Genomic DNA, 57,671 nt, shown 5'->3' on the forward strand with positions numbered 1-57,671 from the left:
TTACCGGCTTCTTTCGCCGCTTGCGTACCCGAGTTCATGGCAACCGCTACATCTGCTTGTGCTAATGCAGGGGCATCGTTGGTGCCGTCTCCTGTCATGGCGACTAAGCGACCTTCCGATTGATATTGGCGGATTAACGCAAGTTTTGCTTCGGGGGTGGCTTCAGCTAAGAAATCATCCACGCCTGCTTCTGCCGCGATTGCCGCTGCGGTTAGGTGGTTATCCCCCGTGATCATCACAGTCTTGATTCCCATCGCACGCATTTGTGCAAAACGCTCTTTCATGCCGCCTTTGACGATGTCTTTGAGCGCCACCACGCCGAGCACTGTTTGGCTATCAACCACCACTAACGGTGTTCCCCCTGTCTGCGCCACTTGTTCAACAAGTTTGTCGGCTTCTACTGGGAATTTGCCGTGGTTAGCTTCTACATAGCGGCGAATAGCGTCAGCAGAACCTTTGCGGATCATGCGTTCGCCGACGTTTACACCGCTCATGCGCGTCATCGCAGAGAAGGGCACAAAGGTGGCGTTCATGGCGTGAATATCACGCTCGCGTAAATTGAATTTCTGTTTTGCAAGCACCACAATACTGCGCCCTTCAGGGGTTTCATCTGCCAGAGACGAGAGTTGAGCAGCATCCGCTAATTGTTGCTCCGAAACTCCACTTAACGGTAAAAACTCAGAGGCTTGACGGTTTCCGAGGGTGATGGTCCCCGTTTTGTCCAGTAACAGGACGTCAACGTCTCCCGCTGCTTCCACAGCGCGCCCGCTGGTGGCAATCACGTTAGCGCCCAGCATGCGGCTCATGCCAGCAACCCCAATGGAAGACAGTAGCCCGCCAATGGTGGTAGGGATCAAACAGATCAGCAGGGCAATCAGTACAATGATAGACACTGCGCCACCTGCACCTGCGTATTCTGTAGCAAACAAGGTGAATGGATACAATGTTGCACAGACTAAAACAAAGATAATGGTCAGTGCGGTTAATAAGATAGTGAGCGCGATTTCATTGGGAGTTTTACGGCGTTGCGCGCCTTCCACCATGGAGATCATGCGGTCTAAGAATGTTTCCCCCGGGTTAACCGTACATTCGACGATCAGCCAGTCAGAAAGTACGCGGGTTCCTCCTGTGACTGATGAAAAATCGCCACCGGATTCACGGATCACCGGCGCGGATTCACCTGTAATGGCACTTTCATCCACTGATGCGCCGCCTTCAATCACTTCACCATCACAAGGGATGGTTTCCCCTGCGCGGATCAGGACGATATCGCCTTTGCGTAGTTGGTCTGAACTGACCATTTCTTGTGGCGCATCAAGAGAGGCAGTCGCCAGTTTAGTGGCACGGCTTTGCTGTTTGACGCCTTTTAAACTCTGAGCTTGAGCCTTACTACGACCTTCCGCTAAAGCTTCTGCAAAGTTGGCAAACAGCACCGTAAACCATAGCCATAAAGTGACCATGCCACTAAACCAAGCATTGCCTTCACTATAGCCAGCGACCATCGCTATCCATAATAAAGTCGTAATAATACTGCCGATGTAAACCACGAACATGACTGGGTTACGCCATTGTGCTTGTGGTGTCAGTTTTTTAATGGCATCAATTGTCGATTGGCGAACCAGTTTGCTATCAAATAATTGTGTTTTTTGATTTTTCATTTTTTCACCCTCATTATGCCGCTAACCAAATTTGCAGATGTTCCGCGATTGGCCCTAACGCAAGCGCAGGGACAAAAGTCAGCGCACCAATGAGAAGAACAGTCATGATTAATAAACCGATAAACAGTGGACCGTGTGTCGGCAATGTCGCAAGGCTAGCCGCTTGTGGTTTTTTCACTGCCATAGAGCCTGCGATAGCTAATACAGGGAAAATCACACCGAAACGTCCGAGGAACATGGCTAATGCCAGCATCACGTTGTAATACGGCGTGTTCGCGCTTAATCCTGCAAATGCACTGCCGTTGTTGTTGGCTGCGGATGAGAAAGCGTATAACACTTCGCTAAATCCGTGAGCGCCAGGGTTAAGAATGCCGGCACGTCCTGCTTCGGTCATCAGTGAAATAGTGGTACCAAGTAGCACTAAAGTTGGCGTAACAAGAATTGCCAGTGCCACCATTTTCATTTCACGTACTTCGATTTTTTTACCGAGGTATTCAGGAGTACGACCAATCATCAATCCCGCTAAGAACACGGCAAGTAAAACAAACAGCAACATGCCGTATAAACCTGAACCGACTCCACCAAAGACAACTTCACCAATTTGCATCAGCCACATAGGAACCATGCCACCTAATGCAGTGTAAGAATCGTGCATTGAGTTCACAGCACCACAAGATGCCGCGGTGGTGACGACGGCGTATAACGCAGATCCTAATGTGCCAAAGCGGTTTTCTTTCCCTTCAAGGTTAGCGGTGCTGCTTGCGTGCAACTCGCCTAAGAGTGGGTTGCCGACATATTCTTCATGGATCACAACGGCGGCGGCAATCACGAAAATAATCGCCATTGCCCATAACAGGGCGTGACCTTGCTTGTTATCACAAACGGTACGACCAAAAGCAAAGCAAAGTGCCGTTGGAATAAGGAAGATAGCCAGCATTTGAACAAAGTTGCTTAATGCCGTTGGGTTTTCAAATGGGTGAGATGAGTTAGCACCAAAGAATCCGCCACCATTGGTCCCTAATAATTTGATGGCTTCTTGGGAGGCTACAGGCCCCATTGGTAACAGTTGCGGCGCACTATCAAGGTTGCTACTCAAAACATAAGGGGAGAAGTTTTGAATAACCCCTTGGCTGACAAAGAATAACGCAAAAATAATGGCTAATGGCAGCAGGAGATACAGCGTGATACGCGCTAAATCAACCCAAGCATTACCAATCGTTTTGCTGCCGTGGCGTGAAAATGCACGGATAAGTGCAAACACGACGGCTATCCCTGTCGCTGCCGAAAGGAAGTTCTGTACGGTTAACCCGACCATTTGGCTCAGATAACTTAGGGTATTTTCTCCACTATAAGATTGCCAGTTGGTATTGGCCACAAAACTAATGGCTGTGTTGAAAGCTAAGTCCCAGCTCATTCCCGGATAATGTTGAGGGTTGAGCGGTAATGAGCCTTGGCACATTAAAATAACGAATAGTAAGCCAAAACCTAGCAGGTTAAATAGCAAAATGGCGATGGCATATTGCCAGTAATTCATCTCAGGGAGATCGCGTCCCACTTGTTTGATACCGCTTAATCGCCAAAATACGGATTCACTTTTGGCAATAGCACGCGGCATATCACCATCAATCAGATAAGCAATAAAGTTGCCGAGTGGTTTTGCTAACAGCATCAGAACCAGTAAAAAACTGGCGATCAATAAAAACGCATAGGTGGCCATATCAGAAATTCTCCGCGTTGAGCAGGGCATAAATCAGATAAACCAGCAGTACAACAACAAGAACTGCCCCAGAAATGGAAAGTAGTGACATTGTTATCTCCTTATTATTTCCATTGCGCTAGGTTAGGCATTTGCTTGTAAAGAAGCTGATAAAAAAACAAGGTGGGGTGTAAAAATAGTATAAAAATGCCCAATTAAAATCGCCTCGTGATGATAGAGGGATTCTCTAAGTATAGTGTGTTAATTAAATGTAATTTATTTGTTTGTTTTATACGGTATCTTGCTACATTTTGTAATAAAGCAACGAAACTGAGTCAAAAAGTTAATTTATTTTATATTTAAGTGGTCAGATGAGTAGTTTAATTACACAAATTGCGCTATTATAGATTCCGTTAATGAAGATTAACCTTGGTGTTCGATTTTAGTGCCTCTTTGATGATTTACGTTCAATGCGAATTGAGTTAAATGTGAATTAAGTAAAATAGAAGTAAAGAGCAAGACTGGAATCGGCAAAATTAAGTGGCTACTGAAGGAGGATATCGATGTCCACATATCAAGAATATTCCCGTAATCAGGTACTTTTACGCCGCACTGCTGCTGTAACAGCTGGCATTATTGCGTTTCCGGTTATGGTTTTTTACCCAAAAAGAGCAAGATTTTATAGCTACCTGCATAAAGTCTGGGCTAAAACGAGCGATAAACCTGTATGGTTGGCTAGCTCGGAAATGACGATGGAAAGCCATCGTTAATCAGTGATTCAATTCACTAAAAAGATATCCCTACAATAATTTAATTGTGGGGATTTTTTTATATAAAAATCATAATAATTAATTCCTATACTTCAATGTTATTTAAATTAAAGCCATGTTATTTAATTTGAAATTTAAATAAATTAACTTATTTGACACTGAGAAGTGAATCACGGTAATTGTCTTTGTCTCATTGCTAATATCCATTCCCAATAAAATTAGATTTTATTTTATTAAAATCCAAAAGATATTTAATTATAAATAGCAAATGAGGAATATCATGATTCTATTTAAAAAATGTGTTATCGCATTGTCAATTAATATCGCATTAATATCATCGGGGTTGGCCTGTACCACGCTACTTGCAGGCAGTGAAGCCACGAATGATGGCTCGCTAATTATCGCGAGAAGCGCTGACAGCAGTGCATTAAAGGCTCAGCATTTTGTAATACATCCAGCAAAGAAAAATCAATCCGGAATATACAGTACAAAAGAACATAATGGTGCTAATAATTTTACCTACCCATTACCAAAAAATTCATTACGATATACAACTGTGCCAAATTGGAAAACACAATTACATGGTGCAACTGGATTTAATGAATTAGGTGTAGGAGTTAGTGGTACCGAATCTATATTTGCTTCTCCTAAAGCATTAGCGTTTGATCCCTATGTTGAAGAAACGGGAATTACCGAAGATGATATTCCAGATGTACTTCTTTCTCGTGCAAAAACAGCCCGTGAAGCGGTGGAGCTTTTAGGTGATATTATTGAAACCCAAGGTGCTGGTGAAGGTTTTGGTGTTGCTGTCGTCGATAAAAATGAACTGTGGTATTTAGAAACAGGGACGGGGCATCAATGGATGGCTCAAAAAATTGCAAAAGATAAATATTTTGCAACGGGTAATCAGGGGCGTTTACAAGCATTTGAGGTGAATAATCCCGATATGCTTGGTTCTAAAAAACTCGTTGAATTTGCAGTAGAAAAGGGTTTATACAACCCTGCTAAAGATGGCGCATTCAATTTCTCTAAAGCCTATACGCGTGATGATGAGCGTGATCGTGATTATAACGACCCACGAGTTTGGATCATTCAGCAGCAGTTTAATCCGTCGTTAAAACAAGATATTACAGATGGTCGAAATTTTGCGCCTTTCTTAACTCCAGAGAAAAAAGTGTCTGTCGAAGAAGCGAAAGCCATGCTACGTAATCACTTTGAAGGCACGGAGCATGATCCGTATACCAACGGCTTAAATGGAAAAGAGCCATGGCGACCAATCAGTGTGTTTAGAACCTACGAGGCTCATGTGATGCAAGTACGTCCGGAGCTACCGCAAGAAATTGGTGAAGTGACATATGTTGGTCTAGGAATGGCTGATTTGACCGCGTTTGTTCCTTTCTATAGTGGGTTAGAAGCTTATCCAAAACATTATGGTATTGGGACAGACAAGGCAGACAGCGATTCTATTTATTGGAAATACCGTAAGTTACAAACATTAGTGATGACGGACTACCCTAAATTGGCGCCTATTGTTAAAAAAGCCTATCAAGAGTGGGAAGCGAAAACGGCGTTAGAGCAAAAAGCCATGGAAGTGAATTATTTAAAAATGGCGAAAACAGATAAAGCCGCCGCCAATAAAATGCTTAACAAATTTAATTTGGATGTGATGGCAAGCGCCGAGAAGTTAACTGAGGATTTAACTAACCAACTTTTCACTATTCGAACTGAAGATATTCAATCTGATATTTTCTTTGCGAATAAATCTAAGAAAGACTAAAAATAGTCGCAATTCTGTAAACTAAAAAAGGCTCTCAGTGAGGAGCCTTTTGTTTAATTCTCTCTCTTTCAAATTTAACTGAATTCTTCAGCTTGTGTGAGTTTGCCAATAAATACAGCAGAAAAAAATGTCATTTACGTTTATGCTAATTGAATACGAATATGTAGGAATTCAGTAGGTAAAGGACACGATTATGCATAATTTTAAGTTAGAAGAACTGATTAACGACGAGCTGAAAGTCAGTGAAATCCAAGACTATGCTCCAAATGGATTACAAGTAGAGGGTCGTCCCCACGTTAAAAAAATCGTGACAGGCGTGACGGCTTGCCAAGCATTATTGGATGAAGCGGTCAGACTCAATGCCGATGCTGTGATTGTGCATCATGGCTACTTTTGGAAAAACGAACCGGCCATTATCAAAGGCATGAAAAGAAATCGCCTAAAAACGTTACTGGCGAATGACATTAACCTGTACGGTTATCACCTACCATTAGATGCTCACCCAGTATTAGGCAACAATGTGCAACTGGCTCATATTATGGGCGTGCAAGTCAATGGCAACATTGAGCCACTGATGCCATTTGGCTTTTTCGACCAACCCATTACCCCAGCGGAATTAACCCAACGTTTAGAAACACGCTTAGGGCGCAAAGTATTGCATTGTGGCGACAACGCCAAAGAAGAAATTCGTCAAATTGCATGGTGTACTGGCGGTGGTCAGGGCTTTATTATGCAAGCGGCGGAGTTTGGTGTAGATGCCTTTGTGACTGGGGAAGTGTCAGAACAAACTATTCATATCGCAAGAGAAATGGGGATCCATTTCTACAGCGCAGGGCACCACGCAACAGAGCGTTATGGGATTAAGGCGTTGACGGAGTGGTTGAATGATAATCATGAGGTAAATGCTACCTTCATCGATATCGATAACCCCGCCTAATTTTTTTCGTCATATTTCGCGCTGTAGCGTTGTTGGCTTCACTCACTAACCCTAGTCACATACTTTTGTATGCTCCTAGGGATTAGCTCATTTGCCGCCTAGCTACAACGCGAACTATTTAGAAAATAGCTATGTAATAAAGATAATTTGATTTTTTTCCGTTAAATATCAAATTTAAGTTTGATTTAAGTCCGGTATTTTAAAGCCACTAAAACCAGAATTAAGCTTGAAGTGATAAGCACTAAACCTAGGTTTTGAACCTCGCCGGCGGCCATTAATCCGAGAGCTAATCCTAAATAGTAAAACAAACCTAAAATTGCGCCGGCGGTGCCTTTTCTGTCTTGATAATGATCCAGAGCGTGCGCCAAAATATTCGGGATTGCGATCCCATATCCCACCACAATGCCCATTATTGGTAGCACAAACCCAATATGACCTTGTAATAGATAAACTAAGCCGCCGCTGATTAAAGAAACGCCACTTGCCAGTTTAACGAGCTTTTCGGGTGACCACTTTTTCGTCAATAATGTGCGATTGATCAGCGAACCGAGACCAACACCAAACGCTAACAGAATTCCAGTTAGACCAAATTGTTGTTGGTTGAACGCTAATTGCTCAAAAATGAAAGGTCCAAGCTGATAGTAACTGAATAAATTAATGTTGAAAAATGCAATCAACATCACATTTTGGAAAATTCGTTTATCCCCTAACATGTGTAAAAACGTGGTTAAAAATGGGGTTTTGATCACGTTCTGTGGTTTGGTCTCAGGAAGCTTATAACATGACCATAACAAAAGTATGGCGGCTAAAAGAGCCAAACCCATAAAAACGGCTCGGTAACTACCTAGCCAAACTAAGCTGGCACCGAAAATCATCCCAAGCGCGGGGCTTATCGCTAAGGCGATACCCATCACAGAGAAAACTTTGGCTAACGTATGACCTTGAAAACTGTCACGCATCATGGTTTGTGTGCCAATAGAACCTACCGCAGCGCCAAACGCAGATAACATACGCAGTAACAGTAACCCATAGAAATGTGAGACAAAAAGTGTGCTTACAGAGGCAATTCCATACAGAAATAACCCAAGCAAAATAGTGGGACGACGACCAATCACATCACACATTCTGCCCCAAAATACGACACCAAAAGCGAAAGAAAAGAAATACAGCGAAAGTGTTTGAGAGGCTTGCTCGGCATTCACCTGAAATGCAGCCGCAATATCTGTTAACGCAGGGCTATATAGGGTTTCGACAATTTGCGGAAACATCATCAGCGCTATTGCTAAAGATAATGAAAGTACGCGCTCCATATTGATTTACCTATTTATTTTCAATGTGTGTGGAATGGCGCAAAGTTTAGTGGCTTTTTATTTGTCTTATTACAATAATAAAGACAATAAATATCAAAAAAGAGACATTTATGGCGTGGTTATTACAGACGGATGAGTTTCAAACTCACTGGTATGATACCCCCGTATTGGGGATTGCAGCCCAAATGGGGCAACATGATTCAGGAGCGCATACCCATGAAATGGGGCAGTTATTATTTACACAACAAGGCTGCATTCGCATTAGCTTACAGAATGAAATTTCGTTACTACCGCCAGGGAGAGTCGCGTGGATCCCACCATTTACACAGCATCGAGCACAAATGCGAGCTTCGGTAGGGTATCGGTCTGTTTACCTAAGCCAAGAATATGCAGAGCAAATCTCTGATCAGGTGTCTATTTTAAGTATCTCTCCTTTGCTTCGAGAACTGTTGGAACGCATCGCGGTGGCGCCTTTTGAGAGTGACTGGCGAGAAGGGAGACTAGCAAGGTTACTTCCTGTTTTTATTGATGAATTACAATGTGCAACAAAGGAACCTACTCTACTTTCTTTACCTCAAGACCGGCGTTTTAAGTCCCTTGACCTAGAGCGACTTCCTCCGCCTCTAAATCAATTAGCTCAAACGGTTGGTGCCAGTGAGAAAACGATTACTCGAGTTTTTCTAAAAGAGACAGGAATGAGTTATCAGGCGTGGCGACAACAATGGCGGTTTATCAAAGGGATAGAGTTATTAGCACAGGAGAAAAGCTATGGATTTATTACTCAAGAGTTAGGTTTAGCCAGTGACAGCGCATTTATTAGTTTTTTTCGCAAAATGAGCGGGATGACACCGCGGGAATACAGCGGTGAATCAAGACTAAAAAAATAGAATAAATATAGAATATTAGACATTTAAAAGCCCCGAATCTTCGAGGCTTTAGTGATGAGTGAGTTAAATTATTTTTTGTCTAACTCAGAACTGAATTCACGTCTGTCGTAGCCAGTATACAGTTGGCGAGGACGCGCAATTTTCAGACCTTCATCGTGCATTTCGTTCCAATGTGCAATCCAACCAATGGTACGTGCAATCGCGAAGATAACAGTAAACATTGAAGATGGAATCCCCATTGCTTTCAGGATGATACCTGAGTAGAAGTCAACGTTAGGGTACAGTTTCTTCTCAATGAAGTACGGGTCGTTCAGTGCGATACGTTCTAATTCCATGGCCACTTCAAGCAGACTGTCATTTAGACCCAGCTCGTTCAGTACTTCATGGCAAGTTTCACGCATAACGGTAGCGCGTGGGTCATGGTTTTTATAAACACGGTGACCGAAGCCCATTAAGCGGAAAGAGTCATTTTTATCTTTTGCACGTTCGATAAATGCTGGGATGTGCTCAACGGTTTGAATCTCTTCAAGCATACGTAAGCAGGCTTCGTTAGCGCCGCCATGAGCAGGCCCCCACAGAGACGCGATACCTGCTGCAATACATGCAAATGGGTTAGCGCCGGAAGAACCTGCGGTACGGACTGTCGAGGTTGATGCGTTTTGTTCGTGGTCAGCGTGTAGGATCAAAATACGGTCCATTGCGCGCTCAAGTACTGGGTTAACCACATATTCTTCACATGGTGTAGAGAACATCATGTGCAAGAAGTTACCCGCGTAAGATAAATCATTACGAGGATAAACAAAAGGTTGGCCGATAGAGTATTTATAACACATCGCTGCAACGGTCGGCATTTTGGACAGCAGACGGTAAGCGGTGATTTCACGGTGACGAGGGTTATTAACGTCTAATGCATCGTGGTAGAACGCTGCTAGAGCACCTGTTACCCCACACAGAACAGCCATTGGGTGAGAGTCACGACGGAAACCATTAAGCATCCGAGTGATTTGCTCATGGATCATGGTGTGGCGAGTCACCGTGTTTTTAAATGTATTGTACTGTTCTTGGGTTGGAGCTTCGCCGTATAACAGGATATAACAGACTTCAAGGTATGAGGCTTGAGTGGCGAGTTGATCAATTGGGAAACCACGGTGGAGTAGAACGCCTTTATCACCATCGATATAGGTAATTTTTGACTCACAGGATGCGGTAGAAGTAAAACCGGGGTCGTATGTGAAGAACCCTTTAGAACCTAAAGCTCGTACATCGATAACATCTTGGCCAATGGTCGGGCTTAGGATGTCTAGTTCGAAATCACCTTTACTTCCAGTCATTATCTTAGCTTTGTTATCAGCCATTTACGGTCTCCTTAGCGCTTGATAATCCACACTCAACAACCCAGAACTCAGCGTTATACTGCGTCTTTGAGCATTGTTCTATCGGTGTGTTGAGAAAATCAGCGGGATATCACATAAAACCTTGAAATCCGGCAACCAATATCAATACCGATAACAATGTGGTTAGGTTGTTTGCGAGTGTATAGGGCGTTATGTTCTTTTTTTGTTGTTTTCTCTACAATATCATTATTTGTGGTAAGGGAAACAACTTTCATAACTTTTGTTTATACTTGCATACTCATTCACATTACTACACGACTCTGGGTCATCCGTAACGTATTCAGATAAATCTGTCAGGCATATATGTAAGATAAATGTTGAATCATTGTCAAATAAGATAAGCACATTTATATAAAATGTTTAAATCGTGATCCTTCTCACTGTTCGGGCTAAATGTCTCCAAACCTTTTGTGTGGGAATTGTAATAGCAATGTGAAGACTTTATACTGGCGCCAGGTCTCCGGATTACCCTGAGTAGGAGTTCCCAGCGTGATCAGTATGCAACTTTATTCAAACATGATGGATTAAAGTTTGTGTTAAGTTGCATTTTGTACCCCTGTCGCTGTCTGATTTCCACCCCAGGTCCGGAGGATGGAAAATAATAAAGAGCTGTGTGGGCAAAATTGTGAAAAAACAAAGACCTGTCAACCTTGATTTGCAGACGATTCACTTTCCGATTACTGCAATATCGTCGATCTTGCACCGTGTCTCTGGCGTCATTACTCTCATCGCAGTTGGTATTCTGCTTTGGTTGCTAGGGACTTCTCTCTCCTCTCCAGAAGGTTTTCAATACGCGTCTGAAATAATGACTGGCTTTTTTGCCAAGTTCATTCTTTGGGGGATCTTAACAGCGCTGGCGTACCACATTTGTGGTGGTATTCGTCATATGCTGATGGATTTCGGTTGTGTTGATGAAACCCTTGCTGCGGGCAACTCATCCGCAAAAATTACATTCGTAATTACTGTAATTCTGGCAATTCTGGCGGGGATCTTAGTATGGTAAGTAATGCATCAGCTTTAGGCCGTACTGGTATCCAGGACTGGCTGCTAATCCGTGGTTCGGCGATCGTTATCGTCCTCTACGTACTCTACATTGTTGGCTTCGTAGCAATTAATGATATTACCTATGAAGTATGGCGTGGCTTCTTTGCCTCCTCTGTGACCAAAGTATTCACCATCCTCACATTGTTCTCAATTCTTGTGCATGCCTGGATTGGTATGTGGCAAGTACTGACTGACTATGTTAAGCCGCTGGCGATTCGCTTAGTGCTGCAACTGGCCATCGTGGTTGGTTTACTGGCTTACTTAATTTACGGAACAATTGTTGTGTGGGGTGCATAAAATGAATCTGCCAATCAGAGAGTTTGACGCTATCGTTATCGGTGCGGGCGGTGCAGGTATGCGCGCAGCACTACAAATTTCTCAACAAGGCCTATCTTGTGCTTTGTTATCTAAAGTTTTTCCAACTCGTTCTCATACTGTGTCAGCGCAAGGTGGTATCACTGTTGCACTTGGTAACACACACCCTGACAACTGGGAATGGCACATGTACGACACCGTTAAAGGTTCCGACTATATCGGTGACCAAGACGCTATCGAATACATGTGTAAAACAGGACCGGAAGCTATCCTTGAATTAGAACATATGGGATTGCCTTTCTCTCGCCTTGATGATGGACGTATTTATCAACGTCCATTCGGTGGTCAGTCTAAGAATTTCGGTGGCGAGCAAGCGGCACGTACTGCTGCGGCAGCTGACCGTACTGGTCACGCACTGTTACATACTTTGTATCAGCAAAACTTAAAAAACCACACTACGATTTTCTCTGAATGGTATGCACTGGATTTAGTGAAAAACCAAGATGGCGATATCGTAGGTTGTACTGCAATCTGTATGGAAACGGGCGAGCTGGTTTACTTCAAAGCGAAAGCAACCATCTTAGCAACTGGCGGTGCAGGTCGTATTTACCAATCCACCACTAACGCACACATCAATACGGGTGACGGTGTTGGTATGGCCGTACGTGCTGGCGTTCCATTACAAGATATGGAAATGTGGCAGTTCCACCCAACGGGTATCGCTGGCGCAGGTGTTCTGGTCACAGAAGGCTGTCGTGGTGAAGGTGGTTACCTGCTGAATAAAGATGGCGAGCGTTTCATGGAACGTTATGCACCAAACGCGAAAGACCTTGCTGGTCGTGATGTTGTTGCACGTTCAATCATGATTGAAATTCGTGAGGGCCGTGGTTGTGATGGTCCATGGGGTCCACACGCGAAACTGAAACTGGACCACTTAGGAAAAGATGTTCTGGAATCTCGCTTACCGGGTATCCTTGAATTATCTCGTACTTTTGCTCACGTTGACCCAGTTAAAGAGCCAATCCCAGTTATCCCAACTTGTCACTATATGATGGGTGGTATTCCAACTAAAGTGACGGGTCAAGCAATTCGCTATAACGAAAAAGGCGAAGACGAAGTGATTCCGGGTCTGTTTGCTGTGGGTGAGATTGCTTGTGTATCTGTACACGGCGCTAACCGTTTAGGTGGTAACTCCCTACTTGACCTCGTAGTTTTTGGTCGTTCTGCTGGCTTACACTTAAATGAATCCATCATGGAACAAGGTTCAATGCGTGATGCGTCTGAATCAGACATCGATGCAGCAATGGCTCGTTTCAATCGTTGGGAAAATGCGCGTACGGGTGAAGATCCAACTGATATCCGTAAAGCGCTGCAATCTTGTATGCAGAACAACTTCTCCGTATTCCGTGAAGGGGATGCAATGGCGAAGGGCTTAGAAGAACTGAAAGAAATCCGTGAACGTCTGAAAAATGCGCGTCTGGATGACACTTCAACTGAGTTCAATACCCAACGTATCGAATGTTTAGAGCTGGATAACCTGATGGAAACTGCTTATGCAACTGCACAAGCTGCAAACTTCCGTACAGAGAGCCGTGGTGCTCACAGTCGCTTTGACTTCCCAGATCGTGATGATGCAAATTGGTTATGTCACTCATTATATCTACCGCAATCTGAAACGATGACTCGTCGTGAAGTGAACATGCAACCTAAGTTGCGTGAAGCCTTCCCACCGAAGATTCGTACTTATTAATGCGTGGTGTTAATCCAGTTGCGGAGAAATAAACTATGAAACTAGAATTTTCGATTTATCGCTACAATCCTGATGTAGACAATGCGCCACGTATGCAAGATTACACCCTTGAAGTGAAAGAAGGGCGTGACATGATGCTGCTGGATGCGTTAATTCAGTTAAAAGAACAAGATCCAACACTCTCATTCCGTCGTTCTTGCCGTGAAGGTGTATGTGGTTCTGATGGTCTGAACATGAACGGTAAAAACGGACTGGCTTGTATTACGCCATTGTCTGCTTTAACCCGTAGTGGTAAAAAAATTGTGATCCGTCCATTGCCCGGTCTGCCAGTGATTCGTGACCTGATCATCGACATGACGCAATTTTATACTCAATACGAAAAAATTCGTCCGTATCTTCTTAATGATAATAAGAATCCGCCGGCGCGCGAAAACTTACAGCTACCAGAACAACGTGAAAAACTTGATGGTCTTTACGAGTGTATTCTGTGTGCATGCTGTTCAACTTCATGCCCATCTTTCTGGTGGAATCCGGACAAATTTATCGGTCCTGCAGGTCTGCTCGCTGCCTATAGATTCTTAATTGACAGTCGCGATACTGAAACAGATTCACGATTAGATGATCTGAACGACGCTTTTAGTGTTTTCCGCTGTCATAGCATCATGAATTGTGTCAATGTATGCCCTAAAGGACTAAATCCAACGAAAGCTATCGGTCACATTAAGTCTATGTTATTGAAACATAGCGCCTAAATCGATACAGCCTGCGGCGCTTAGGTGCCGTAGGCTAAATTTGGATAGCACAAAATACGTACTTAAAGTAAAAAATAAGCGTAAAGTAAGTATAAGTCTTAAATTGAATCACTGAAACGTAAAGTAAAAAGTCAAAAAGTGAAAGTAAAAAGCCAACTGCAAAACAAGATGAAGACACTTGCGAAAGCAAGGAACCTTTAAAAACCGTAGACAGTTTTTAAAGGTTCCTTAAAAGGGAAACCCTTAATTGATAAGAGGGACTCCCAAAGTGAGAACATGCAAAAAGCACGTCCAAGAGAACCTTTATCGAGGTCGCTTAAATGCGGCGATTAGTTAACCACGGCGAAAACTAAAGCTTATAAAGCTTAAGGGATCACAATGCAGAACGGCGTAATGAAGGACTGGCTGGATTCAAGCTTTCTGGCAGGCGCGAACCAGTCTTATATAGAACAGCTCTATGAAGATTATCTGACTGACCCTAATTCCGTAGATGTCGAATGGAGAGAAATCTTCCAGCAACTACCTGGAGCGGGTAATAGCGGTGAGCAATTACATTCGCAAGCACGAGACTACTTCCGTCGCTTAGCAAAAGATTCTACCCGTTACCACACCTCTGTTAGCGATCCAACGATCGATGCAAAACAAGTTAAAGTTTTGCAGCTCATCAATGCCTTCCGCTTCCGCGGACATCAAAATGCAAATCTCGACCCGTTAGGACTTTGGAAACGCGAAGCCGTTCCAGATCTGGACCCTACATTCCATAACCTAACCAAAGAAGATTTCGACGAAACTTTCAACGTGGGTTCATTTGCAATTGGCAAAGAAACCATGAAACTCAGCGAACTATATGACCACCTGAAACGCATCTATTGCGGTTCCATTGGTGCGGAATATATGCACATTACTAACACAGAAGAAAAACGTTGGATCCAACAACGTTTAGAGTCTGTGAATGTTGCGCAGCAATTTTCTAAAGAAGAAAAACGTCGCTTCTTAGCTGAATTAACAGCAGCAGAAGGTCTTGAGCGTTACCTTGGTGCAAAATTCCCAGGTGCAAAACGTTTCTCTTTAGAAGGTGGCGATGCACTGATCCCAATGCTGAAGGATCTTATCCATCATGCAGGCAAACAAGACACTCGTGAAGTGGTGCTTGGTATGGCGCACCGTGGCCGCCTAAACGTCCTGATCAACATTCTGGGTAAAAAACCAGCCGAATTATTTGATGAATTTGCTGGTAAGCATAAAGACCATTCAAGCGCAGGTGACGTTAAATATCACCAAGGTTTCTCTTCTGATTTCGAAACGGCGGGTTCCCGTGTTCACTTAGCACTGGCATTTAACCCATCACACTTAGAAATCGTAAGCCCAGTGGTTATCGGTTCTGTACGTGCTCGCCGTGACCGTCTGGACGAAGGTCGTAGTAATATGGTTCTGCCAATCACCATTCACGGTGACTCAGCAGTAACTGGTCAAGGTGTTGTACAAGAAACCCTGAACATGTCTCAGGCTCGTGGTTATGAAGTTGGCGGTACCATGCGTATCGTTATCAACAACCAAGTTGGTTTCACAACCTCAAACCCGAAAGACACGCGTTCAACAGAATACTGTACTGATATCGTGAAAATGGTGCAGGCGCCTATTTTCCACGTTAATGCTGATGACCCTGAAGCGGTTGCATTCGTGACTCGCTTAGCCTTAGATTTCCGTAACACCTTTAAGCGCGATGTGATGATCGACTTAGTGTGCTACCGCCGTCATGGACATAACGAAGCTGATGAGCCAAGTGCAACTCAGCCAATCATGTACCAAAAAATTAAACAGCACCCAACCCCACGTAAAATCTACGCAGATCGTTTAATCGAAGCTGGCGTGGTTTCTGCGAATGAAGTCACTGAAATGGTTAACCTGTATCGTGACGCGTTAGATCGTGGTGACTGTGTTGTTGAAGAATATCGTGAAATGGGGCTGCATTCTTACACTTGGGAACCGTACTTAAATCATGAGTGGAATGAGCAATACAAATCTAACTACGATATTAAACGTTTAACTGAGTTAGCGACTAAGCTGAGCACGATCCCTGAAGGTATCGTTGCGCAATCTCGTGTTGAGAAAATTTATTCTGACCGCGCTGAAATGGCGAAAGGCGAAAAATTACTTGATTGGGGTGCGGCAGAAACTCTGGCTTACGGTACGTTAGTTGATGAAGGTATTCCAATCCGTTTATCTGGTGAAGATGCGGGGCGTGGTACGTTCTTCCACCGTCATGCAGTTGTTCACAACCAAACTAATGGCTCTGTTTACGTACCTCTGCAAAATGTTCATAGCGGCCAAGGCGTATTCAACGTTTGGGACTCTGTTCTGACTGAAAACGCAGTATTGGCATTTGAGTATGGCTATGCAACAACTGAACCGCGCGCGCTGACTATTTGGGAAGCTCAGTTCGGTGACTTTGCTAACTGTGCGCAAGTTGTTATCGACCAATTCATTAGCTCTGGTGAGCAAAAATGGGGTCGTATGTGTGGTCTGGTTATGCTACTGCCTCATGGTTATGAAGGTCAGGGTCCAGAGCACTCATCTGCACGTTTAGAGCGTTACCTGCAACTGTGTGCAGATCAAAACATGCAAGTGTGTGTGCCATCAACACCGGCCCAGGTTTATCACATGTTACGCCGTCAAGCACTGCGCGATATGCGTCGTCCTCTGATTGTTATGTCACCTAAGTCACTGTTACGTCATCCATTAGCAGTTTCTAGCATGGATGAGCTGGCGAATGGTTCATTCCAACCAGTTATCGGTGAAATTGACGAAATTAATCCGAAAGATGTGAAACGCGTCGTTATGTGTTCCGGTAAAGTTTATTACGATTTATTAGAACAACGTCGTAAGAAAGAGCAAAAAGATGTGGCTATCGTGCGTATTGAACAGCTGTATCCGTTCCCACGCGAAGATATCCAAAAAGTATTCGCTCAGTACGCTCATGTGAAAGATTTCGTTTGGTGCCAAGAAGAGCCACTAAACCAAGGTGCTTGGTATTGCAGCCAGCACAATTTCCATGAAGCTATCCCAGCAGGCGCAACTTTACGCTATGCGGGTCGAGCAGCTTCTTCTTCTCCAGCAGTTGGTTATACCTCCGTTCACCAGGAACAACAAGCGGCCCTGGTTAATGACGCTTTGAACATTGCATAATTAAAGGATAGAAAATGAGTAGCGTAGAAATTCTTGTTCCCGATCTTCCTGAATCCGTCGCTGATGCAGCGGTTGCCACATGGCATAAAAAACCAGGTGACAGTGTTCAGCGTGACGAAGTTCTGGTTGAGATCGAAACAGACAAAGTTGTTCTTGAAGTTCCTGCAAGTGAAGCAGGTGTTCTGGAAGCCATTATTGAAGAAGAAGGCGCAACTGTTTTATCTAAACAGTTACTAGGTCGCATTCGTTTAGGCGATAGCACAGGTATCCCTGCTGAAGTTAAAGAAGCAGCACCTGCACCAGCAGCACGTCAAACGGCGAGCTTAGAAGAAGAAAGTAATGATGCGCTGAGCCCAGCGATTCGTCGTCTGGTCGCTGAACACAACCTGAACCCTGCGGATATCAAAGGGACTGGTGTTGGCGGTCGTCTGACTCGTGAAGATGTTGAAAAACATTTAGCAGCTAAACCAGCTGCGGCACCTGCGGCTCAAGCACCAGCTGCAGCTCAAGCACCATTAGCTCACCGTAGTGAAAAACGTGTTCCGATGACTCGCCTGCGTAAACGTATTGCAGAGCGTCTGTTGGAAGCGAAAAACAGCACGGCGATGTTAACAACCTTCAACGAAATCAACATGCAGCCTATTAAAGACCTGCGTGCACAGTACGGTGAAGCATTTGAAAAACGTCACGGTGTACGTTTAGGCTTTATGTCTTTCTACATTAAGGCGGCGGTTGAAGCACTGAAACGCTATCCAGAAGTGAACGCTTCTATCGATGGTTCGGACGTGGTTTACCATAACTATTTCGACATCAGTATTGCGGTATCAACACCGCGTGGCCTGGTAACCCCAGTTCTGCGTGATGTGGATGCAATGAGCATGGCTGATATCGAGAAAAATATTAAAGAGCTGGCTGTCAAAGGTCGCGACGGTAAATTAACTGTTGAAGATTTAAGTGGCGGTAACTTCACTATCACTAACGGTGGTGTGTTCGGTTCTCTGATGTCTACTCCAATCATTAACCCACCACAAAGCGCAATCTTAGGCATGCATGCCATCAAAGACCGCCCAATGGCAGTTAATGGTAAGGTAGAAATTCTTCCAATGATGTATTTAGCGCTGTCTTATGACCACCGTTTAATCGATGGTCGTGAATCAGTTGGCTTCTTAGTGGCTATCAAAGATATGTTGGAAGATCCAACTCGTTTACTGCTAGACGTATAGAAACATAACAGGGCAGGGGGACAACCTGTCCGGTCTGAGGTAACCGATGCAGCCAGTTCGCTGGCTGCTAAATCTGTAACAATTGCAAGGGGCGATAAACGCTCCTCCAGACTCAATTATGGATAGAACATCATGAATTTACACGAGTATCAGGCAAAACAGCTTTTTACACGCTATGGTTTACCAGCTCCAACTGGTTATGCCTGTTCATCAGTAGAAGAAGCAGTAGCTGCGGCGAAAAAAATCGGTAATGGTCCATGGGTTATCAAATGCCAAGTTCACGCAGGTGGACGTGGTAAAGCTGGCGGCGTAAAAGTTACAAAAGATATCAATGACATCCGTGAATTTGCTGAAAAATGGTTAGGTAAGAATCTGGTTACTTACCAAACTGATGCAAATGGTCAGCCGGTTAACCAAATTTTGGTTGAAAGCGCGACTGACATCGCTAAAGAACTGTATTTAGGTGCAGTCGTGGACCGTGGTACACGTCGCGTTGTATTCATGGCTTCAACTGAAGGCGGCGTTGAAATTGAAAAAGTTGCTGAAGAAACACCAGAACTGATCCACAAAGCCGTTATCGATCCGCTGACTGGCCCAATGCCATATCAAGGTCGTGAACTGGCATTCAAATTAGGCTTAACGGGTAAACAAGTTAGCCAATTCGCTAAAATCTTCATGGGCTTAGCAACCATGTTCTTAGAGCGTGATTTAGCGCTGATCGAAGTTAACCCATTAGTTATCAATACTGAAGGCGATTTAGTTTGCTTAGATGGTAAATTAGGCGTGGATAGCAACGCTCTGTATCGTCAAGCTGAAATGCGTGAAATGCACGATCCATCTCAAGAAGATGCACGTGAAGCTCAAGCGGCTAAGTGGGAACTTAACTACGTTGCTCTGGATGGTAATATCGGCTGTATGGTTAACGGTGCGGGCCTTGCAATGGGTACCATGGATATCGTTAAACTGCACGGCGGTGCGCCAGCTAACTTCCTTGACGTTGGTGGCGGTGCAACCAAAGAACGCGTAACTGAAGCGTTTAAAATCATTCTTTCGGATAAGAGCGTTAAAGCTGTATTCGTAAACATTTTTGGTGGTATCGTTCGCTGTGACCTGATTGCAGACGGCATCATTGGTGCAGTAGAAGAAGTTGGCGTGAATGTACCAGTAGTTGTACGTTTAGAAGGTAACAATGCAGAGTTAGGTGCGAAAAAACTGGCAGACAGCGGCTTAAATATTATCGCTGCAAACAGCCTGACAGATGCAGCTAAGAAAGCAGTAGCAGCGGCGGAGGCTAAATAATGTCTATTTTAATCGATAAAAACACCAAAGTAATTTGCCAAGGATTCACTGGCGGTCAAGGTACTTTCCACTCCGAACAAGCTATTGCTTACGGTACAAAAATGGTTGGCGGTGTAACGCCAGGTAAAGGTGGTACAACTCACCTAGGTTTACCGGTATTTAACACTGTGCGTGAAGCAGTAGAAGCAACCGGTGCAACAGCATCTGTTATCTACGTACCAGCACCATTTTGTAAGGATTCTATCCTTGAAGCGATTGATGCAGGCATCAAACTGATCATCACTATCACAGAAGGTATTCCAACACTGGATATGCTGACTGTTAAAGTGAAATTAGACGAAGCTGGTGTTCGTATGATTGGCCCTAACTGCCCAGGTGTTATCACTCCGGGCGAGTGCAAAATCGGTATCCAACCTGGCCACATTCATATGCCAGGTAAAGTTGGTATCGTTTCACGTTCAGGTACACTGACTTATGAAGCGGTAAAACAAACAACGGATGCAGGTTTAGGTCAATCAACTTGCGTTGGTATCGGTGGTGACCCAATTCCTGGTTCAAACTTTATCGATATCCTGAAATTATTCCAAGAAGACCCACAAACTGAAGCGATCGTGATGATCGGTGAAATCGGTGGTAACGCGGAAGAAGAAGCGGCTGCATACATCAAAGAGCACGTCACTAAGCCAGTTGTTGGTTATATCGCGGGTGTAACTGCACCTAAAGGTAAGCGTATGGGACATGCTGGTGCAATTATCGCTGGTGGTAAAGGTACTGCCGACGAGAAATTTGCTGCTTTAGAAGCCGCTGGCGTGAAAACTGTACGTAGCTTGGCTGATATCGGCGATGCTGTGAAGTCTATGCTAAACAAATAAGCGCAATATGAGCTTATAGCTCGTATCACGTAAGAGACGAAGCCCGTGCTTTCTAGGAAGCGCGGGTTTTTTTATGGCTAATAACTGTACTTATTTCATGTAATTTCTACTAAAAGCTTAAAATGTAGGGTTTTTAGTGAGTAATACCAAAATAAGTCAGCATAAATAGTACGTTTTGGGTAAGTTTATTATTGAATATGAAATAGCACAAAATGGGAAATGGTCTAATTTGATATTAGATCAATTTTTTTATTTTTAGATTATTTTGATTAACTGAATATAGGGCTTTTTTTACGATAATTATCTTTATTAATAAATAAAGTAATAATTTAGAAATGGGCTGCTATTATAAATAAGCATTCTTTTTTAGATTGAGAAAAACAAAAGTTATCATTTTGTTTTAATCTTATTAAAAAAGTAAAAAAACCTATATCAATTAAAATAACAGATAGTTAACAACTGTCTAACTATTATTTGAATCGGGTCGAGAGCAATTAACAAGTGAGAAAAAATTGACGTAAATCAATTTATTACCACTAGCTTTATTTGCCCAAATTGCTTAAATTGGTGCTCGATCAAATACTCATTTTTCTATTAAAGGGTATAATTATTGATATAACTTCAGAATTCAAATCTGAATCACGTAAAAGAAGTTTATTGTATGTGAAGATAGGCGTACTATTATTATGGTAGGTTTTTTCTTTTACTTTTGTTAATTATTTGTTGTTTTGAGGCATTTTTTGCTGGTAGTTAAGAGGCTTTCCCGTTTAACACTGGAAGCTGGGTTGCCGCAAGTCGGTGTCTTCCTGCTAGGAGCAAGGAGTCAAGATGTTTGATATTGTCGAACTGTCACGATTACAGTTTGCCTTAACTGCGATGTATCACTTCCTGTTCGTTCCATTAACGCTCGGTATGGCGTTTTTGCTTGCGATTATGGAGACGGTATATGTGCTGTCTGGTAAACAAATTTATAAAGATATGACTAAGTTCTGGGGCAAGTTATTTGGTATTAACTTCGCTCTGGGTGTTGCGACTGGTCTGACTATGGAGTTCCAATTCGGGACTAACTGGTCATACTACGCCCACTATGTTGGAGATATCTTCGGTGCGCCTCTGGCAATCGAAGGTCTGATGGCATTCTTCTTAGAATCTACCTTTGTTGGTTTATTCTTCTTCGGTTGGGATCGTTTAAGCAAAACTCAGCACCTTGCGGTGACTTGGTTAGTTGCTTTAGGTTCTAACTTCTCTGCGCTGTGGATTCTGGTTGCGAACGGTTGGATGCAAAACCCTATCGCTGCAGACTTCAACTACGAAACAATGCGTATGGAAATGGTTAGCTTCTCTGAGCTAGTCCTGAACCCAGTTGCGCAAGTTAAATTCGTTCACACAGTTGCTGCTGGTTATTGTACTGGTGCCATGTTCATTCTGGGTATCAGCTCTTACTACATGCTTAAAGGTCGTGACTTGGCATTCGCTAAGCGCTCTTTTGCAATTGCTGCAAGCTTTGGTATGGCTGCTGTTCTCTCTGTTATCGTTCTTGGTGATGAATCAGGTTACGAAATGGGTGACGTGCAGAAAACGAAGCTGGCCGCTGTTGAAGCAGAGTGGGAAACCCATGCGCCTCCAGCTGCATTTAACCTAATCGCATTCCCAAGCAATGAGAAACAAGAGAATACATTCTCTATCTCAATTCCATGGGCGATGGGTATTATTGCAACGCGTTCTATCGACACGCCAGTATTAGGTCTGAAAGATCTGATGAAGCAACACGAAGTCCGTATCCGTAACGGTATGGTTTCTTATGGTCAATTACAACAGCTGTTAGCTGGTGATAAGAGCCCAGAACTGCGTGCTGCATTCGAAGCAAGTAAAAAAGACCTTGGCTATGGTCTTCTGTTAAAACAATACACACCAAACGTTGTTGATGCGACAGAAGAACAAATTCAGAAAGCGGTTAAAGACAGTATTCCTAATGTTGCACCACTGTTCTGGGCATTCCGTATCATGGTTGCAGTTGGCTTCGCGTTACTGTTAATCATCGGTTGGGCATTCCTGTCAGTTGTTCGTAACCGTATTGGTAAGAGCAAACTGCTGCTTCGTCTGGCTCTGTTTGGTATTCCATTACCATGGATTGCTATTGAATCAGGCTGGTTCGTGGCTGAGTATGGTCGTCAACCGTGGGCAATTGGTGAAGTGTTACCAGTTTCGGTCGCACACTCTAACTTAACCCCACAAGACCTGATCTTCTCTATGGCTCTGATCTGTGGTCTGTATACACTGTTCTTGATTGCCGAAATGTTCTTAATGTTCAAATTCGCTCGCAAAGGGCCTAGCAGCCTGAAAACCGGTCGTTACCATTTTGAACAGAAAAATAGTTCAGCACACGACGTTCAGTAAACAGGAGTCCACTTATGTTTGATTATGAAGTTCTTCGATTTGTGTGGTGGATCCTTATCGGCGTACTGCTGATTGGATTTGCCGTCACGGATGGCTTTGACATGGGCGTAGGCTTCTTATTACCTATCTTAGGTAAAACAGATACTGAACGCCGCGTTATGATTAATGCTGTTGCACCGCACTGGGATGGTAACCAAGTTTGGTTAATCACTGCGGGTGGTGCAATGTTCGCTGCATGGCCTCAGGTTTATGCTGCTTCATTCTCTGGCTTCTATGTCGCTATGATTTTGGTATTAGCTGCATTGTTCTTCCGTCCGGTTGGTTTCGACTACCGTTCTAAACTGGAGAACCCAAAATGGCGTAGCATGTGGGACTGGGGTTTGTTCATCGGTGGTTTCGTGCCTCCGTTAGTTATCGGTGTTGCGTTTGGTAACCTGTTACTGGGTGTTCCACTGCAAATCGATAACCAGCAGTATCTGACTTATACCGGTAACCTGTTTGGTCTGCTGAACCCATACGGTCTGTTAGCTGGCGTTGTCGGTTTAATGATGATTGTTACCCAAGGTGCAACTTATCTGCAAATGCGTACAACTGGCGAACTGCACTTACGTACCCGTAAAGCAACTTACATCTGTGCGTTTATCACTTTAGCTGCTTTTGCTGGTGCTGGCGTATGGTTAGTGATGGGTATCGATGGTTATGTTGTGACTTCAACGATTGATACATTAAGCCCGTCTAACCCACTGAACAAAACTGTAGAAGTTGTTTCTGGTGCATGGTTAACTAACTTTAATACGTATCCAATCCTGTGGGCTTTACCTGGTCTGGGTCTGGCATTACCACTGTTAACGATGATTGCAACTAAAGCAGATAAAAATGGTTGGGCGTTCCTGTTCTCATCATTGACTATCGCTTGCATTATCTTGACATGTGGTGTTGCAATGTTCCCGTTCGTCATGCCTTCAAGCATCATGCCAAATGCAAGCTTGACCATGTGGGATGCGACATCTAGCCTGTTCACTCTGCAAGTTATGACTGTGGTTGCTATCATTTTTGTTCCAATTATTCTGTGTTACACCGCTTGGTGTTACTACAAAATGTTTGGCCGTTTGGACAAAAACTTTATCGAAAGCAACAAGCATTCACTGTATTAAGGAGCATAACATATGTGGTATTTCGCCTGGATCCTCGGCACTCTGTTAGCTTGTAGTTTTGCAGTGATTGCAGCATTAGCCCTTGAGCACTCTGAAAGTGCAAAAGAAGCTAAAACAGCTAAAGATGGTGAGTAAATAGTATGCTGATGGATAAATCCTATCAGCTATTAGGAAAGGGCCCGATAAGGGCCCTTATCCTTATATTAGCTTTAGTAACCGCTGGCGCAGTAATGTGGGATCCTTCCCTGTTTGCAGCCAATACCAGTGCATTTCCAATCTGGCAAGGTCTTCTCATGATATGGGCAACTTGCAGCGCCATCATTTTTGGAGTGGGTTTCCTACCCAATAAATTGATGTGGCGAGTGCTGTTCCACCCATTACCTGCCGCCATCATTCTTATCTGGGGACTTGTAAAAGTCTTTAGTTAATCTAAATTCAGATTGTGGGTCATGCGACCCGCAATTATTTTTGATATCTTTACCTGCAAAGTGATTCCAAAGCGGCACTGTCTTGCGTATAGTGACACCGTTAATTAATTTAACCTAAGACGGAGTGGTTTTTTTATGTTATTTCGCTGGCCTGTCCGCGTGTATTATGAAGATACAGATGCGGGGGGAGTTGTATATCATGCACGTTATCTGGCTTTTTTTGAGCGGGCAAGAACAGAAATGTTGCGGAATAAAGGTATTAACCAACAAAGTTTACTCGCTGAGAACCTTGGTTTTGTCGTCCGTAGTATGACCATTGACTTTATTAAGGGCGCTCGGTTAGATGACCTGCTGGAAGTAGAAACGGAAGTCGTTGAAATAAAACGCGCTTCTTTACTCTTTCAGCAAAGGTTAGTTGATTTGCAAGGTAACTTGCTTTGTGGGGCGACAGCCCTAATTGCTTGTGTGGACACATCTAAAATGAAGCCGAAAGCGCTTCCTAAGTCTATTGTCGCGGAGTTTAAGCAGTGACTGACATGAATATCTTGGATTTATTCCTAAAAGCGAGCCTATTGGTTCAGCTGATTATGTTCGTTTTGATCGGTTTTTCTATTGCATCGTGGGCGATTATTATCCAGAGAACAAAAGTTTTAAATGCCGCCACGCGCGAAGCGGAAGCATTTGAAGATAAATTCTGGTCAGGTATCGAGCTGTCCCGATTATATAAAGAAAGCCAAGCTCGCCGTGATGCATTAGGTGGTGCAGAACAAATTTTTTACTCTGGCTTCAAAGAGTTTGTTCGCTTACATCAAGCTAATATTCATGCGCCTGATGCGGTAGTTACTGGTGCATCTCGTGCTATGCGCATTTCGATGAATCGTGAGTTGGAATCCGTTGAATCGCATATCCCATTTTTAGGTACCGTAGGATCAATTAGCCCTTATATTGGTCTGTTTGGTACCGTTTGGGGGATCATGCATGCTTTTATCGCACTGGGTGCGGTAAAACAAGCAACATTACAAATGGTTGCTCCGGGTATTGCGGAAGCTCTGATCGCAACAGCAATCGGTCTATTTGCTGCAATTCCAGCTGTTATGGCGTACAACCGCTTAAATTTACGTGTGAATAAACTTGAGCAAAGCTACGATAACTTTATGGAAGAATTCCTAGCTATCCTGCATCGTCAAGCATTCTCTGCTGATAAGAAATAAGACGGGGAGAAAAAGCGAATGGCGCGCAATAGTCGCAGACGTGAGCTAAAATCCGAAATCAACATTGTTCCATTACTGGACGTATTGTTGGTGCTTTTGCTGATTTTCATGGCAACTGCACCCATTATCTCTCAGAGCGTGGAAGTTGATTTGCCGGATGCAACAGATACCCAAACCGTCTCATCCAGTGATAATCCGCCCGTCATTTTAGAAGTGGCGGGTGTTGATCAATATAATTTATTGGTCGATGGTGAGCGCATGGAGTTACTGCCACCTGAACAAATTTCAGCAGTCGCAAAAGAGCAGTTAGAAAAAAATCCGAAAACGATTTTCCTAATTGGTGGTGCGAAAGAAGTTCCTTATGACGAAGTCATTAAGGCGCTGAACATGTTACATGGTGCTGGGATCAAATCTGTTGGTTTGATGACTCAACCTATTTAATTTGCTGACGCCACTTTGAGAGTGGCGCGGATCTAGTTGAAAAGAATCGATTCTTTTTTTGGAAACCAGAGTGGGAAAGACAAAAGAGAAACAAGATGATTTGAAGCGCTCATTATTGATGTCAGCTGGGCTGCACATCTTATTGATTGCTTTGATCGTTATAGGCTCTTTAGTGACAGTCGTCCAACTTGGCGGCGGTGGGGAAGAGGGAACGGTCATTGATGCTGTGATGGTCGATCCAGGCGCAGTTGTTGAGCAATATAATCAATCTCAGCAGCAGCAAAAAAGCTCCCAGCAAGTAGCTAAAGAACGTAAAGAACAGCAACAAAAACAAGATGCTGAGCTAAGAGAAAAGCAAGAGCAGGAACAAAAACGTCTGCAAAAACTTGAAGAAGAACGGATCCAAACTCAGCGAGAAACCGAACAACAGCAAAAACAAGCTGAAGAGCAGAAAAAACAAGCCTTAGATGCGGCTAAAAAAGCGAAGGAAGAGCAAAAAATAGCGGAAGAAGCTGCTGCTCAAGCCAAAGCTGAAAAAGAAAAACTCGTAAAAGAGCAAGCGGCAGCGAAAGAAAAAGCTGACGCACAAGCTAAGAAAGAAGCTGAAGCTGCTAAGGCTAAGGCAGAAAAAGAAGCTAAAGAAAAAGCGGAAGCTGACGCTAAAGCTAAAGCTGATAAAGAAGCCAAAGCTAAAGCTGATGCTAAAGCGAAAGCTGACAAAGAAGCTAAGGCTAAGGCAGATAAAGAAGCTAAAGAAAAAGCGGACAAAGAAGCTAAAGCAAAAGCAGCTAAAGCCAAAGCTGAAGCTGAAGCTGCGAAAAGTGCATCATCTGTTGATGATTTGCTGGGTGATTTAACTGCATCAGGGCCAAGCAAGCAAGGTGGACAAACAGCTGCGGGTAGCGGTGGTGGTAAAAAATCAGGCGCATCGAATGCTGATGTTGATAGCTATGCCGGTAAAATTAAGGCTGCTGTTCAAAGTAAATTCTATGACTCAGAAAGTTATCGTGGACGTACTTGTGAACTGCAATTGAAGTTAGCACCAGATGGATTATTGGTGAATATTTCACCGAAAAATAATCCAGCAAATGATCCCGCGTTATGTGAGGCGGCAATGAGAGCAGCAAAACTTGCGACTATGCCAAAACCACCTAGCAGAGAGGTCTATGATACGTTTAATAAATCGGGTAGCACATTGGTATTTAAGCCTTGATTTTCAACAACTCAGAGCAGTCTGTATTGTAAATTTTGAGGCAATGTAATAAATAGTTTGTGTGCTATCTAGTTTTGTTAGTATACCTTTGTTAAAATTCAGCGAATTATTGCGGTGGTGAATATCGCAGTAAGGGAGATTAGGATGAAGCATGCGTTTAAAATAGTTCTCGGGTTCTTAATGCTATGGGCTACTGTTGCTCAGGCAGAGATCCGTATTGAGATTACTGAAGGTGTTAACTCAGCTCAGCCAATTGGCGTTGTCCCATTTAAATGGGCTGGCGCGGGTGCGCCGCCACAAGAAGTGGGCGGAATTGTCGGTGCTGATTTACGCAATAGTGGTAAATTTAACCCTATTGAACCAAGCCGCATGCCTCAGCAACCTGGCACGGCTTCAGAAGTGACGCCAGAAGCTTGGACTGCGTTAGGCATTAACGCGGTTGTTGTTGGTCAAGTTCAACCAGCAGCTGATGGTAGCTTTGTTGTTAGCTATCAGTTAGTGGATGTTGCCGCTAACCCAGGTGCAGTTTTAGCGCAAAACCAATTTAAAGTGACCAAAGATTGGTTACGCTATGCAGCGCATACTGCAAGTGATGAAGTATTTGAGAAATTGACTGGTATCCGTGGTGCTTTCCGTACACGTATTGCTTACGTGGTGAAGACCAACGGCGGTCAATATCCGTTTGAATTACGAGTTTCTGACTATGACGGTTTTAACCAATTTACGGTTCACCGTTCGCCAGAACCTTTAATGTCGCCAGCTTGGTCACCAGATGGCCAAAAGATTGCGTACGTAACGTTTGAAAGTGGTAGTTCTGCGCTAGTTATCCAGACTCTATCAAGTGGTGCGGTTCGTCAGGTTGCATCATTCCCACGTCATAATGGGGCACCTGCATTCTCACCAGATGGGACTAAACTAGCTTTTGCTCTGTCTAAGACAGGCAGCCTGAATTTATATGTGATGGACTTAGGTAGTGGTCAAATTCGTCAAGTAACAGATGGTCGTAGTAACAATACTGAACCAAGCTGGATGCCGGATAGCCAAACTTTAGTTTATACCTCTGATCAGGCAGGACGTCCGCAGATTTATAAAATGAATATTAATGGTGGTAGTCCTGTTCGTGTCTCCTATGAAGGATCACAAAATCAGGATGCTGATGTAAGCCCGGATGGAACTTTCTTAGTGATGGTCAGCTCCGGGGGCGGTCAGCAACATATCGCCAAACAGGATCTGGCAACGGGTAACGTTGAATATTTAACGTCAACGTTTCTAGATGAAACGCCGAGTATCGCACCTAACGGCACTATGGTAATTTATAGCTCCTCTCAAGGCTTGGGGACTATATTGCAGCTAGTTTCGACCGACGGGCGTTTCAAAGCGCGTCTTCCGGCAACCGATGGACAGGTTAAATTCCCTGCCTGGTCGCCGTATCTGTGATGCATAATAATAATGTGTGGCAAAAATATTAAGGATCAAAACGATGCAACTGAATAAAGTGCTTAAAGGGCTGATGATCGCATTACCAATCATGGCAGTCGCAGCTTGTAGCTCTAACAAAAACAACGACCAAACTGGTGATGATTCTTCTATGAATCAAACTAACACTGGTCTGTCTGCGGAAGAGCTGGCACGTCAGCAAATGGAACAACTGCAACAGAACAACACTGTTTACTTTGGTTTCGATAAATACAACGTATCTCCAGAGTACGCTGAAATGTTAGATGCACACGCAGCATTCCTGCGTAGCAACCCATCTGTACGTGTTGTTGTTGAAGGCCATGCGGATGAGCGCGGTACTCCAGAATACAACATCGCACTGGGCGAGCGTCGTGCTAACGCAGTTAAAATGTATCTGCAAAGCAAAGGCGTTTCAGGTGACCAAGTTTCACTGGTTTCTTACGGTAAAGAAAAACCAGCTGTGTTAGGTCACACTGAAGCAGACTACGCGAAAAACCGTCGTGCAGTCATTGCATACTAATAGATAAGCGAAATTATCTATTATGAACAGTAACTTCAGACAATTACTAGTTGGTCTGTCGTTATTGGTTGGCGTAGCGGCCCCTTGGGCCGCTATTGCCCAAGCGCCAATCAACAATGTCGGATCGGGTTCTTCCGCAGACCGCCTCACTCAACTTGAGACCGCTGTTAGCTCTCAAGGTCAAATGATTTATCAAATCCAGCAGCAATTAGCCGATAACCAACGTGATATTGATATGTTACGTGGACAGATTCAAGAAAGTGAATACAAATTGAATCAAGTTGTTGAGCGCCAAAAAGATTTGTACATGCAATTAGACAAAGCGAGTGGTGGTGATTCTTCAAGCTCTTCAGATGCAACTGATACTAGTGCATCAAATGCGCAATCATCTTCTTCAGATACGCCAGCTGCAAGCTCCGGCGGTAATGAAAAAGATGATTACAATGCAGCTGTTAAACTGGCAATGGAAAGTAAGTCCAAAGCACAGATTGATGAAGCGATTGGTGCATTACAAGGGTTTATCAAAACATATCCAAAATCTGGATATCAATCGAATGCCAACTATTGGCTAGGACAGTTAAACTACAACAAAGGTAGCAAGGATGACGCCGCATTCTACTTTGCGACTGTAGTTAAGCAGTATCCTAAGTCTCAAAAAAGCAGTGAAGCCTTATTTAAAGTGGGGTTGATCATGCAAGATAAGGGACAGAAAGATAAAGCGAAGGCTGTTTACCAGCAGGTATTACAACAATACCCAAATAGTTCTGGTGCAAAACTTGCAGAGAAGAAGCTCAGTACACTGTAATTGATAACCCCGAAGCGATGTAGCCGAATATTTCGGGGTTATCCGTATGTTTAGTGTGCACTTAATCTTTTTTTTAAAAAAAACCATTGCACCCTCGTCAGAAATCAGTAATATAAGCCGCCGTTGATACGAGAAAGCGCGGGTTGATAAATCCGAGTCATATCAGCAAGAATCGATTAAACATTGATTCTAAAAACATTTAGATGGGTCGTTAGCTCAGTTGGTAGAGCAGTTGACTTTTAATCAATTGGTCGCAGGTTCGAATCCTGCACGACCCACCATCTAAAACAGTAAACAATTTAAGCAGCAAAGATGGGGCGTTAGCTCAGTTGGTAGAATTGTTAACTGTTAATAAGATGGTTGCAGGTTCAACCCGTAGGGTGAGACCGAAGGTCGAAGAATTCTGTACGTTCTCGACATTATATTAGTACAGAAAAGCAAGAAATTAGATGGGTCGTTAGCTCAGTTGGTAGAGCAGTTGACTTTTAATCAATTGGTCGCAGGTTCGAATCCTGCACGACCCACCATCTAAAAGCAGTAAACAATTTAAGTATTTCAGATGGGTCGTTAGCTCAGTTGGTAGAATTGTTAACTGTTAATAAGATGGTTGCAGGTTCAGCCCGTAGGGTGAGACCGGAGGTCGAAGAATACTGTACGTTCTCGATATTATATTAGTACAGAAAATCAAAAAATTAGATGGGTCGTTAGCTCAGTTGGTAGAGCAGTTGACTTTTAATCAATTGGTCGCAGGTTCGAATCCTGCACGACCCACCATCTCAAGTAAACTCCCCAATCCCAAACAACTCTGTCATTTGCATATTGTACGTTGAGTGCAGGTGAGAAGCTGCGTTCAGGTTCGAGCCGAGCGAAGCGAGACAGCGTTGCGCTTGCCGCAACGACCCGAAGGGCGAGGGCAAAGCCCGAGTAATCCTGCGCGACTATCTCTGAAATCTTAAAAACCCAAACTAAATCCCCAAAAACCAGCATTCCCTCGCCAGCCTAATACCATTTATTCCAGATTTTCTGGAATTAACCCATTATCCTTTAAAATCCCGATAACAATTTCTTGCACTTTTAAACCTACCGCTCGGTTATCTTGATAACCAAACAGTTCAATGGCTTCAGTCATCGCTTCCATAAAATGGCTCATCAAGCAATGTAGAGATAATGCAGCTTTTTGCGCAGTGCTACAGTCAAAAATCGTTTCAGTTGCTTGAATAACACGCACAGGCATCCATTGCTGGTAATGTTTACCGTTATACCAAACATCATGCTGTGTATTTCCATGAGCAACAGTTTGTTCAAGTAAACTGAGAAAGAAGCGTTTCATGTCAGTACTTCTTGACCAAGCACTCCATAGCTCATTACGCGTTAATGCAATTGCTACCTGGTGTGCTTCAAACCAAAAATCCGTAACCAGTTCATTAAACTGATGTTCACTTAACGGTGCAGGTTTTAATACGCGAGGATTAGGCGACGGTAGTGCATCCGTGATCCCGGTTTTATCTAACAGCACCATGAAACCACGTGAGTAAGTACTATCTAACCCTTGTTGCTGCATTTTGAGTAATCGAGAAGGTTCTGCAAATGTAAAATCTACTTTGCGCCCCTCTTCATAAATTACTAAGCAGGTGGGATCTTCTAGCTCATTTTCACCACCATTTTCTAAATGTAATGCGATTAATGGATTGGCAATAAGGCTAACCCATTGTTTATCATTGAAAAGTGCAGTCACACCATGACCAATGAGTTCAATATCGATGTCTGAATAGCCATCGATGTCTAATTCTCTCCCTCTAGATCCAGTCAGTATGACGGCTTCGATTCTAGGTTCGAGTAGTGAAATAGAAATTATTTTATTTAATAGCGTTGCAGGTGATTCCATAACTAACCTATTGGAGTTAACAGAAGCCGCTAAGATACCGACAAATGAGGATAAAAGCGAAAAACAAATCGTGAAAAAGGGCACTATGATAAAATCATTCTCTTATAGGTGAAAAGGTTGGAGACATCTTAGCCAAATAAGCGTATCTTGTTTAGTATATAAAACAAAAGTATGTAGAATTAGGGGTTTTATGAATATTTATAAGCATAAAATAACTTTCTACTAAACAGAGGCAAGAAATGAGCGAGTTTATCGATTTTGACCATGCTGTTTATCCTTTTCCTCCTAAGCCAGCACTGTTAAATACCGATCAGAAAGCATTTTATCGTGAGCGCATTAAGCAATTATTGGTCGAAAAAAATGCGGTGATCATAGCCCATTACTATACCGATCCTGAAATACAAGCATTAGCTGAAGAAACTGGCGGCTGTGTTGCCGACTCCCTTGAGATGGCGCGTTTTGGCGCTCGACATGATGCATCAACCCTTGTTGTTGCTGGCGTACGATTTATGGGGGAAACAGCCAAAATCCTAAGCCCAGAAAAAAATGTCTTGATGCCAACACTCGACGCACAATGCTCGCTGGATATTGGCTGCCCAGACGAAGAATTTGCCCGCTTCTGTGATGCTCACCCAGACAGAACTGTGGTGGTGTATGCGAACACGTCAGCCGCGGTAAAGGCCCGTGCAGATTGGGTCGTGACATCCAGTATTGCGGTGGAGTTGATTGAACACTTAGATAGCCTCGGCGAAAAGATTATTTGGGCGCCGGATAAGCACTTAGGGCGCTATGTTCAACAACAAACTGGCGCGGATATTCTTTGTTGGCAAGGGGCTTGTATCGTTCACGATGAATTTAAGACCCAATCATTAGAGAAAATGAAAGCCATGTATCCTGAAGCGGCGGTATTGGTTCATCCTGAATCGCCTCAGGCGGTTGTAGATTTAGCGGATGCTGTCGGTTCAACTAGCCAACTGATTAAAGCTGCACAAACGTTGCCTAACCCATCCATGATAGTAGCGACCGATAAGGGTATTTTTTATAAAATGCAGCAAGCGTGTCCAGATAAGTCACTGTATATTGCTCCAACGGCAGGTGAGGGGGCCACATGTAGAACTTGTGCCCATTGTCCTTGGATGGCAATGAATGGCTTACAGGCGATTACAGCGGCTTTAGAAGGCAATGGTATCGAGCACCAAATTCATGTAGACGCACAGCTGCGTGAAAAAGCCCTATTACCATTGGATAAAATGTTAAAGTTTGCAGAAAGTCTAAAATAACAACCAAAAATGAGCGGTTTAATTTCAAATAAGTTAACCGTGTGATATTGATGAGCAATGCTATTTTAACGATGAATGATAAATAGGATTTGAAAATGGAGTTTTTTAGCACCGCAAATACGTTAGTGCAGATCCCTGTATGGGGAACTATTTATGACCTTTCGTATATTGAAGCTGTTGGCACAATAGCGGGTTTATTGTGTATTCTATTGGCAAGCTTTGAAAAAACTATCAACTACTTATTTGGTCTCATTAATGTGACCTTATTCGCAGTGATTTTTTTCCAAATTCAGTTATACGCTAATTTGCTTTTACAGGTATTTTTCTTCGGCGCCAATATTTATGGTTGGTATGCATGGAGTCGCGTATCAAATGCTCAAGAAGCAGAGCTGAAAATCCGTTGGCTAAGTCTTCCTAAGGCGTTAACAACGCTGGTTATTTCGGTTTTAGCTATTATTTTCCTTACCTTTAATATTGATGCGGCATTTGGGCGCCTTGCAACTTGGGCGGTTGAATTATTAAACCTATTTGGCGCTAACTTAACCTTACCAACGCTAGATTCAGATGCTTTCCCATTCTGGGATTCCACAATGACTGTGTTATCTGTGGTAGCGATGATTTTAATGACCCGTAAGTATGTAGAAAACTGGCTACTCTGGGTAGTGATTAACGTTATTAGTATTGTGATTTTCTTTATCCAAGGCGTTTATGCAATGTCACTGGAATATTTAATTCTGCTTGGTATTGCATTGAATGGTTCTCGGTTGTGGATCAAATCCGCGAAAGAAAATGGCTCAACGGCGTTATCTCGTGACTAAGCTTCTTGTTGAGTCAGTTACTCAATAGGAAAAAATGCAAAAAACGGTTAAAGTAACATCATCGTTATTTAGCCGTTTCTTTATATTTTTACTCTGTATTATCCCTCAACTGTTTAGCTATTGTGCTAGATATCACTGTTTCACCTCATTTTATAATCAGAAGCGGAATAATGAGTGATTATCTCGCCATTTTGGCTGTTTACAGATGGCTAGGGAACAGTTAGATTGAAAATTCGATACCTGTCGCATTTTAAGTTAATTGTTAGCTATTGAGACTCAAAAAGGTATGTAACTCAACTTTAGGAAAAATAATAAACATTGGATATGCCAGTATGAACTATCAGAACGATGACGTCAGAGTAAAACAAATAAAAGAATTATTACCCCCTATTGCACTGCTTGAAAAATTTCCAGCAACCGATAAAGCGGCGTTTACCGTTCATGAAGCTCGTCATGCTATTCACAATATCCTAGTAGGGAAAGATGACCGTCTAGTCGTTGTCATTGGTCCATGTTCTATTCACGATACAAAAGCGGCTTTGGAATACGCTGAGCGCTTGAAAAAACTTCGTGAAGAGTTAAAAGATTCTTTAGAAATTGTGATGCGTGTTTATTTTGAAAAACCGCGTACTACAGTTGGTTGGAAAGGATTAATTAACGATCCACATATGGATCATAGTTTTGATATTAACGAAGGGTTACGTATCGCGCGCGAGTTGCTGCTAACGATCAATGACCAGGGCTTACCAACGGCGGGTGAATTCCTCGATGTGATCAGCCCACAATATGTGGCGGATTTAATGAGCTGGGGCGCCATTGGTGCGCGCACCACTGAATCACAAATCCACCGTGAATTAGCTTCCGGCTTATCTTGCCCTGTAGGGTTTAAAAACGGAACTGATGGCACAATTAAAATTGCGATTGATGCTATTAATTCAGCGCGCTCGGCGCACAGTTTCTTATCGGTCACTAAATGGGGCCATTCAGCGATTGTGAATACAAGCGGAAACCCTGACTGCCATATTATTTTACGTGGTGGCAAAACGCCAAATTACAGCGCTGAACATGTTAAAGACGTGCGTGAAGGGTTAACGAATGCAGGGCTTATCCCAAGCATTATGATCGACTTTAGTCATGCGAACAGCAGCAAGAAATTTGAAAAACAGATGGAAGTTGCAACGGATGTTAGCGCCCAGCTTAGCAATGGCGATCGCTCAATTACGGGTGTGATGATCGAAAGCCACCTAGTTGAAGGTAACCAGAATTTAGAATCTGGCGAGCCTTTGGTTTACGGTAAGAGTGTCACTGATGCGTGTATTGGTTGGGATGATACGGAAAAAGTTTTACGTCAATTATCCGATGCGGTGATTGCTCGTCGTCAAAAGTAATCCATAAAATACAAATTTAATAACATGAATGAAAAGCCAGTTCGTTGTTCTCGGAACTGGCTTTTTTGTGACTATTTTTGCACTCGGCTTAATAATTTTTCAATATTTGCCTGATCTTCAGGAGTCATATTGGCAGGATTAGCAGAGAGCTGAATATCTGAACCGTCTACTTTAGCAGTGAAAAATAATTTTCCTTTTTCACTTTTTACGTAGAACACATCTTTGAGTGGGATACGGTAACAATAAGCAAAGATATTCGGGCGAATATAAAAATGTGCATCTTTGATAGCCAAGTAGGTAGTGCTACTCGCTTTTTTACCAAAGAAACCTAAGAAAATTGCCAGCACAAATAAAAACATACCTAGGCTTTGGCTTAATACAATCAGTACGATACCTAAAATCGCAATCGGGAATACCATCATTGTATTGCTGCGTTTATTCATCGGGATACTGACGTCGAAAGGCACATTAATGGTGGTATCAAATGGCGTGAGTTGGTGGTAACGCCAGCGGATGGCAGAAAAGACCATACCCATCGCAAACACAATGGTAATTGGCATTAATGCGACGCTGCTGACCACGGCCAGAACAATAGCGAATGTAGGCTTATAATTGAGAACCATCATGCTGACGATTTGCAGAGGGAAGCTGACACACGCAATGATCATCAATGTTTTCATCAGATCAGGGTTTGCGCTGCCAGCAGGGCCTTCAAGAGTCATTTCCCCTGTTTGTAACATATACAGTAGCGCACCTAAAATACTGGCGCTGAGGATCAACCCCACCCAGACATAAAGATTAAACTTATTCATTATCTTGTTTTATAAACCTTTCAGTGAATTTTCCCTATGATAGTCGGTTCTCGGTGTTTTCGACACTCTGAGGTGATGGATTTTATAATCAAACTCGAAAAATAAAGAAAAATGCCAATAAAAAAGGGCTAAGCCATTGGCTTAACCCTCAATAGGCATAAAGAAAAGTTAGTAATTACTTCGCTTTACCTTGGTTTGCAACCGCCGCTTGTTTTGCTGCGATTTCATCTTGGTTACCCAGATAGTAGCGCTTGATTGGTTTCATGTTCTCATCGAACTCATAAACCAGTGGCACTGCTGTTGGGATGTTCAGGTTCAGAATTTCTTCTTCACCCATGTTGTCCAAGTATTTAACCAGAGCACGCAGTGAGTTACCGTGAGCGGCAATGATCACTTTCTCACCTTTTTCAACACGTGGCTTAATCACTTCTTCCCAGTAAGGAACAACGCGATCGATAGTGGTTGCTAAGCTTTCAGTCACTGGTAATTCAGATGGTTTTAAGTTTGCGTAACGTGGGTCGTGACCAGGGAAACGCTCATCATCTTTAGTCAGGTCTGGTGGGGTAATTGCAAAACCGCGACGCCACAGTTTCACTTGTTCATCACCGTATTTTGCCGCGGTTTCTGATTTGTCTAAGCCTTGCAGTGCACCGTAATGACGCTCGTTTAATTTCCAGCTTTTTTCAACTGGCAGCCATTGCTGTTCAACTTGATCCAGAATGTTCCATAAGGTGTGGATGGCACGTTTTAGAACGGAGGTATAAGCGAAATCAAAAACAAAACCTTCTTTTTTCAGAAGTTGACCTGCATTTTTGGCTTCTTCACGACCTTTCTCTGACAGTTCTACATCAGTCCAACCGGTGAAGCGGTTTTCTTTGTTCCACTCACTCTCACCGTGTCTTACTAAAACCAGTTTAGTTACAGCCATAGCTAAAACTCCTATCAGTACATTCAAATTAGAAATGAATTATTGCTGACCTACATTATAGGGATAGTCGTCCCGAACGCTAGTGACAACATGACGTTTTCTCAGTTTCAAGTCAAAAAAAGCAATAATATCTTGGGATTAGTGGTTTTAATTTAACTTAAGTTTAGACGAAACGATTTAGTCTATTAGGTGTTTTAGCACCGTGTCACTGGCTCAGTAAATCAGAAGGTATGCCATAGATTTAACCCTAAGTGAATCGATACAGCAAGTGAAAAATTCAATAATAATATGTGCTGGATTAATTTATTGGGAAATTTGATAAGGGGTAATAAATGATGCTGGTAAGTAAATACTTACCAGCAAGATAGCAAGGTTATAATTCTGAGACAATTTCAATATCGTAGCGGTATTTATCCCCATCAGGGACAAACTTCAGGCGATGGGTAATGCACGATGGCGCATCTTCTTGGTGATGTGAAACAAACAATAGCTGAGTATTTCCTCGGCTAAGCATGATATCGATAAAACGTAATACCAGCAGGCGATTTAGCCCATCAAGCCCTTGAAGAGGTTCATCCAAAATAAGCATGGTAGGGTGTTTAACCAAAGCGCGAGCAATCAGAATTAATCGCTGTTGACCCCACGATAAGCTATGAAATGGTTGTTGAGCCGTTTGTGGTGCAAATCCAAGCAGTGCTAGCCATTCATAAGCTAACTGAACTTGGCGGTCTGAAGGTGTTTGATACAGACCGATGGAGTCATGGAAACCGGAAATAATTACGTTAAGTACACTGGTTGCCACACGATACTCTTGATGAATACTGTTACTGACATAGCCAATATGGCGCTTAATATCCCAAATCGTTTCTCCGCTGCCGCGACGGCGTCCAAACAAGGTTAAATCATTACTATAACCTTGAGGATGGTCACCAGTGATCAGGCTTAACAATGTGGATTTACCCGCACCATTTTCACCAATGATCTGCCAATGTTCTCCGGGATTAACTTGCCAATTCAGCTCATGTAAAATGGGTTTATCGTTGTAGCTAACGACACCATTGTTTAAAACAATACGTGGTGTCTCTGTATCTAGAGCCTCTTCAATCGTGGGATCTTCTTGTTCAGGAATAGTGAGTTGCTTGATTTTTTCACTGTGTTGTAGCTGGTGGATTAGGGTGTTAGCAAGCACTGACTCTCTATCTCCACTTAGAGTGAGTTTACAGTCAGCGACAACACCAATGTGCTCAACAAAATCGGGAATCTCATCAAATCGATTGAGAACTAATACCAAAGTGAGACCTTTATCATGCAGACTAAATAGCAGTTCGCTAAGATTGCTTCGTGAATAGATATCTAAGCCATCAAAAGGTTCATCGAGGATCAGTAAGTCTGGAGAGCTCATCAAAGTTTGGCACAGTAAGACTTTGCGAGTTTCCCCGGTAGACAGATATTTAAAGCGGCGTGATAGCAAATCGCTGATACCAAATTTAGCCGCAAGTTCTAAGCACAATTCATTATCTTTATGATGAAGTTGAATAATTTCCGCGGCAGTAAAGCCCGTATCGTCTTCATTTTCACTGAGTAAGTCGGTGTTATTACGTTGCCACTCTTCTGCGATGATTTTTTGTAGCTGCTCAAAAGAGAGGCGGATAGGGGACTTGAAGCCGCTTTGGGTGATTCCGGTAAGGGATTTCAACTCCCCAGAGAGTACGCGTGCTAGCGATGATTTTCCGCTACCATTGGCACCAATAAAAGCCCAGCTTTCACCCGAATGAATTTCGAGATGAGGAATATCGAGCGTTTGGGTCTCGCTCAGCTTAAAGCACCCATTTTGTATTGTTATCGAGCTCATTTAGCTTCCTTATCATTGACCTGCCTGCTACCACAAATAATCAGGTTTACAGGTAAAGTCAATAAGTCGACATGAGGGGAAGCTAAAAAATAGCGAATTAGGAGCAATATTAGGGGCGTTAACCCCTAAAAATCTAACAAAGTGTAGCGATAATCACTTGGTCGGCATTAAATAGCGCTGTAATCGGGTCGTTAATCGCCAGTTTTAACGCATCAACCTCTTGATTTGATAAGGTAGAGCAGAGTGTTTCTCCACCCGTTAAAGTGACAAGGATCTCGCTGTTTTCAGGGCCTCTTTCGAGGGTTGAAACGGTGCCTGCCAGTTGATTATCAAAATGGGTTTCGCTTGGTTGTTTGGTCAATTTGACCCACGGCGCTTTAATCAGAGCGAGGACTTCTTTCCCTTCAACTAAGCCAAGGCGGTTAGCGCTGGACTCGGTTAGTGCGGCATTAATGACAGTTTTCTTGTCGGCCAATTTCACTTGAACATGCTGTAAAACATGGTTGTGATCTCGAGCAATCAGAGTACCAAAAAATTGGTTTCGGGCACTGGTTTGCAATGAAAAGCGAGAGATTGCAGCGAGTAAACTATCAAGGGGAAGGCTATCATCTTTGAGCACATCAAAGGCTTTTTGTTGAATTTGCCCCAGTAAATCATAGAGCTGGATTAATCTTTCTCCATACTGGGTGAGAGTGGTTCCGCCGCCACCTTTGCCTCCGGTTGATCTATCCAGCAGAATGTCATCGGTCAGTTGGTTCATTTCATTGATGGCATCCCACGCACTTTTATAGCTGATCCCTGCAAGTTTAGCGCCTTGGCTAATCGATCCTGTTGCTTTTATCTGCTTTAATAGCGCAATTCGGCGAGGGTCGGCAAATAAACTTCCCTGTAGCTTCAATGTAAGTAAGATTTCGGCCTGCATTGTTTAAAATCTCCCTGCTAGGATTGTGGCGGCAAAGGCAAAAAGCACATTTAGTATGTTGCTAGTATAATAATTTGTCTAAAATAGTATGCAATATAATGCTATTGTGCGTTATTATTTTTGTTATATTGATTTTTCCCTCGTCAGCGTATCAGAATGCTGGTGAGCACAGTATCACTGAAGAGGCTTAGATGTTAGAACTTATCAAAAGTTTGGGTTTTGCCCTATTAATGGTTCCGGTTGTAATGGTATTGATCATGGGTCTGATCTATGGCTTAGGTTCATTCTTTAACCTATTGTCTAAAGCGCATGTTCCGCATCACCATAATACTGAAAATAAGTAATACATAGCGAGCTTAGCTCGAATTAATCCTAGCCCCTTGATTGTGCATGCAGTCAAGGGGCTTTTCGTTTTAGTAGAGCGCTTTAAAATAAATGATGTTGGTCATCGTAATAGTTTGAAAACAACTCTCTGCGGTTTTGAATATTAAACTCTTGTTGTTCTTCTACGGATTTTTCTGGGAAATTTTTGTGGAATGTTTTGAGGATATCTATTGGATCTTGTTGTGTGTTCTTAGTTAATTTTTTGATTGCTTCAAGAACAAATAGCCCACAACCATTTGGCACGTATTGTTGAATATTCCCTTCAATAAAGGTCATATTATCACCAGCCCCAACAACTTGAGCGGCATCCATGAGTTGTTCACGAATTTCGGGCGCGAGTCCAGTGAATGAATTGAATACCACACTATTGGTTTTCTGTGTCAATTGATCTCGATAAAGTGCAAGCAAAATCCAATGCTCGTGGACATTGATGGGGAATAATTCAAGTTGATTCAATCCCTGCGAATTTTTCTCTTTTTGTTCAATATTTTCCTTCAAAAAATCTAACCCACTTAGAGTAAGAGGCATTGCGCTATTGATGGTTATATTAGATGGTAAGGCGTTGAGGGCTTTATTCTCGGAATCAATTTCATCGCTGGTGACCATTCTATTTGTATCCCAAAGTGTTGATTCTGTTCTATCATCTTTGAATAACAGGGTGCTTAATCCAATCTTATCCATGAGGTTTTTTATGGATGAACCAATAATATAGAGGAGCTTAGACGGTTTTTTTAACTTTGAATCGTCAAAGTGGTTTGCGAGTTTTTTGTCGGTATATAGTTGGTATAACGCTTCACTGGTTTTCTGTATTTCCTTATCAATTCCTTTCTTTGCTGGCTGTTTACCACTGAATAAATCGAATAGGATATTTTCGGCTTTTTTTCCTGAAGAGCCTTGGCGTAGGGCGATATTGTGTAGTAACTCAATACTGTTTAAATCGCCATTTCCTGCCTGTTTTCCCAAAACATCCAACGTTTCTGGATTGATCTCTTCATCAAATAATCGATTAAATTGTTCGGTCGTTAATCCGCTTATGTAATTATTTTGGGTTGGAGCGCGTACTACCTGTGTGGGAATCATACCTTTTCCTTTTTTCATGACGCATGGCAAAAAAATTGAATTAAACATTCAAATGTAAATGATTTGTGCCGATAAAATTACAAAGGAAATATATTTAAGGCTATATAAAAGCGATGATGCTAAGACCCAAAAATCCTGCGGTGTAATGAGCATGATAAGTATCCCATTGAGAAAAAGTGGATGAGTTCTTGAGCTAGCACACTTTTATGTATTGTTTGACTTTAAGTTATCGCTGTATCTTGATATATATAGCGAGTTAAATAATACAATGGTGGATTAACATGAAAAAAGGTTTGATATCTCTGGTTGCGGGTGCCACGTTAACACTGACTATGGCAGGTAATAGCTTCGCGGCTGAAAAAATTACCGTATTTGCCGCGGCATCACTGACTAATGCACTGAATGAAATTTCAGAGCAATATAAGAAAGAAACGAATGTTGAGGTAGTCGCTTCATATGCTTCTTCTTCAACGCTGGCTCGCCAGATTGAGCAAGGCGCACCCGCAAACATGTTTATCTCTGCTGACCAGCAGTGGATGGATTTTGCGATTGATAAAAATCTGATGGTTAAAGACACCCGCTATACTTTATTAGGTAACGAGCTAGTGTTGATTGCACCAAAAGATTCAAAAATCGATAAAGTGGAAATTAACAAACAGACAGATTGGAAAAAACTGTTAGATGGCGGCCGCTTAGCAGTCGGCGACCCTGATCACGTTCCTGTTGGGATTTATGCAAAAGAAGCATTGACCTATTTAGGAGCTTGGGAAACGGTTGACCCATTATTAGCGCGTACTAACAACGTACGTAGCGGAATGGCACTCGTTGAGCGCCAAGAAGCACCATTAGGTATTGTGTACGGCTCTGATGCTGTTGCAAGCCAAAAAGTAAAAGTAGTGGGTATTTTCCCTGCAGACACTCATAAACCTGTTGAATATCCAATGGGAATTGTGAAAGATCAGGATAATAAAGCGACCCGTGATTACTATGAGTACCTGAAAACCCCAGCGGCTTCAGAAATATTCAAGCGTTACGGCTTCACTCCAAATCAAAAATAATTAAGAGATCATATCGTTGCAGATGTTAAGTCCATATGAATGGGAAGCGATTTACCTCAGTTTAAAAGTTTCCAGCGTGGCGGTGCTATTTAGCTTACCGTTTGGTATTTTGATGGCTTGGGTATTAGTCCGCTGCCATTTTCCTGGCAAAACATTGCTCGACAGTATTATCCACTTACCACTGGTGCTACCGCCAGTGGTAGTGGGATATTTGCTACTCGTCAGTATGGGGAAGCGAGGATTTATTGGCGAATGGCTGTATGACTGGTTTGGTTTCAGTTTTACATTCAGTTGGCGCGGCGCGGCATTGGCATCGGCGGTGGTCGCATTTCCATTAATGGTGAGAGCGATACGCTTAGCGCTAGAAGCTGTAGATAAAAAGCTGGAACAAGCCGCACGAACCCTTGGCGCGAGCCCATTAAGAGTTTTTTTCACGATCACCATTCCATTATCGTTGCCGGGAATTATTGTCGGTACGGTTTTAGCTTTTGCACGTTCTCTTGGCGAATTTGGGGCAACTATTACGTTTGTGTCTAATATTCCAGGGGAAACTCAGACAATCCCACTCGCTATGTATACATTGATAGAAACGCCGGGAGCAGAAACTGATGCGGCGCGTCTGTGCATTATTGCGATTGTCTTAGCATTAATTTCGTTATTAATTTCAGAATGGCTCACCCGTTGGGGCAAGAAGCGTCTGGGGGTAGCCTAGTATGTTAGAACTAAATTTCGCGCAAAAATTGGGTGATTTACAAATGGAAGTGAATACCCAGCTACCCACAGAAAGTATCACCGCAGTTTTTGGATTATCAGGTGCGGGAAAAACATCACTAATCAACGTGATAGGCGGGTTAACTAAACCAAATAAAGGGCGTATCGTTCTCAATGGACGCACGCTGGTGGATATCGAAAAAGGGATCTGCTTGCCCCCTGAAAAGCGTCATATTGGCTATGTTTTCCAAGATGCTCGGTTATTTCCCCACTACCGCGTAAAAAGCAATTTACGCTACGGTATGGCGCCGCAAATGAAAGAGCGATTCGACGATATCGTTGAATTATTGGGGATTGAAAAATTACTAAATCGCTTCCCAATGACTCTCTCTGGTGGGGAAAAACAGCGGGTGGCGATTGGGCGTGCATTATTAACAGCGCCTGAAATTCTGTTGATGGACGAGCCATTAGCCTCCCTTGATCTCCCACGTAAGCGTGAATTATTGCCTTACTTAGAAAAGCTCTCCCAAGACGTTAAAATCCCGATTTTGTATGTCAGTCATAGCCTCGATGAAATTCTGCGTTTGGCAGATAAAGTTATCGTCATGGCGCAAGGTAAAGTGAAGGCGTTTGGCCCCCTAGAAGAGGTATGGGCAAGTAGCGCATTACGCCCTTGGTTACAGCAAGAAACCTTGAGTAGCGTGTTGAGTGTGGAGGTGCATAGCCAGCACCCTGATTATCAAATGACGGCGGTGATGGTGGGTAATCAAAAATTGTGGATCCCTCGCGTAGATGTAGATAAAAACAGTGCGTTGCGATTACGTATTGATGCATCTGATGTCTCTTTAGTGCTTGAAAAACCTTCAGTGAGCAGTATCCGTAATATTCTTTCTGCGGAAGTAGTGGAATGGATAGAGGATGGCGAGCAAGTGGATGTGAAGTTAGATTTGGGGGATGAGCACTATTTATGGGCAAGGATCACGCGCTGGGCTAGGGATGAACTTTCGATTCGTAAAGGACGGAAGGTGTTTGCGCAGGTTAAGTCGGCATCTCTTTCTAAAACGTTCTAAAGGCTCGTCGTTCTTCACACCACAGCGTTGTTGACTTCATTAACTCACCCTAGTCACATACTTGTGTATGCTCCTAGGGATGAGTGAATTTGTCGCCTAGCTGCAATGCGAATAACTTAGAGCCTTGCTCCGAGTCGTTCTTCACACCACAGCGTTGTTGACTTCATTAACTCACCCTAGTCACATACTTGTGTATGCTCCTAGGGATGAGTGAATTTGTCGCCTGGCTGCAATGCGAATAACTTAGAGCCTTGCTCCGAGTCGTTCTTCACACCGCAGCGTTGTTGATTTCATTAGCTAGTAAACGTATCTATGATTTAGACTTGCAGCTTGTTGGTAAGCTCTATAGATAAAAAATAAAAAACCTCGCTTGGCGTTGCGAGGTTTTTATGCAGAATCACTTGCCAGCGATTCTGTGTGATGCTTCAAATTTAAACAGGTCAAGTATAACGAAACTGAGAATCAATTGCAAATTCCTGCCTACTAAGTATACGCCACATACTCCGAATTAGATTGATAAATTTGTGATATCACCATAGAGAAAGTTATTTACTGTTTCCTTTAAATTTAACTATTTCAGTTGGTTAGGTTATAGATTATGAATTTGTATAACTATAACTAGTCCCTCAGGTTTGGCGACCTGAAAGCCTTAATTCTATGTGTGATGCTTCAAATTTAAACAGGATGAATTCTGTAGGGGCTAGTTGTATAGGTAAGCAGATTAGTCGCACATCTTTGATGTCGAAAGATATCTAAGGTGGTTGAACATGTTGAAATTAATTACATTAATTCTCGATCTAATGCGTTCAATTCTAGAATTGGTCGGATACTTCCTTTAGGAAGGGAGAAAAACCGCGTAAGCGGTTTTTCTTTTTATGCGGATATAGACATCTTTAAGTTAGCCAGAATGATGTTTTACAAAACATATTTACGGATCACTTCGGCGATACCGGGTTCGGTATTAACGCGAGTCACTAACTTGGCTTGCTGCTTGATTTCATCAACTGCATTTCCCATAGCAACTCCTAAACCTGCTGTGGTTAGCATACTTAAATCATTGAAATTATCGCCGAAAGCAACCACATCATTCATGCTCATGCCTTGGGCTTCGACCCATTCTTTCAGGCGCTGACCTTTGCTATTACCTTTGCGACCCACATCCACCTGATCTTCCCATGACCATTCGCAATCTAAGTCCAATTCTGACTCAATTTCACGAACAACATCGTGCAGGCGTTGGTGATCTGGCGAGGTAACTGCAAATTTCCAAATATATTCATACTGATTGAGCGCATGAGCGAAATCTTCGATAAATTCGAAAGTTGGACGCTGGTGTTGAGGTAAAGATTGCGCCCAATTTAATGTACGCGTCACACCTTCAGTTTTCGTGTGATACAGCATCGCGTTATCGACATACATTAAGTGTTGAATATCGGAGCCACGCAGTTTATCAATCAGTAAGGCGGCAGAATCGACCGTCATTGGGTTCGACTCTAAGACTTTTTTACCTAAATAGTCATACAGATAGGTACCGTTACAGCAAATTGCGGGGGTATCTAAGTCAAGCGTCTGATAAAACGGATGAATGGCCACATGGTGGCGACCTGTCACAATGATGACTTTTACCCCTTGTCGACGGGCTTCATTCAGAGCTTCTAAAGATTCGGGCAGAATTTTTTTCTGGTGATCAAGTAGCGTTCCATCGAGATCAAGGGCAATAACACGGTATGACATAAACGACTCCATATGATTTTTTCGGATTCATTTTAGGGCTTTATGATAACTGAAGTTGATTAGTGTTTATACACTAAACTGTGCGGCGCAGGTTTTTAGTGGTTATTGGGTTTTTAACCGTAATTTGGTTTTTTAGCGGCAATTTGATTTTTTTTCGGTATAGTCAGTCAATCATTTCATTCGATGATTTTACTATCAATCAAGGAGTCAGGATGGATCAGGTTGTTTATGTTGCCAGCCCAGAAACCCAACAAATTCACGTTTGGGCGATGAATCAAGTGGGTGAACTTTCACTACTGCAAACCGTGAGTACACCGGGGCAAGTGCAGCCAATGGTGGTGAGCCACGATAAAAAGTATCTGTATATCGGGGTCGGTCCTCACCTGAGTGTTGTGACCTATGATATTGAGGCTCAAGGTACATTACGTTTTAAAGCACAAACCTGTGTACCAGGAAAACCTGTGCATTTATCGCTGGATAATAGCGGTAAATTCCTATTTGTCCCTTCTTACCATCAGCACAATTTAGCCGTATTACCGATTGGTAGTGACGGCGTTGCTGGGGCTCCAATTCAGGTCATCGAAGGATTACGCCATCCGCATTCATCCCATATGGACGCTGATAATCAGCAGCTGTGGGTACCATGTTTAGGCGAAGATCATATTCGTTTATTTGATTTGGCAAACAATGGTTATCTTACCGAAGCCACCGCCGATCAAATCACGACAGCGCCAAAAGCGGGACCTCGTCATTTAGCGCTACACCCTCGAGAAAAAGTGATTTACTGCTTGAATGAACTGGATTCGACCATCAACGTTTATCATAAATTTACGCGTTACCGTGAAATGCAGAATGTCGCGTTGTACCCTGTGGGTAATCAGAGCCAGCGCTGGGCGGCGGATATTCATATCACGCCAAATGGTCGTCATTTATATGCGAGTGAACGTTCAGAAAGCTACTTAGCTCACTATCAAGTTTCTGATAATGGGCGCGAGTTAAGTTTAGTTGGACGCTACCCAACGCAAGCGCAGCCTCGTGGTTTTAATATTGACCCATCAGGGCGTTTCTTGGTGTCGAGCGGACAAAAATCCGATCATATTTCCGTGTCAGAGATTGACTCTATCACTGGAAAATTGACTGAATTAGCGTGTTATAAAGCCTCTGCGGGCTGTATGTGGGTGACATTCCGTTAATTGTTGATAAGCCTGCCGCTGTGTGAATAACCCAGCGACAGGTTTCATTACGCGGTAAGTACTTTTTCCATTGCTTGAGTTATTTTACTTAGCTGTTCTGGGGTAATAATATACGGCGGCATCACATAAATAAGCTTACCAAATGGGCGTACCCATACCCCTTCAGCCACAAAAAGTTTCTGCAATTCGGCCGTATTGACCGGCTGCTTCATCTCAATCACACCAATAGTGCCTAGCACCCGAACATTTTGAACACTGGAATAACGGGCAAGGGGAAGTAACTCCGTTTTCAGTTGCTGCTCAATGTTGGCAACAGTCTCTTGCCATGGGCTTTCTAGCAATAATTTCAAACTGGCATTGGCAACGGCACAGGCTAATGGATTTCCCATAAAGGTCGGTCCGTGCATAAAGCAGCCTGCTTCTCCATTACTTATTGTCTCAGCCACATGACGGGTTGCGATAGTGGCAGAGAGCGTCATATACCCTCCCGTCAAACCTTTTCCTAGGCACATGATATCAGGTGAAATTTCCGCATGCTGGCAAGCGAATAACTTTCCGGTACGACCAAACCCTGTGGCGATTTCATCCGCAATGAGCAGTAATCCGTAACGGTCACAAAGCTCACGAACGCCTTTGAGGTAATTAGGATGATAAAAACGCATTCCTCCCGCACCTTGAACGATAGGTTCGAGGATGATCGCGGCAATGTCCTGATGATTTTCGGCAAGTTGATGCTTGAGTGGCTGAAGATCATTTTCATTCCACTCGTCATGGAAACCACACTTAGGTGCGTCGACAAAAATATGGGGCGGTAAATAACCTTTGTATAAACCGTGCATCGAGTTGTCAGGATCACACACCGCCATCGCACCAAAAGTATCGCCATGGTAACCATGACGTAATGTGAGGATTCGCTGGCGTTTTTCACCGCGAGCTTGCCAGTATTGCAGCGCCATTTTTAAGGAAACTTCTACGGCGACTGAGCCAGAATCCGCAAGAAAAACACACTCGAGTGGCTCTGGGGTGATGGCAACCAGTTGTTTGCATAATGCAATGGCGGGTGGATGGGTAATGCCCCCGAACATCACGTGAGACATTTTCGCTAGTTGGTCGGTGACCGCTTGATTGAGCACTGGGTGATTATAGCCATGGATGGTTGCCCACCACGATGACATCCCGTCAATCAGTCTTCTACCATCTTCCATAATCAGCTCCGCACCTTCTGCGGCAACGATTGGATAGGCAGGAATAGGGTGGCTCATTGAGGTGTAAGGATGCCAAATGTGCTTGGCATCAAAAGCAATATCACAACTGTCCATTATTATCTTTCGTCAACTTTTTTTAGATCATTTAGTTGACATGATAATCGCAATATTTAAACTGGCAACAACTTTTTCAACTGGAGAGTTCCCGTGAGCCAACTAAAACAATGTTCAGTAAAAAACTGGACAATAAAACAAGCTAACGAACTGTTTTCAATGCCGTTTTTCGAATTACTATTTCAAGCACAGCAAGTACATCGCCAACATTTTGACCCGCAACAAGTGCAAGTGAGCACGTTGCTGTCTATCAAAACAGGGGCATGTCCTGAAGATTGTAAGTATTGCGCTCAGAGTGCGCGGTATAAAACAGGCTTAGAAACTGAGCGCTTGATGGAAGTCCAGCAAGTGGTTGAATCGGCGAAAAAAGCCAAAAATGCCGGTTCTACGCGTTTTTGTATGGGGGCTGCATGGCGTAACCCGAAAGAGCGTGATATGCCTTACCTTGAAATGATGGTCAAGGAAGTGAAAGCGTTAGGCATGGAAACGTGCATGACGCTGGGGATGATTGATGATTCGCAAGCGGGTCGTTTAGCGGACGCGGGCTTGGATTACTATAACCATAACCTTGATACCTCACCGGAATATTACGGCAATATTATCACCACGCGAACTTACCAAGATCGTTTAGATACGCTAGATAACGTGCGTAATGCGGGAATTAAAGTTTGCTCGGGTGGGATTTTGGGCTTAGGTGAAAAAGTCAGTGACCGTGCGGCATTACTCGTGCAGCTGGCTAACTTACCAAAACCACCAGAGAGCGTGCCTATCAATATGTTGATGAAGGTTGAAGGCACTCCAATGGCTGATAATGAAGATGTCGATCCATTTGATTTTATTCGTACCATTGCAGTGGCGCGGATCATGATGCCAAGCTCCTATGTGCGTTTATCCGCAGGTCGCGAACATATGAACGAGCAAACTCAAGCGTTGTGCTTTATGGCGGGTGCGAACTCTGTTTTCTATGGCTGCAAACTGTTAACCACGCCAAACCCTGATGAAAACAAAGATATTGCGCTGTTTAAAAAGCTGAATATCAACCCTGAACGTATCGAAATGGAAGACGGGGAAGATCTACAAGCAGCGAAACTGGCAGAAACACTGTTAACCGCTGACAATCCGCAATTCTATAATGCGGCAGTCTGATGGGTTGGACATCGTTTATCGATAGCCAATTGCAGAAGCGTAAAGACGCTTCTGCATGGCGTGAGCGCAGATGTATTGAAAAAAGCTCTGGTCGGGAACTCCATTTTCAAGGCAAAAGCTACCTGAATTTTTCGTCGAATGATTATTTAGGGCTGAGCCAACATCCTGAAATTATCCGTGCTTGGCAGCAAGGTGCGCAAGAGTATGGAGTAGGAAGTGGCGGCTCTGGACATATCACGGGGTTCACTCACGCTCATCACCAAGCGGAGCAGAAGCTGGCGGATTGGCTAGGCTATCCACGTGCCATTTTGTTTATTTCTGGCTTTGCCGCTAACCATGCCTTGATCACCGCGTTAATGACGGCGGAAGACCGTATTCTGGCTGATAAACTCAGCCATGCTTCTTTGTTAGAAGGGGCGATGCATTCCCAAGCCCAGTTACGACGCTTTAGCCACAATAGCGTTGATTCCTTAGAAAAATTAATCAGCAAGCCCCATACAGCGAAAACGTTAGTAGTGACGGAAGGGGTGTTCAGCATGGATGGGGACAGTGCACCACTTGATGAACTGCAAACACTGGCTCACGCTCACAATGCATGGTTGATGGTGGATGATGCTCATGGACTTGGGATCTGGGGCAAGCAAGGGCGTGGTAGTTGTGATGAATATGGTATTAAGCCCGATATTCTCGTGGCCACTTTTGGTAAAGCCGTTGGCGTTAGCGGGGCAGCGGTGTTGTGTGATGAACGCACTGCGGACTTTTTAATTCAAGCGGCTCGTCACCTTATTTACAGCACCTCAATGCCTCCAGCTCAAGCCGTTGCTATCTCGGCGGCGGTAGGCGAAATTCAACAAGCGGATGAACAGCGGGCTCAATTACAGCGCAATATTCACTATTTTAAGCGCCAGCTTAATTTACCGGATATGCATCTGGTGGATTCAAATACAGCTATCCAACCGTTAATTGTCGGGGATAACGAAAAGAGTTTGCAGTTATCACAATTTTTGCGCGAGAAAGGCATTTGGGTTCAAGCAATTAGACCGCCAACGGTTCCTCCGGGGAGTGCTAGATTACGCATGACACTAAGTGCTGCTCACCAGCAAGACGATATCGACAAATTATTGGAGGCACTCAATGAATTTGTCTTTGTATCATGATGAGACGAGTTTATCGCGAAATACGCAAGAAAAAGCCAAGATAGCGTCGGCATTTGGGCGTGCAGCCTCTCGCTATGATTCTCTGGCTAGCTATCAACAAAATAGCGGTAAGCAGCTGCTTAGCTTATTAGAAAGCCACGGGGTAATAGAGACGCCTATGTTTTCTAAACAGGTATTAGATGCAGGTTGTGGAACAGGGTTTTTTAGCCAAATTATCAAACAGACGGGAGCGCATGTGACGGCGCTTGACCTCTCTGCGGGCATGCTAGATGTCGCGCGAAACAAGCAATCGGCGCACTGTTATGTGTGTGGGGATATGGATACGCTTCCTTTTGAGGATGCCAGTTTTGATTGGGTATTTTCGAATTTGGCCATTCAGTGGTGCGATGATTTATCTCATGCTCTGGGTGAGTTATACCGCGTGACAAAGCCAGGAGGAATTATCGGTTTTACCACCTTAGCGGAGCACTCCCTTGGCGAGCTTTCGGCGGCTTGGAAAGCGTTGGATGATTCCCCTCATGTAAACCGTTTTTTACCCTACTCAAACATTGTTAAGAGCTGTCAGGGCTGGCGTAGCCAACTTTATCAACAAGCGGACACTCTCTATTTTTCGAACCTCATTGAATTACTTAATTCAGTGAAGGGAATAGGCGCAACTCACTTAACTGCGGGTCGCCAAGCGGGGCTGATGACTCGTCAGCGTTTGCAGCAACTCAGCTCAGTATATCCAAGTACTGAAAAAGGGCTGCCATTAACCTATCAAACTGTATTTGGAATTATTTATCGTGACTAAAACGTATTTTGTAACCGGAACGGATACCGAAATTGGCAAAACCATGTCGAGCTGTGCATTGTTACAAGCAGCTAATCTGCAAGGGCTAAAAACCGTAGGATATAAGCCAGTTGCTTCTGGTAGCGAAATGACCGCACAAGGTTTGCGTAATAGTGATGCACTACAGCTTCAAGCGAATAGCCGCGTCGTAGTACCTTATGAGCAAATTAATCCCATCATTTTTGAAGCGCCGACGTCACCTCACATTGTCAGTGAAAAAACTGGGCAGTCCATTGAGTTTTCCGTGATGACTCAAGGACTAAAACAGCTACAAGCACAGGCGGAATGGGTGTTAGTGGAAGGTGCTGGCGGTTGGTATACCCCATTATCTGCCGAACAAACCTACGCAGATTGGGTGGTTGAACAGCGGTTACCCGTGATTTTAGTGGTAGGTGTGAAGCTTGGGTGTATTAACCATGCGGTATTAACTGCGCAAGCCGTGAAAGCCTCAGGGTTATCGTTAGTTGGTTGGATTGCGAATGAAGTGGAACCCGCGGGCACTTATCAACAAGAATATCTCACTGCACTGAAACGGATGATCGATGCGCCATGCTTAGGGATCATCCCGCATATCAAAAGCCAATCTACCGATTCTTTAGGGCAATATTTAAACCTTTCCTATCTTTAAGATCCCTTAAAAATCTTAGTAAACCCGCTATACAATTAGGTATGGTGGGAGTACGCCTTTTACTTGTTTTCGCCGATCTTTTTTAACGTTAATGATCCTTTTTTTGTCAAGTTTCATAGGAAAAATACTAAGTAGTTTCCGTAAAAAAACAGAATATATTTCTTTTGTCACGAATGGAGAGTAAAAACACTTTCATCATTTCGCCATATTTCTGTCATTTTATCGCCAAACCGTAAAATGAGCATACTACGGGAGTGCATGAGGCGGAAGGGCTTCCAGAGTTATCCACTATTTCTGTGGATAACCTTGTGAATTAACATTCAAAAACCATTCTAATGCTAGATGACAAGCGGCTTTGCCTTTATTTGATGTGATTCTGGGCTTTTATGTAATTTTGTTTAAATACAATTAGTTAAATAAAAGCAAGCGTTCTATTTAGATTTGCGTTAAAGCCTAAAAGTCGAAAAGCATAAAATATCTCCTTTCAAAAAGGTCAAGTTTTATTTTGGGGATAACATTTTCGTAAACAGATTTCAACCTCATAAAAAGGAAATTTATCACCAGCACTTGAAGCTGGTTTTTTATCCAGTATCATAGGCGAGAGATTATTAAAGAGGCATAACTATGAGCAAGGATTTTAAACTGTATTCTGATTTTCAGCCGGGAGGCGATCAGCCTGAGGCGATTCGTAAATTAAGAGAAGGATTAGAAGATGGTCTTGCTCATCAAACCTTGCTAGGGGTTACTGGATCAGGGAAAACGTTTACAATTGCGAACGTTATCGCGCAAGAAAATCGACCAACGATGTTGATGGCGCATAACAAAACCTTGGCGGCACAACTCTACAGCGAAATGAAAGCCTTCTTTCCTGAGAACGCAGTGGAGTATTTCGTTTCTTACTATGATTATTATCAGCCTGAGGCGTATGTCCCCAGCTCAGATACCTTTATTGAGAAAGATGCCTCGGTAAACGAACATATTGAGCAGATGCGTTTGTCTGCAACCAAAGCTTTACTTGAGCGCCGTGATGTCATTGTTGTGGCATCGGTCTCTGCAATTTATGGGTTGGGTGATCCTGACAGTTATTTGAAAATGATGCTGCACTTGACTGATGGCATGATCATTGATCAGCGCTCTATTTTGCGCCGCCTTGCAGATTTGCAGTATACCCGTAATGACCAAGCATTCACGCGAGGAACATTCCGCGTTCGTGGCGAAGTAATCGATATTTTCCCAGCAGAATCCGATGAGTATGCATTAAGAGTTGAACTCTTTGATGATGAAGTGGAGCGATTATCGTTGTTTGACCCGTTAACTGGGGCTATTCAACATCGAGTACCACGCTTTACCGTTTACCCTAAAACTCACTATGTGACGCCAAGAGAACGGATCCTTGAGGCGATGGAAAATATCAAAGTCGAGTTAGCGGATAGGCGCAAAGTGCTGCTAGAGAATCATAAGCTCCTGGAAGAGCAGCGGATCACTCAGCGCACCCAATTTGACTTGGAAATGATGAATGAGCTGGGATACTGCTCAGGTATTGAAAACTATTCACGTTATCTCTCAGGGCGTGCACCGGGCGAGCCACCGCCAACATTATTTGATTATTTACCTGCTGATGGCTTGCTGGTTGTGGATGAGTCTCACGTCACTATCCCACAAATTGGGGCGATGTATAAAGGTGACCGTTCTCGTAAAGAGACTCTTGTAGAGTATGGTTTCCGACTGCCTTCTGCCCTCGATAACCGCCCAATGCGTTTTGAAGAATTTGAAGCTTTAGCGCCTCAAACTATCTATGTGTCAGCGACACCGGGTAATTATGAGCTGGATAAGTCGGGACAGGAAGTGATTGAGCAGGTAGTTAGGCCGACAGGGCTGCTTGATCCGCTGATTGAAGTACGTCCGGTGGCAACGCAGGTGGATGACTTACTTTCTGAAATTCGTATTCGCGTTCAGAAACAGGAGCGCGTGCTGGTCACCACACTAACCAAACGCATGGCGGAAGACCTCACCGAATATTTAGAAGAGCATGGGGAGCGAGTTCGCTATCTACACTCAGATATCGACACAGTGGAACGTGTTGAAATTATCCGTGATTTACGTCTTGGTGAGTTTGATGTACTGGTTGGGATCAACTTATTGCGAGAAGGTTTGGATATGCCAGAAGTTTCGTTGGTGGCTATCCTTGATGCTGATAAAGAAGGTTTCTTACGTTCAGAACGTTCACTGATCCAAACCATCGGTCGTGCAGCGCGTAACTTGAACGGTAAAGCCATTTTGTATGGGGATAGAATCACTAACTCCATGGAAAAAGCGATTGCTGAGACAGAGCGACGCCGTGCCAAACAGATGGCGTTTAACGAAGCCCATGGTATCACGCCTAAAGGCTTGAACAAGAAAGTGGGGGACATCCTCCAGATTGGTCACAAAGTGGGTGGTAAAGGGAAAGGGCGCGGTAAAGAGAGCATCAAAGATGAATCTCTGCTTAATGTTCAGTCCATGTCAACGAAAGAGCTGGAGCAGCGTATTTCTCAACTGGAAGCGCAGATGTATAAACATGCTCAAGATCTGGAATTTGAAGCTGCTGCGCGGGTTCGCGATGAGTTACAAACACTACGAAACCAATTTATCGCCAATTCGTAATTTTTAAAAATCGCTAAAAAATACGCTAATTTATTAAGTGCCTCTTAGCGCTGCAATATGCGGGTTAAGGGGCTTTTTTATGAATGGAATAAGTTAGTAAAGTTATTTATAACAACAAGTTAGCCTGTCAAGTAATTTGCGGTAATTAGGACTAACTTTTTCTCACACTTGCAAAAATATTGGTTAGTATCTCGTCATCTTATGAACCAAGACGAGGCCGAGATGGCGACCCAATCAATTGTAGCTCCTCATGATTCAACCTTTAAAGGCTTTATGAGCAAAGTGGATAATGCGCGGGATTTTTTTGAAGTCCATCTTCCTAATCGCATTAAGCACCTTTGCAATTTTGATACCTTGAAGTTAGCCAGCGCTTCATTTGTGGATAAAACATTGCGTTCTGGTTTTTCGGACATGCTCTACTCCGTGCAAACACTTATGGGTAAAGGGTATTTTTACTTTTTAGTTGAGCACCAATCTTCCCCTGATAAGCTGATAAGCTGATAAGCTGATAGGGTGGCGGATGATGCATTATGCATTTTGCGCGATGAATCAACACTTACAACAAGGACATAAAACCTTGCCGCTGGTGGTTCCCATCTTGTTTTATCATGGAAATCAATCCCCTTATCCTTATTCCCAATCATGGACAGATTGCTTTGAGTGGTCTGATTTAGCGCATGATTTGTATTGTAATCCACTGCCGTTAGTGGATGTAACAGTGGCAAGTGATGATGAACTTGTGAATCACCGAAAAGTTGCGGCGTTGGAGTTAGTTCTCAAACACTCATCCCTGAAAGATGACCTTATGGTGCTGTCAAAACGCTTAGCGCAGGTGATCCATGAGAACGAAAACCATCGCGACGACGTTATTTTAATCATCAACTATCTGTTTAGTGTGATGGATACGCCGACATACAAGAAGATAGTCAAAACATTAATAGAGAAAACAGAAGGATATCAGGAGACCGTTATGACAATTGCTGATCGATTAAGAAATGAAGGGCGAGAAGAAGCTCGACAAGAAGAGCAGGAGAAGGCCAAACAACGCACTTATGCCCAAGTTTTGACCAGCTTAAGTTTAGGTTTAAACATTGATGTTATTAGTCAAATTACAGGCTTATCCCCGACGGAAATCGAAGCAATGTATTAATACATAAAGAAAACTGAGTTCAGTGAGAAATTGAACTCAGTCATATTTTTAGTCGAATTTTCTTAGCGAGATTAAGCGTTAGCTAACTGACCTTTTGCTATTACCGATTGACGGTTACGCTCAAGTTCCAATGCGCCTAAGTGGGACAGCACACAGAAGATAATGCAGCAAACAATCCCCCCTAAGAGCAGATAGAAACCTGCATGCCAACCCATACGGTCAACCACGAAACCAAATAAGCTAGTACCTAATGTTGCGCCAAGGATATAGCTCATAAAACCACGTAGGCCGACGGCTGAACCAACTGCGAAGCTTGGCACGATTTCCATTGTTTGTACTGATGCTAAGAACTGAGGCACATAGATTAAGCAACCAACTACTGCTGCAAAGAAGGTGACGACAGCTAATGATTGGCTCTGCCAGTAACCGATGAGGCAGAAGAAAATCAGTGTCATACAAACAATAGCTAACGGCATTCTACGACCTTTAAATAGTTTGTCCGTTAACCAACCAGCTAATAAAGTGGATGGAATCGCTGCCCATTCGAAGAATAAAAATGCAACGCTCATCTGATCTTTAGAGAAGTTTTTCTCTGTCAGCAAGTAGATTGGTAGCCAGCTGATCACGCCGAAACGTACCATATACACAAAGACGTCAACGAAAGAGATATACCACGCATTTTTGTTTTTCAGTACATAGGTACAGAAAATTTGGAAGGCGCTCATATTCTCCGGTGATTGTTCTTTTTGCGCTGAAGTCAGGATCACTTTTTCTTCTGGCATCATTTGGTCAAGCGCAGGTAAACCCTCTTGTTTTGGGGAACCTTTACCTAATACCAACACAATTCCTGCAAATAAAATCGCAATACAAGCGGGAACCATGTAGCTCGCACTTTGCCAGTGCTCAGTGCCTAATACGGCGAAAGCAGCACCGACGATTGGGGCAACAATACCACCACCCACGTTATGAGAAATATTCCAGAATGCACCGATACGGCCACGTTCACGACGCGGGAACCAGTTTGCAATGGTGATAAATGACGGACCCACACCCATGCCTTGGAACATACCATTAAGCACTACAAAACCAACGAATAACCAGAATGCGTTACTAAACCCCATTCCGAAGTTGACAATGGCGCACAGGATCAAACCAAATGCCATAAATGCTTTTGGGCTGGCTTT

50 protein-coding genes, 3 tRNA genes, 1 other RNA gene and 1 pseudogene (2 of these 55 running past the window's edge) are annotated in these 57,671 nt (G+C 43.3%); 41 read left to right on the forward strand and 14 right to left on the reverse strand.

All coding sequences use genetic code 11. From position 1 onward, the window contains the following. The 3 genes in view from kdpB to kdpF are tightly spaced (at most 13 nt apart) and all read right to left on the reverse strand, a layout consistent with a single transcriptional unit that may run on beyond the window. Positions 1 to 1,658: the 5' portion of a potassium-transporting ATPase subunit KdpB gene (gene kdpB, locus ACIH2S_RS05265; RefSeq protein ID WP_036947835.1), read on the reverse strand. The gene continues 406 nt to the left of window position 1, outside the view; the window shows 1,658 of its 2,064 coding nt (coding positions 1-1,658); its start codon is at positions 1,656 to 1,658; its stop codon lies beyond the left edge, outside the window. A gap of 13 nt (positions 1,659 to 1,671) precedes the next feature. Next, on the reverse strand, positions 1,672 to 3,375 hold the full coding sequence (gene kdpA / locus ACIH2S_RS05270; protein ID WP_108479378.1) for a potassium-transporting ATPase subunit KdpA: 1,704 nt from the start codon (positions 3,373 to 3,375) through the stop codon (positions 1,672 to 1,674). 1 nt (position 3,376) lies between these two features. Further along, on the reverse strand, positions 3,377 to 3,466 hold the full coding sequence (gene kdpF, locus ACIH2S_RS05275; RefSeq protein ID WP_071524944.1) for a K(+)-transporting ATPase subunit F: 90 nt from the start codon (positions 3,464 to 3,466) through the stop codon (positions 3,377 to 3,379). A gap of 451 nt (positions 3,467 to 3,917) precedes the next feature. On the opposite strand from kdpF, the gene ACIH2S_RS05280 reads away from it, so the two are divergent. The 3 genes from ACIH2S_RS05280 (at position 3,918) to ACIH2S_RS05290 (ending at position 6,838) form a co-directional block, all read left to right on the forward strand. Further along, on the forward strand, positions 3,918 to 4,124 hold the full coding sequence (locus ACIH2S_RS05280; RefSeq protein ID WP_036947824.1) for a YbfA family protein: 207 nt from the start codon (positions 3,918 to 3,920) through the stop codon (positions 4,122 to 4,124). Between the two features lie 280 nt (positions 4,125 to 4,404). Further along, positions 4,405 to 5,901 carry a C69 family dipeptidase gene (locus tag ACIH2S_RS05285; RefSeq protein ID WP_154633954.1) on the forward strand — a complete coding sequence of 499 codons (1,497 nt, stop codon included), beginning with the start codon at positions 4,405 to 4,407 and terminating at the stop codon, positions 5,899 to 5,901. A 193-nt stretch (positions 5,902 to 6,094) separates the two neighbouring features. Beyond that, positions 6,095 to 6,838 carry a type 2 GTP cyclohydrolase I gene (locus ACIH2S_RS05290; protein WP_036947820.1) on the forward strand — a complete coding sequence of 248 codons (744 nt, stop codon included), beginning with the start codon at positions 6,095 to 6,097 and terminating at the stop codon, positions 6,836 to 6,838. A gap of 185 nt (positions 6,839 to 7,023) precedes the next feature. On the opposite strand, the gene ACIH2S_RS05295 is transcribed toward ACIH2S_RS05290, so the two are convergent. Next, on the reverse strand, positions 7,024 to 8,148 hold the full coding sequence (locus ACIH2S_RS05295; protein ID WP_036947818.1) for a multidrug effflux MFS transporter: 1,125 nt from the start codon (positions 8,146 to 8,148) through the stop codon (positions 7,024 to 7,026). Positions 8,149 to 8,258: 110 nt separating this feature from the next. Between ACIH2S_RS05295 and ACIH2S_RS05300 the strand changes: the two genes are divergently transcribed. Next, on the forward strand, positions 8,259 to 9,035 hold the full coding sequence (locus ACIH2S_RS05300) for an AraC family transcriptional regulator (RefSeq protein WP_108479380.1): 777 nt from the start codon (positions 8,259 to 8,261) through the stop codon (positions 9,033 to 9,035). 68 nt (positions 9,036 to 9,103) lie between these two features. Here the strand turns inward: ACIH2S_RS05300 and ACIH2S_RS05305 are convergent, their stop codons facing one another. Continuing rightward, on the reverse strand, positions 9,104 to 10,390 hold the full coding sequence (locus ACIH2S_RS05305; RefSeq protein WP_036947815.1) for a citrate synthase: 1,287 nt from the start codon (positions 10,388 to 10,390) through the stop codon (positions 9,104 to 9,106). Between the two features lie 652 nt (positions 10,391 to 11,042). Here ACIH2S_RS05305 and sdhC point away from each other — a divergent pair. The 23 genes from sdhC (at position 11,043) to ACIH2S_RS05420 (ending at position 31,442) form a co-directional block, all read left to right on the forward strand. Beyond that, a complete protein-coding gene (sdhC, locus tag ACIH2S_RS05310; protein ID WP_004909059.1) occupies positions 11,043 to 11,432 on the forward strand; it encodes a succinate dehydrogenase cytochrome b556 subunit in 390 nt (129 codons plus the stop codon). Then, positions 11,426 to 11,770, forward strand: coding sequence for a succinate dehydrogenase membrane anchor subunit (gene sdhD / locus ACIH2S_RS05315; RefSeq protein WP_036947812.1), 345 nt, complete (start codon positions 11,426 to 11,428; stop codon positions 11,768 to 11,770). The genes sdhC and sdhD overlap by 7 nt, the downstream gene beginning before the upstream one ends. 1 nt (position 11,771) lies before the next feature. Further along, positions 11,772 to 13,538, forward strand: coding sequence for a succinate dehydrogenase flavoprotein subunit (sdhA, locus tag ACIH2S_RS05320; protein ID WP_430248217.1), 1,767 nt, complete (start codon positions 11,772 to 11,774; stop codon positions 13,536 to 13,538). A 35-nt stretch (positions 13,539 to 13,573) separates the two neighbouring features. Next, complete coding sequence (locus ACIH2S_RS05325; protein ID WP_036947808.1) at positions 13,574 to 14,290, forward strand: succinate dehydrogenase iron-sulfur subunit; 717 nt, start codon at positions 13,574 to 13,576, stop codon at positions 14,288 to 14,290. A gap of 378 nt (positions 14,291 to 14,668) precedes the next feature. Then, positions 14,669 to 17,476, forward strand: coding sequence for a 2-oxoglutarate dehydrogenase E1 component (sucA, locus tag ACIH2S_RS05330; RefSeq protein WP_108479382.1), 2,808 nt, complete (start codon positions 14,669 to 14,671; stop codon positions 17,474 to 17,476). A 14-nt stretch (positions 17,477 to 17,490) separates the two neighbouring features. Further along, positions 17,491 to 18,699, forward strand: a complete 1,209-nt coding sequence (gene odhB / locus ACIH2S_RS05335) for a 2-oxoglutarate dehydrogenase complex dihydrolipoyllysine-residue succinyltransferase (RefSeq protein WP_036947796.1) — start codon at positions 17,491 to 17,493, stop codon at positions 18,697 to 18,699. Between the two features lie 132 nt (positions 18,700 to 18,831). Further along, positions 18,832 to 19,998 (forward strand): ADP-forming succinate--CoA ligase subunit beta, encoded by a 1,167-nt coding sequence (gene sucC / locus ACIH2S_RS05340; RefSeq protein WP_006660449.1) that lies wholly within the window; start codon positions 18,832 to 18,834, stop codon positions 19,996 to 19,998. Further along, positions 19,998 to 20,870, forward strand: a complete 873-nt coding sequence (sucD, locus tag ACIH2S_RS05345) for a succinate--CoA ligase subunit alpha (protein WP_036947794.1) — start codon at positions 19,998 to 20,000, stop codon at positions 20,868 to 20,870. The genes sucC and sucD overlap by 1 nt, the downstream gene beginning before the upstream one ends. A gap of 828 nt (positions 20,871 to 21,698) precedes the next feature. Next, on the forward strand, positions 21,699 to 23,267 hold the full coding sequence (gene cydA / locus ACIH2S_RS05350; RefSeq protein WP_036947791.1) for a cytochrome ubiquinol oxidase subunit I: 1,569 nt from the start codon (positions 21,699 to 21,701) through the stop codon (positions 23,265 to 23,267). 14 nt (positions 23,268 to 23,281) lie between these two features. Further along, positions 23,282 to 24,421, forward strand: a complete 1,140-nt coding sequence (gene cydB / locus ACIH2S_RS05355; RefSeq protein WP_036947789.1) for a cytochrome d ubiquinol oxidase subunit II — start codon at positions 23,282 to 23,284, stop codon at positions 24,419 to 24,421. A gap of 12 nt (positions 24,422 to 24,433) precedes the next feature. Then, complete coding sequence (gene cydX / locus ACIH2S_RS05360) at positions 24,434 to 24,556, forward strand: cytochrome bd-I oxidase subunit CydX (protein WP_006660445.1); 123 nt, start codon at positions 24,434 to 24,436, stop codon at positions 24,554 to 24,556. A gap of 5 nt (positions 24,557 to 24,561) precedes the next feature. Beyond that, complete coding sequence (gene ybgE, locus ACIH2S_RS05365; protein ID WP_036947787.1) at positions 24,562 to 24,849, forward strand: cyd operon protein YbgE; 288 nt, start codon at positions 24,562 to 24,564, stop codon at positions 24,847 to 24,849. Between the two features lie 135 nt (positions 24,850 to 24,984). Further along, positions 24,985 to 25,380 (forward strand): tol-pal system-associated acyl-CoA thioesterase, encoded by a 396-nt coding sequence (ybgC, locus tag ACIH2S_RS05370; protein ID WP_036947785.1) that lies wholly within the window; start codon positions 24,985 to 24,987, stop codon positions 25,378 to 25,380. After that, the gene (gene tolQ, locus ACIH2S_RS05375; protein ID WP_036947783.1) at positions 25,377 to 26,060 is read left to right on the forward strand and encodes a Tol-Pal system protein TolQ; all 684 of its coding nucleotides are present in this window, start codon (positions 25,377 to 25,379) and stop codon (positions 26,058 to 26,060) included. The genes ybgC and tolQ overlap by 4 nt, the downstream gene beginning before the upstream one ends. An 18-nt stretch (positions 26,061 to 26,078) precedes the next feature. After that, complete coding sequence (gene tolR / locus ACIH2S_RS05380; RefSeq protein WP_036947778.1) at positions 26,079 to 26,501, forward strand: colicin uptake protein TolR; 423 nt, start codon at positions 26,079 to 26,081, stop codon at positions 26,499 to 26,501. 70 nt (positions 26,502 to 26,571) lie between these two features. Next, the gene (tolA, locus tag ACIH2S_RS05385; RefSeq protein ID WP_430248221.1) at positions 26,572 to 27,714 is read left to right on the forward strand and encodes a cell envelope integrity protein TolA; all 1,143 of its coding nucleotides are present in this window, start codon (positions 26,572 to 26,574) and stop codon (positions 27,712 to 27,714) included. Positions 27,715 to 27,858: 144 nt separating this feature from the next. Continuing rightward, on the forward strand, positions 27,859 to 29,151 hold the full coding sequence (gene tolB, locus ACIH2S_RS05390) for a Tol-Pal system beta propeller repeat protein TolB (RefSeq protein WP_036947763.1): 1,293 nt from the start codon (positions 27,859 to 27,861) through the stop codon (positions 29,149 to 29,151). A 43-nt stretch (positions 29,152 to 29,194) separates the two neighbouring features. Further along, positions 29,195 to 29,692 carry a peptidoglycan-associated lipoprotein Pal gene (gene pal, locus ACIH2S_RS05395; RefSeq protein WP_006660438.1) on the forward strand — a complete coding sequence of 166 codons (498 nt, stop codon included), beginning with the start codon at positions 29,195 to 29,197 and terminating at the stop codon, positions 29,690 to 29,692. Between the two features lie 22 nt (positions 29,693 to 29,714). Further along, entirely contained in the window at positions 29,715 to 30,497 is a 783-nt protein-coding gene (cpoB, locus tag ACIH2S_RS05400) for a cell division protein CpoB (RefSeq protein ID WP_036947759.1), read from the forward strand. A gap of 205 nt (positions 30,498 to 30,702) precedes the next feature. After that, positions 30,703 to 30,778 (forward strand) — tRNA-Lys (locus ACIH2S_RS05405). 170 nt (positions 30,779 to 30,948) lie between these two features. Further along, positions 30,949 to 31,024, forward strand: a tRNA-Lys gene (locus ACIH2S_RS05410). Between the two features lie 171 nt (positions 31,025 to 31,195). Beyond that, positions 31,196 to 31,271: transfer RNA gene (locus ACIH2S_RS05415), tRNA-Lys, on the forward strand. Positions 31,272 to 31,313: 42 nt separating this feature from the next. Further along, a non-coding RNA gene (locus ACIH2S_RS05420) (RtT sRNA) lies at positions 31,314 to 31,442 on the forward strand. Positions 31,443 to 31,506: 64 nt separating this feature from the next. On the opposite strand, the gene ACIH2S_RS05425 is transcribed toward ACIH2S_RS05420, so the two are convergent. Continuing rightward, on the reverse strand, positions 31,507 to 32,382 hold the full coding sequence (locus tag ACIH2S_RS05425) for an aminoglycoside 6-adenylyltransferase (protein WP_272534717.1): 876 nt from the start codon (positions 32,380 to 32,382) through the stop codon (positions 31,507 to 31,509). A gap of 239 nt (positions 32,383 to 32,621) precedes the next feature. On the opposite strand from ACIH2S_RS05425, the gene nadA reads away from it, so the two are divergent. The 3 genes from nadA to aroG all read left to right on the forward strand — a co-directional run bounded on the left by nadA (position 32,622) and on the right by aroG (position 35,868). Then, positions 32,622 to 33,662 (forward strand): quinolinate synthase NadA, encoded by a 1,041-nt coding sequence (gene nadA, locus ACIH2S_RS05430; RefSeq protein WP_108479386.1) that lies wholly within the window; start codon positions 32,622 to 32,624, stop codon positions 33,660 to 33,662. Between the two features lie 95 nt (positions 33,663 to 33,757). Beyond that, the gene (pnuC, locus tag ACIH2S_RS05435) at positions 33,758 to 34,480 is read left to right on the forward strand and encodes a nicotinamide riboside transporter PnuC (protein WP_430248222.1); all 723 of its coding nucleotides are present in this window, start codon (positions 33,758 to 33,760) and stop codon (positions 34,478 to 34,480) included. 332 nt (positions 34,481 to 34,812) lie between these two features. Then, a complete protein-coding gene (gene aroG / locus ACIH2S_RS05440; protein ID WP_108479387.1) occupies positions 34,813 to 35,868 on the forward strand; it encodes a 3-deoxy-7-phosphoheptulonate synthase AroG in 1,056 nt (351 codons plus the stop codon). A 71-nt stretch (positions 35,869 to 35,939) separates the two neighbouring features. On the opposite strand, the gene ACIH2S_RS05445 is transcribed toward aroG, so the two are convergent. From ACIH2S_RS05445 to modE, 4 genes are all read right to left on the reverse strand, one after another. Beyond that, on the reverse strand, positions 35,940 to 36,680 hold the full coding sequence (locus ACIH2S_RS05445) for a hypothetical protein (RefSeq protein WP_108479388.1): 741 nt from the start codon (positions 36,678 to 36,680) through the stop codon (positions 35,940 to 35,942). 175 nt (positions 36,681 to 36,855) lie between these two features. After that, positions 36,856 to 37,608, reverse strand: coding sequence for a 2,3-diphosphoglycerate-dependent phosphoglycerate mutase (gene gpmA / locus ACIH2S_RS05450; RefSeq protein WP_036950561.1), 753 nt, complete (start codon positions 37,606 to 37,608; stop codon positions 36,856 to 36,858). Positions 37,609 to 37,981: 373 nt separating this feature from the next. Then, the gene (gene modF, locus ACIH2S_RS05455; protein ID WP_036950558.1) at positions 37,982 to 39,460 is read right to left on the reverse strand and encodes a molybdate ABC transporter ATP-binding protein ModF; all 1,479 of its coding nucleotides are present in this window, start codon (positions 39,458 to 39,460) and stop codon (positions 37,982 to 37,984) included. Positions 39,461 to 39,593: 133 nt separating this feature from the next. Next, positions 39,594 to 40,382, reverse strand: coding sequence for a molybdenum-dependent transcriptional regulator (modE, locus tag ACIH2S_RS05460; protein ID WP_430248224.1), 789 nt, complete (start codon positions 40,380 to 40,382; stop codon positions 39,594 to 39,596). Between the two features lie 191 nt (positions 40,383 to 40,573). Between modE and ACIH2S_RS05465 the strand changes: the two genes are divergently transcribed. Then, the gene (locus tag ACIH2S_RS05465) at positions 40,574 to 40,726 is read left to right on the forward strand and encodes an AcrZ family multidrug efflux pump-associated protein (protein ID WP_036950553.1); all 153 of its coding nucleotides are present in this window, start codon (positions 40,574 to 40,576) and stop codon (positions 40,724 to 40,726) included. An 82-nt stretch (positions 40,727 to 40,808) separates the two neighbouring features. On the opposite strand, the gene ACIH2S_RS05470 is transcribed toward ACIH2S_RS05465, so the two are convergent. Continuing rightward, positions 40,809 to 41,864 (reverse strand): ElaD/SseL family deubiquitinase, encoded by a 1,056-nt coding sequence (locus tag ACIH2S_RS05470; RefSeq protein WP_321146485.1) that lies wholly within the window; start codon positions 41,862 to 41,864, stop codon positions 40,809 to 40,811. Between the two features lie 263 nt (positions 41,865 to 42,127). Here ACIH2S_RS05470 and modA point away from each other — a divergent pair, with 263 nt between their 5' ends. The 3 genes from modA to modC are packed head-to-tail and all read left to right on the forward strand — an operon-like array spanning position 42,128 to position 44,685. Continuing rightward, entirely contained in the window at positions 42,128 to 42,904 is a 777-nt protein-coding gene (modA, locus tag ACIH2S_RS05475) for a molybdate ABC transporter substrate-binding protein (RefSeq protein ID WP_036950547.1), read from the forward strand. 22 nt (positions 42,905 to 42,926) lie between these two features. Continuing rightward, positions 42,927 to 43,616, forward strand: a complete 690-nt coding sequence (gene modB, locus ACIH2S_RS05480; RefSeq protein ID WP_036950542.1) for a molybdate ABC transporter permease subunit — start codon at positions 42,927 to 42,929, stop codon at positions 43,614 to 43,616. A gap of 1 nt (position 43,617) precedes the next feature. Beyond that, complete coding sequence (gene modC, locus ACIH2S_RS05485) at positions 43,618 to 44,685, forward strand: molybdenum ABC transporter ATP-binding protein ModC (protein ID WP_036950539.1); 1,068 nt, start codon at positions 43,618 to 43,620, stop codon at positions 44,683 to 44,685. Positions 44,686 to 45,600: 915 nt separating this feature from the next. Here the strand turns inward: modC and ACIH2S_RS05490 are convergent. After that, positions 45,601 to 46,419 carry a pyridoxal phosphatase gene (locus ACIH2S_RS05490; protein ID WP_036949795.1) on the reverse strand — a complete coding sequence of 273 codons (819 nt, stop codon included), beginning with the start codon at positions 46,417 to 46,419 and terminating at the stop codon, positions 45,601 to 45,603. 212 nt (positions 46,420 to 46,631) lie between these two features. Here ACIH2S_RS05490 and pgl point away from each other — a divergent pair, with 212 nt between their 5' ends. Then, positions 46,632 to 47,612, forward strand: coding sequence for a 6-phosphogluconolactonase (gene pgl, locus ACIH2S_RS05495; RefSeq protein WP_196712261.1), 981 nt, complete (start codon positions 46,632 to 46,634; stop codon positions 47,610 to 47,612). 47 nt (positions 47,613 to 47,659) lie between these two features. On the opposite strand, the gene bioA is transcribed toward pgl, so the two are convergent. Then, on the reverse strand, positions 47,660 to 48,931 hold the full coding sequence (gene bioA / locus ACIH2S_RS05500) for an adenosylmethionine--8-amino-7-oxononanoate transaminase (RefSeq protein WP_108479391.1): 1,272 nt from the start codon (positions 48,929 to 48,931) through the stop codon (positions 47,660 to 47,662). A 159-nt stretch (positions 48,932 to 49,090) separates the two neighbouring features. Here bioA and bioB point away from each other — a divergent pair, with 159 nt between their 5' ends. From bioB to ACIH2S_RS05530, 6 genes and pseudogenes are all read left to right on the forward strand, one after another. Next, positions 49,091 to 50,077 carry a biotin synthase BioB gene (gene bioB / locus ACIH2S_RS05505; RefSeq protein ID WP_051422575.1) on the forward strand — a complete coding sequence of 329 codons (987 nt, stop codon included), beginning with the start codon at positions 49,091 to 49,093 and terminating at the stop codon, positions 50,075 to 50,077. Continuing rightward, on the forward strand, positions 50,077 to 51,234 hold the full coding sequence (gene bioF, locus ACIH2S_RS05510; protein WP_108479392.1) for an 8-amino-7-oxononanoate synthase: 1,158 nt from the start codon (positions 50,077 to 50,079) through the stop codon (positions 51,232 to 51,234). Before bioB ends, bioF begins: the two co-directional genes overlap by 1 nt. Further along, entirely contained in the window at positions 51,212 to 52,027 is an 816-nt protein-coding gene (gene bioC / locus ACIH2S_RS05515) for a malonyl-ACP O-methyltransferase BioC (protein ID WP_108479393.1), read from the forward strand. Before bioF ends, bioC begins: the two co-directional genes overlap by 23 nt. Next, positions 52,020 to 52,694, forward strand: coding sequence for a dethiobiotin synthase (bioD, locus tag ACIH2S_RS05520; protein ID WP_036949783.1), 675 nt, complete (start codon positions 52,020 to 52,022; stop codon positions 52,692 to 52,694). The genes bioC and bioD overlap by 8 nt, the downstream gene beginning before the upstream one ends. A gap of 624 nt (positions 52,695 to 53,318) precedes the next feature. Then, on the forward strand, positions 53,319 to 55,337 hold the full coding sequence (gene uvrB / locus ACIH2S_RS05525) for an excinuclease ABC subunit UvrB (RefSeq protein ID WP_036949781.1): 2,019 nt from the start codon (positions 53,319 to 53,321) through the stop codon (positions 55,335 to 55,337). Positions 55,338 to 55,559: 222 nt separating this feature from the next. Then, positions 55,560 to 56,487: pseudogene (locus tag ACIH2S_RS05530) on the forward strand (Rpn family recombination-promoting nuclease/putative transposase). A 71-nt stretch (positions 56,488 to 56,558) separates the two neighbouring features. On the opposite strand, the gene pgtP reads toward ACIH2S_RS05530, so the two are convergent. Further along, positions 56,559 to 57,671, reverse strand: partial view of a phosphoglycerate transporter PgtP gene (pgtP, locus tag ACIH2S_RS05535; protein ID WP_036949779.1) — the 3' portion only. 267 nt of this gene lie beyond the right edge of the window; 1,113 of the gene's 1,380 nt are visible here — the last part of the coding sequence; its start codon lies beyond the right edge, outside the window; its stop codon occupies positions 56,559 to 56,561.

The sequence above is a fragment of the Providencia lanzhouensis genome (assembly GCF_050469745.1).
Classification (GTDB): domain Bacteria; phylum Pseudomonadota; class Gammaproteobacteria; order Enterobacterales; family Enterobacteriaceae; genus Providencia; species Providencia lanzhouensis.

Bases quoted from the DNA above. Each gene is read 5' to 3' on its own strand.
- kdpA (WP_108479378.1), bottom strand. From the start codon at position 3,375: ATGGCCACCTATGCGTTTTTATTGATCGCCAGTTTTTTACTGGTTCTG.
- kdpF (WP_071524944.1), bottom strand. From the start codon at position 3,466: ATGTCACTACTTTCCATTTCTGGGGCAGTTCTTGTTGTTGTACTGCTG.
- ACIH2S_RS05280 (WP_036947824.1), top strand. From the start codon at position 3,918: ATGTCCACATATCAAGAATATTCCCGTAATCAGGTACTTTTACGCCGC.
- ACIH2S_RS05285 (WP_154633954.1), top strand. From the start codon at position 4,405: ATGATTCTATTTAAAAAATGTGTTATCGCATTGTCAATTAATATCGCA.
- ACIH2S_RS05290 (WP_036947820.1), top strand. From the start codon at position 6,095: ATGCATAATTTTAAGTTAGAAGAACTGATTAACGACGAGCTGAAAGTC.
- ACIH2S_RS05295 (WP_036947818.1), bottom strand. From the start codon at position 8,148: ATGGAGCGCGTACTTTCATTATCTTTAGCAATAGCGCTGATGATGTTT.
- ACIH2S_RS05300 (WP_108479380.1), top strand. From the start codon at position 8,259: ATGGCGTGGTTATTACAGACGGATGAGTTTCAAACTCACTGGTATGAT.
- ACIH2S_RS05305 (WP_036947815.1), bottom strand. From the start codon at position 10,390: ATGGCTGATAACAAAGCTAAGATAATGACTGGAAGTAAAGGTGATTTC.
- sdhD (WP_036947812.1), top strand. From the start codon at position 11,426: ATGGTAAGTAATGCATCAGCTTTAGGCCGTACTGGTATCCAGGACTGG.
- sdhA (WP_430248217.1), top strand. From the start codon at position 11,772: ATGAATCTGCCAATCAGAGAGTTTGACGCTATCGTTATCGGTGCGGGC.
- ACIH2S_RS05325 (WP_036947808.1), top strand. From the start codon at position 13,574: ATGAAACTAGAATTTTCGATTTATCGCTACAATCCTGATGTAGACAAT.
- sucA (WP_108479382.1), top strand. From the start codon at position 14,669: ATGCAGAACGGCGTAATGAAGGACTGGCTGGATTCAAGCTTTCTGGCA.
- odhB (WP_036947796.1), top strand. From the start codon at position 17,491: ATGAGTAGCGTAGAAATTCTTGTTCCCGATCTTCCTGAATCCGTCGCT.
- sucC (WP_006660449.1), top strand. From the start codon at position 18,832: ATGAATTTACACGAGTATCAGGCAAAACAGCTTTTTACACGCTATGGT.
- sucD (WP_036947794.1), top strand. From the start codon at position 19,998: ATGTCTATTTTAATCGATAAAAACACCAAAGTAATTTGCCAAGGATTC.
- cydA (WP_036947791.1), top strand. From the start codon at position 21,699: ATGTTTGATATTGTCGAACTGTCACGATTACAGTTTGCCTTAACTGCG.
- cydB (WP_036947789.1), top strand. From the start codon at position 23,282: ATGTTTGATTATGAAGTTCTTCGATTTGTGTGGTGGATCCTTATCGGC.
- cydX (WP_006660445.1), top strand. From the start codon at position 24,434: ATGTGGTATTTCGCCTGGATCCTCGGCACTCTGTTAGCTTGTAGTTTT.
- ybgE (WP_036947787.1), top strand. From the start codon at position 24,562: ATGCTGATGGATAAATCCTATCAGCTATTAGGAAAGGGCCCGATAAGG.
- ybgC (WP_036947785.1), top strand. From the start codon at position 24,985: ATGTTATTTCGCTGGCCTGTCCGCGTGTATTATGAAGATACAGATGCG.
- tolR (WP_036947778.1), top strand. From the start codon at position 26,079: ATGGCGCGCAATAGTCGCAGACGTGAGCTAAAATCCGAAATCAACATT.
- tolB (WP_036947763.1), top strand. From the start codon at position 27,859: ATGAAGCATGCGTTTAAAATAGTTCTCGGGTTCTTAATGCTATGGGCT.
- pal (WP_006660438.1), top strand. From the start codon at position 29,195: ATGCAACTGAATAAAGTGCTTAAAGGGCTGATGATCGCATTACCAATC.
- cpoB (WP_036947759.1), top strand. From the start codon at position 29,715: ATGAACAGTAACTTCAGACAATTACTAGTTGGTCTGTCGTTATTGGTT.
- ACIH2S_RS05425 (WP_272534717.1), bottom strand. From the start codon at position 32,382: ATGGAATCACCTGCAACGCTATTAAATAAAATAATTTCTATTTCACTA.
- nadA (WP_108479386.1), top strand. From the start codon at position 32,622: ATGAGCGAGTTTATCGATTTTGACCATGCTGTTTATCCTTTTCCTCCT.
- pnuC (WP_430248222.1), top strand. From the start codon at position 33,758: ATGGAGTTTTTTAGCACCGCAAATACGTTAGTGCAGATCCCTGTATGG.
- aroG (WP_108479387.1), top strand. From the start codon at position 34,813: ATGAACTATCAGAACGATGACGTCAGAGTAAAACAAATAAAAGAATTA.
- ACIH2S_RS05445 (WP_108479388.1), bottom strand. From the start codon at position 36,680: ATGAATAAGTTTAATCTTTATGTCTGGGTGGGGTTGATCCTCAGCGCC.
- gpmA (WP_036950561.1), bottom strand. From the start codon at position 37,608: ATGGCTGTAACTAAACTGGTTTTAGTAAGACACGGTGAGAGTGAGTGG.
- modF (WP_036950558.1), bottom strand. From the start codon at position 39,460: ATGAGCTCGATAACAATACAAAATGGGTGCTTTAAGCTGAGCGAGACC.
- modE (WP_430248224.1), bottom strand. From the start codon at position 40,382: ATGCAGGCCGAAATCTTACTTACATTGAAGCTACAGGGAAGTTTATTT.
- ACIH2S_RS05465 (WP_036950553.1), top strand. From the start codon at position 40,574: ATGTTAGAACTTATCAAAAGTTTGGGTTTTGCCCTATTAATGGTTCCG.
- ACIH2S_RS05470 (WP_321146485.1), bottom strand. From the start codon at position 41,864: ATGAAAAAAGGAAAAGGTATGATTCCCACACAGGTAGTACGCGCTCCA.
- modA (WP_036950547.1), top strand. From the start codon at position 42,128: ATGAAAAAAGGTTTGATATCTCTGGTTGCGGGTGCCACGTTAACACTG.
- modB (WP_036950542.1), top strand. From the start codon at position 42,927: ATGTTAAGTCCATATGAATGGGAAGCGATTTACCTCAGTTTAAAAGTT.
- modC (WP_036950539.1), top strand. From the start codon at position 43,618: ATGTTAGAACTAAATTTCGCGCAAAAATTGGGTGATTTACAAATGGAA.
- ACIH2S_RS05490 (WP_036949795.1), bottom strand. From the start codon at position 46,419: ATGTCATACCGTGTTATTGCCCTTGATCTCGATGGAACGCTACTTGAT.
- pgl (WP_196712261.1), top strand. From the start codon at position 46,632: ATGGATCAGGTTGTTTATGTTGCCAGCCCAGAAACCCAACAAATTCAC.
- bioA (WP_108479391.1), bottom strand. From the start codon at position 48,931: ATGGACAGTTGTGATATTGCTTTTGATGCCAAGCACATTTGGCATCCT.
- bioB (WP_051422575.1), top strand. From the start codon at position 49,091: ATGCCGTTTTTCGAATTACTATTTCAAGCACAGCAAGTACATCGCCAA.
- bioF (WP_108479392.1), top strand. From the start codon at position 50,077: ATGGGTTGGACATCGTTTATCGATAGCCAATTGCAGAAGCGTAAAGAC.
- bioC (WP_108479393.1), top strand. From the start codon at position 51,212: ATGAATTTGTCTTTGTATCATGATGAGACGAGTTTATCGCGAAATACG.
- uvrB (WP_036949781.1), top strand. From the start codon at position 53,319: ATGAGCAAGGATTTTAAACTGTATTCTGATTTTCAGCCGGGAGGCGAT.